Here is a 57671-nt window from a genome sequence, read left to right as displayed (position 1 = left end):
ACATTTAAACTTAACGTGTTATACACGTCCCGGAGATAAACCATGATGAACATGAACACTCAAAAACAACAAAAAGGTTTCACCTTAATCGAACTAATGATCGTTGTTGCAATTATCGGTATTCTTGCAGCAATTGCACTTCCGGCTTACCAGAACTACACAGAAAAGGCGAAGTTCACTGAAGTAACTAACGCAACTGCGGCAGCGAAAACAGCAGTTGAAATCTGCGCACAAACTGCTGGCGCGTTAACTAACTGTACTGGTGGTTCAAATGGTGTCCCTGCTGACGTATCTGCTTCAGGCAAGATTGTTGGTATTGCAACTTCTGGCGGTACTATCACTGCTACAGCATCTCCAGATTCAAACATCAAAGACAGCACAGGTAATGCAGCTACATTCAAGTTAACGCCTACCCTTACAGATGGTCGCATCACTTGGGAAGCTGACTGTACTCCTGATACACTTTGCTAAGCATAGCGTGTCACAAATGCCCAAGATGATGTCTTGGGCATTTTTTTTAGCCCTAGAAAAAGGTTAGAAAATGCCAAAAGCAGCTACTACATTTACTTGGCAAGGAAAGGATAAACACGGCCAATCTCGCAAAGGAGAAATTGCTGCCTCGTCTTTATATGAAGCAAAGAATTTACTACGTAGACAAGGTATTTCTGCCAACAAAGTAAGAAAGCTGTCTAAACCCCTACTAGGTGGTGCACAGAAAATAACACCGGCCGATATTTCGGTTACGTCCCGTCAAATAGCAACTATGCTTGCCGCTGGTGTTACATTGATACAATCCTTAGAAATGATTGCGCAAGGACATGCCAAATCAACTATGCGCAAACTGTTAGGGGAAATTACCGAAGAGGTAAAGGCCGGTAATCCGTTATCTTCAGCATTAAGAAAACACCCTCTTTATTTCGACGACCTCTATTGTGACTTGGTCTACACCGGTGAACAGTCAGGTGCGTTGGAAACCATCTACGATAGAATTGCAACCTATAAAGAAAAAGCCGAAGCTTTAAAATCAAAAATTAAGAAGGCTATGTTCTATCCAGTTGCAGTACTTGTCGTTGCGTTTATTGTTACTACTATTCTTTTAGTCTTCGTTGTTCCTCAATTTGAGGAAATCTTTAGCAGCTTTGGTGCAGAGCTTCCCGCATTCACTCAGTTCGTTTTGGCCATCTCACGGTTTGTTCAAGACTATGGAATTTTTATAGGCATCGGTATTGCGGCTGCAGGTTTTCTATTCATGCGTGCACACAAGAAAAGCCAAAAGCTACGCGACAAGGTCGATAGAAATATTTTAAAAATTCCAGTAATTGGCGAGATCCTCAAAAAGGCCAGTATTGCCCGATTTACTCGCACATTGGCAACGACCTTTGCCGCTGGGGTTCCGCTTATTGGCGCGTTAGAATCTGCTGCTGGTGCATCGGGTAATGCCGTATATCGCGACGCCATTTTGTACATGCGTAAAGAAGTGGCAGGGGGTATGCCGATGCACGTGGCTATGCGCGCTACACAAGTCTTCCCCGACATGGTTACACAGATGATAGCCATTGGTGAAGAGTCCGGCGCAGTGGATGAAATGTTAAGTAAAATAGCCACCATTTATGAAGCAGAAGTTGATGATATGGTTGACGGGTTAACCAGCTTACTAGAGCCCATGATTATGGCGGTACTAGGTGTCGTTATTGGTGGTCTTATTGTTGCTATGTACTTACCTATTTTCCAAATGGGTAACGTGGTATAACTACAACTCAGGTTCGGTTTCGAAATTAAAATGGTTCATTTAGAGCTAAATTCGTACACCAAAGGCTCATAGACTCTAGCAATTAAAAAGAACAAGCAATTCATGGAAATACCATCAACAGAGACTTTTGTTATTTTATTCGAGCTCTACCCAGCATTTTTCTACACATTAGTCTTTATCGTTAGTTTAATGGTTGGCAGTTTCTTGAATGTCGTAATCTATCGACTTCCCATCATGATGGAAAGAAGCTGGCAAGAAGAATATCAGCAGTACTTTAGCCAATCGCAAGAACAAATGGTTTCACCATCAAGTGATACGCAAACAACATTTAATTTAATGAAACCAAACAGTACTTGCCCTTCGTGTGGTCATAGAATACGCGCTTGGGAAAACATACCGATTCTGAGCTATCTATTTTTAAACGGCAAATGCGCAAAATGTAAAGTCGGGATATCAATACGTTATCCTCTTGTAGAGCTATTTACAGCATTAGCATGTACTTTTGCCGCCATTCATTTTGGCCCTACAGCCTCTGCACTGTGGGCAGTACTATTTACCTATATACTCATCGCGCTTTTGTTCATAGATTTAGATAAGATGCTATTGCCCGATCAATTGACACTTCCGTTATTATGGATTGGTCTACTCATCAGTACACAAGGTATTTTTGTAGATACCACTGACGCTATTATTGGGGCTACTGCAGGTTACTTAAGCTTATGGTCTGTTTATTGGCTATTTAAGCTAGCAACAGGTAAAGAAGGTATGGGCTATGGCGATTTTAAACTTTTGGCAGCACTTGGGGCATACACTGGTTGGCAAGGACTACCAGTGGTAATCTTATTGTCATCATTTGTTGGTGCGATCGCCGGAATATTAATCATGGTATTGCAAAATAAGGGGCGCTCTCTTGCCATTCCATTTGGTCCTTATCTTGCCGTAGCGGGTTGGTTTACCCTGCTTTACAAAACTGAAATCATAGATGCCTATTTAACATGGGCCTTATAAAGAATGAAATATTATGACGAGTAAATTTGTTGTTGGGTTAACTGGTGGAATTGGAAGTGGTAAATCTGCAGTTACAGCCCTATTTGAAAAGCATGATATTGATATTATTGATGCCGATGAAGTCGCTCGTGACGTCGTTGCCATTGGTTCTGAAGGTTTAGCGCAAATTAGTGCCTATTTCGGAAGCGACATTTTGCTTGAAAGTGGCGCCCTTGACCGCGCAGCGATGCGAGAGCGAGTATTCAATAATGAGAACGAGAAAGCTTGGTTAAACGAGCTTCTTCACCCTCTTATTCGCGCACGAATGCTTGATTTAATCAATGAGTCACTTAGCCCTTATTGTATTTTGTCAGTCCCTCTTCTCGTTGAGAATAAATTAACATCTATGTGTCAATGTGTGGTGGTAGTTGATTGCCCTGAGCAAATGCAGCTACAACGAGCTATACAGCGTGATGGCAACAACGAGCAAACCATTAAGAATATTATGGCTTCACAGGCAAATCGAGAAGAACGCCTCGCTGCCGCAGACTATGTATTAGACAACAGCACTACTATTGGCAGCCTCGCATCTCAGATAAATGCTCTACATGAAAAGTTGTTAGCTCAAGCTACTGCCTAATCTAATATGCCCACTTAGATAAAAAAGCCCTCACAATACATTGAAGTATTGTGATATATGAAACTTTTTTGATCAAATAGTACCAAATTAAGTGTTTCAAGTGAGAGTCTACTTGGCTTAAGCCTGATCATGCATTAGGCTTAAGTGCTAAGTACATGTCTTTTAAGGGTATCCATGAGTAGCGCTGTTTTCGAATTTCCACTAAAGGAAAAAGTACGTAACTATTTACGTGTAGAGCAGCTGCTGGGGCAACTTAAAATGACAGCAACTGCAGACCTCACCAGTTTACAGCTGATTTTCTTTGAACAATTGTTTGAACTTCTAGACCTTGTCGAACGTTTAGACCTTCGTTCTGATCTGACGAAAGACTTAGAAGCCCATGAAAAGAATCTCGTTTACTGGTCAAGTCATCCACAAATCGACAGCAGTGCATTGGAGCAAGCGCTAAAAACGGTATTAACGTTGAGAGAAAAACTCAAAGCTGACAGACGATTTGCCAGTGTACTCAAAGACGACAAGTTTCTAAGTTCAATTCGACAGCGTTTTGCTATCCCCGGAGGAACCTGTAGTTTTGATTTACCTAGCCTTCACTTTTGGTTACAACAACCTCTTGAACGGCGTAAGTACGAAATATCACAGTGGTTAGGAAGCCTAACGTTACTCGATGACGCCATAACCGTAAGCTTGTCTTTTATTCGAGAACGCAGTCAATTCTCAAATGTTGTTGCTGAAAATGGTTTTTATCAAGGTGTCGCCGAAGATTCAAAAGAACTAATTAGGGTTAAATGTCGCGTTGATGAAGGTTATTATCCAACCCTAAGTGGGAATAAGTACCGTTATGCCCTTCGTTTTATGCAATTTTCTGTTAAAGAGGGGCAAAATTCCGCTGTCGAAAATGATATTCAGTTTCACTTATCCGCCTGCTAAAATGCGCCTCATCGCTAGCTCATTCATAGGAGTAATATGATGGAAGTGAAATGTCCAATCTGTGCAAAGCAGGTTGTGTGGTCACCCCAAAGTGAATATCGCCCATTTTGCAGTAAGAAGTGCCAACTTATCGATTTAGGTGAATGGGCGGGTGAAGATCGAAAAATTGCGGGTAAACCAGCTGAAGAAGTAACCCCAAAACATATTGATATCGAAGAAATTGAAGCAATGCTCGCTCAGCAGCAAGATGATTTTTTCAAGCACTGAAGTACAGCGTGTTTACACACAGAAAGGACAACATTAAATGTTCAACTCAATCGCGCTAGTTGGCGGGACCCACGGCAATGAAACTAGTGGTATACAACTTATTAAAAATTGGCAAAAACACGGTATTCCTGAACAATTCCAAGCGTTAAATATTTCTCTTCATATAGCCAATCACGCTGCGCTTAATGCTAATGTTCGTTTTGTAGAAGAAGATCTCAACAGACAATTCACTCTAAACGGACTAGCATCTTCAAATTCGTCAAAAGAAGCTTTGCTTGCGAGAACTATCAATGCGCAGCTAGGACCCAAAGGCGCATCAAATACTGACTTTGTCATTGATATTCACAATACGACCAGCGAGATGGGCGCTACTCTTATTATTCTAGAAGCTGATGAATTCCATGTTCAGCTTGCCCGTTATGTTAAAAAGCACATGCCTGAAGCCAATATATTGGTTGAAGATGAGAAGCCATTTCTAGAACACGGTTATTTGTGTACCACCGGCAAACGCGGTGTAATGATTGAAGTAGGCGGACAACCTCAAGGTGTATTGCGCGAAGATGTTTATTTACTGACGCAGACAATGGCAGAGGTAATTTTAGCTTTCTGTTTGGCTTACAACCAAAATACTATTGAAGCGGATTCCCTTCCCCCATGTGAAGCATTTCGATTAGGCGAAAATATTAGCTTTCCCCTTGATGAAAATGGTCAGCGAACCGCAATGATCCACCACGCCTTACAAGACGCTGATTTTGAACCCCTCGTTCCAGGTATGCCAATGTTTAGAACGTTTGACGGTCGCGATATAACATGGCAAGGAGAACACGAAACTTACCCTCACTTTATAAATGAAGCGGCTTATTTCAAACTTGATGTAGCTTTTGCTACTGCAGAAAAGATTACTCTCTAACAAGATACGTTTTATACCAATCCATATAGGAGTCTGCCCTCTGTGAGTGAGTAAACTTCTATGCGGACTGGTATTATTCGGACAATGAGAGTAAGGATGGGACAATTAGAAATAAAAAGGTAAAATTATTATTGCTGCTTCAGTGCAGTGATTATCGGGACATTAGCCTCAGGAAAATCACTCGCATCTAATTGATGCACATTAATCCACTTGGACAATTGCCCTTCTTTTCCATGGGGCTCACCAGTGAACTCGCTCACGCTATGTACATCAAGCTTAACGATTTTATCTCCATAGTCGTGAGTAATGATTGTAATGGGCTGTGTGCTTATTACATCAATTCCCACTTCCTCTGCGAGCTCTCGCGATAATGCCTCTAGGAGGGTTTCACCTTCTTCAACTTTACCACCGGGAAATTCCCACTTGCCGCCCTGATGAACATTGTCAGGGCGCAAGGTTATAAAAATGTCAGTGCCGCGGGAAATAACTCCAACGGCAACATGAACGACTTTCATTACTTCAATTTACCGTGACATTGCTTGTATTTCTTACCAGAACCACAAGGACAAGGATCGTTGCGGCCTACTTTAGCACCGTCTCTTACTTGGGTACGAGGTTTGCCATCAGCAGTTTCTGGCGTCGCTGAGGCATCTTCGTGTTCAAAACTCTTAGGCACATCATCAGCTTGTTTTCGTTGTGCTTCCACTTTCTCAACGTCTTCTTGGGCTTGTACTTTCACGCGAGACAAAATGGTGATCACTTCTACTTTCAGTGCTTCAAGCATCTGAGAGAACAAATCGAACGACTCACGCTTATATTCTTGCTTAGGGTTCTTTTGTGCGTAGCCGCGTAAATGTATACCCTGGCGTAAATGGTCCATAGCCGCTAAGTGCTCTTTCCAATGACTATCTAGGTTTTGAAGCATTACCGCTTTTTCGAACTGACGAAGTACTTGCTCACCAACGACTGCCTCTTTCGCTTTGTATGCACTTACAACCTCATCAAGAATACGCTCACGTAACTTCTCTTCATAAAGTTTATCGTCATTTTCAAGCCATGTTTGCAGTGGCAAATCTACGGCGAAATCGGCTTTAAGACGCTCTTCAAGACCTTTAACATCCCACATCTCTTCAAGTGACTGTGGCGGAACATACTCGTCAACAACACTTGTGATGACATCTTCGCGAATGGCTGCGATGGTTTCGCTAATATCACCTTCATCAAGTAACTCGTTACGCTGTTCGTAAATGACTTTACGCTGATCGTTAGCAACATCATCGTATTCAAGAAGTTGCTTACGAATGTCGAAGTTACGTCCTTCTACTTTGCGTTGTGCATTTTCAATTGCACGTGTTACCCAAGGGTGTTCAATTGCTTCGCCGCGCTCCATACCTAAGCGCTTCATCATGTTGCCCATTTTCTCTGACGCAAAAATACGCATAAGTGCATCATCAAGAGACAAATAGAAACGACTAGAGCCAGGGTCACCCTGACGCCCAGAACGTCCACGTAACTGATTATCAATACGACGAGACTCGTGGCGCTCTGTACCAATAATATGAAGACCACCCGATGCTAATACCGCATCATGGCTTTCTTTCCAGGCTGCTTTAATTTTCTCTATTTGTGCTTCGGTTGGATTTTCAATTTTCTCAACTTCTGCATGCCAATTACCACCTAACACAATATCAGTACCACGACCGGCCATGTTAGTCGCAATGGTTACTGCGCCCGGCTTACCGGCCTGTGCAACAATGTCTGCCTCTTGTTCGTGGAATTTGGCATTAAGTACTTTGTGAGCAATTTTCTCTTTCTTAAGAATGCGAGAAATTAATTCAGAGTTTTCAATTGATACCGTACCCACCAATGTAGGTTGACCACGCTTAACACACGCTTTGATGTCTTCAACAATGGCTTCATATTTTTCTTCTGCAGTAAGATAAATAAGATCAGCCATGTCCTTGCGTTGCATCGGGCGGTTGGTAGGAACAACAACCGTCTCTAAACCATAGATATGATTAAATTCGAAGGCTTCTGTATCGGCAGTACCTGTCATACCGGCCAATTTGTTGTAAAGGCGGAAATAGTTCTGGAAAGTAATTGAAGCCAAAGTTTGGTTTTCGTTTTGAATACGTACACCTTCTTTTGCTTCTACCGCTTGGTGCAAACCTTCAGACCAACGGCGTCCTTCCATGGTGCGGCCAGTGTGTTCATCAACAATTACTATTTGGTCGTCTTTTACGATGTAATCTACATCTTTTGCAAACAGTTTGTGCGCGCGAAGTGCTGCATTAATGTGATGAAGTAAGGAGATATTACCCGCAGCAAACAATGATTCGCCCTCAGGTAACATACCTTCTTGTTGAAGTATTTCTTCAACGTGAATTTGCCCGCGTTCAGTTAAGTGAATCTGCTTCGCTTTAAGGTCAATGGTGTAATCGCCATCACCTTCTTGCCCTTCTTCATCTTCTTTTTCTTGCTGAACCAACTTAGGGATGATTGTGTTGATTCGACGATAAAGTTCAGAGCTGTCTTCTGCTTGACCGGAGATGATTAAAGGCGTTCTTGCCTCATCAATCAAGATTGAATCAACTTCGTCCACTACGGCAAAGTTTAAGGGGCGTTGCACACGGTCTTGAGGGCTAAACGCCATGTTATCGCGCAGGTAATCAAAACCAAATTCGTTGTTGGTACCATAGGTAACATCAGCTTGATAAGCGTCGCGCTTCTGTTCAGGAGACATACCGGGAACGTTACAGCCAACTCGCATTCCCAGGAAATTAAAGAGTTCGTTACTCCACTCAGCATCGCGACGAGCCAAGTAATCATTTACAGTAATTACGTGAACGCCTTTTCCTGACAATGCGTTTAAGTAAGTTGGAAGCGTAGCGGTAAGGGTTTTACCTTCACCAGTACGCATCTCAGAAATTTTACCTTGGTGAAGCACTTGGCCACCTAGCATCTGTACGTCAAAATGACGCATACCATAAACGCGCTTACTGGCTTCGCGCACAGTTGCAAACGCGTCGTTTAAAATGTCATCAAGGGTCTCCCCTTTTTCTAATCTCGCCTTAAACTCTTCCGTTTTTGCTTTTAGCGCCTCATCAGAAAGCTTCTCATACTCTGCTTCTAGAGCATTGATGGCATCTACGTTCTTAGTTAATTTTTTTAATAATCGGTCGTTTCTGCTACCGAATACTTTTCGAAGGATGCTTGAAAACATTAGCTTTAATATTCCACTACTTGTCGAGACGCCGCACATCGTGCACAGCTAAATTAAACGTATAAAATACAACGTGATAAACGTTGTATTGGCGATGTATTTGTTACTTGCATGAGCACAGTGCTAGCACTGTGTTAACTCACTTACCTGGCTGCTACCCTTCTGTCTACTGATAAACGTAAGGTAGAGGATCGACGTGTTTTCCGTTTCTTATTACTTCGTAGTGGACATGGACCCCTGTTGAGCGCCCTGTATTGCCCATTTTAGCGACAGGTTGCCCTTTAGTAACCACATCACCAATTGAAACACTGAGGCTGTCATTGTGCCCGTAACGGGTCACAAGTCCATCCCCGTGATCAATTTCTACTAGTTGGCCATAACCATAACGATCGCCCGCCCAGGTAACTATACCTGCCGCAGTAGCAACCACGTTATGCCCCGCTTTACCCGCAAAATCCAAACCTTTATGCATGGCTGGTTTACCGGTAAACGGATCAGCCCGCATACCATAATAAGAAGACAACCATCCCGACTCAATCGGACGACCAGATAATTGGCTCTGTTCGTGGATATGGTGACCCCTTACCAAACTTTCAAGCATAGATAACTGTTGAGACTTCAAATCAAGTGATTGCTCTAGTTTTGCTATTTCATAAAGGATGGGATCGTCATGGATGTTATCCGGTATCGATACCGGTACGAAAGCGTCCAGGTCAGCCGCTGACATACCTAATTCAGTTGCAATTTGCTTTCCTTTTTCATCGAGTAACGTCGCCTTCGCCGAAAGCGCGGCTACATGAGAAAGCAATGCTTGTAATTTGACTGTAGTTTGTGTTTTCAGTGCTTCTACATCTTTTTGTGATGTATTGACCTCTGTTTGGGCCAAGCGCACTCGAGCTACATCTTCAGAAACAGATTCCGTGGAGCGGCTCGACACTAACATAAAAATAGACGAAAGCACCGTCGCACTAACGAGAGTACGAACACTGATACTGTGCCTGTAGCGCTTATTTTTACCTGCTAGTGTAATTGTTAGTTTCATACCACGAAGAAAATGTATTGCTTCACGCCGAATTTGTTATTGTCACAGTTTTCGCTTCTGTGCGTTATTTTGTTATTTGGGTGAAACTTTTATAATTATTTGGCTACTGTATCATTTATTCCAGTAATTGCCATACGAAAAAAAGCCGCCTGTTAGGCGGCTTTTTACAAATTTTATGCAAGGGCGGGCTGAACATAACGAATTGGCGCTGTTTCTTGCGATTCGTATGTTACATATTCCCAACACTCTTTCTGAGCGAGTACAGCATTGAGTAGTTTATTGTTTAAGCCGTGTCCTGTTTTATAGGCGCGAAGCTCACCAATTAAGCTGTGACCACCAAGATAAAGATCGCCGATTGCATCCAGAATTTTATGCTTCAAAAACTCATCGTCATAACGCAACCCTTCTGGGTTAAGTACGCGAAATTCGTCTAACGCTACCGCATTTTCCATGCTGCCACCAAGTGCTAAGTTGTTGGCATTCATATATTCAAGGTCGCTCATGAAACCGAAAGTACGTGCCCTACTTACTTCGTTTACGTACGAACATGAGTCAAAATCCATTACCATGTGCTGACGAGTTTGGCTGATAACGGGATGCTCAAAATCAATTTGAAAATCGACGCGAAAGCCGTCATAGGGGACAAGCTCTGCCCATTTATCACCATCTTCAACACGAATAGGCTTTTTAATACGTATAAACTGCTTAGGCGCGTTTAGCTCTTCAATACCAGCAGACTGGAGTAAGAAAACAAACGGACTAGCACTACCATCCATGATAGGCAGTTCATTGCTGTCTACTTCAACAATAATATTGTCGATGCCCAACCCAGCAAGCGCAGATGCGAGGTGTTCTACCGTTTGGATAGTAACGCCATCTTCATTATTCAAACATGTACATAGCATGGTGTTTCCCACCGCGTCTGCGCGGGAAGGTATATCTACATAAGGTTCGAGATCAACACGCCTAAACACGATACCCGTGTTAGCCGGCGCAGGTCGGAGAGTCATTGTGACCTTTTCACCTTTATGAAGCCCAATGCCGGTTTCTTGAACCGGGTGCTTGATTGTACGTTGTCTAATCATCTACTTAAGCTTTCTACCTATTAAAAAATAGCGGTCGCGAATTATAGTGAGTTATTACTTACATGTCAAAGCCGCCCAATTTGAGTGTTATAAACATTCAAATTTAGGTGTCTTGTACTTATGCGCAATAATGTCACAATCTCGTTCTCGGCCATCAAAACCTCGATTTCAAGCGTATGACCACGCTATCGCGAAATAATTCACTTTTGTTACAGACAGACGTTAGTCTGCCTGTTTACGCAAAAACGCTGGAATATCAAGGTACTCTAAATCGTTGTCTGGCTGCGCACTCTCATCAGCTTTAAGCGCTTGGTTACCTTCTGTACCACCAACTGATGAACGCGGCTCACTGGAGTGTGTATTACCGTATTCCTTTGCTGTTTGCGTCAATCGAGAACCTTCAGAGCTCACCAATGAGATATCTGGCTTACGTTCAGCGCCGATGCCTGTCGCTACAACAGTTACACGTAACTCGTCTGTCATTTCCATATCAATAACAGTACCCACAACAACTGTGGCGTTCTCTGATGCAAATGCTTTAACAGCGTTACCTACTGTTTCAAATTCATCGATAGCAAAATCTGGACCTGCGGTAATGTTAACCAAAATACCACGGGCACCAGACAAATCTATGTCTTCTAACAGAGGGCTGGCAATGGCTGATTCAGCAGCTTCTTCCGCTCTATCAGGACCGACCGCAGCACCGCTACCCATCATGGCTTTACCCATTTCAGACATCACCGTACGTACGTCGGCGAAGTCAACATTGATAAGACCAGGACGGGTAATAAGCTCAGCAATACCTTGCACTGCACCACGTAAGACGTCGTTTGCTGCACTGAAAGCTTGAAGTAACGGTGTACCCGGCCCCATCACTTTAAGTAACTTCTCGTTAGGAATTGTAATTAACGAGTCAACGTTATTTGCTAATTCAACAATACCTTGTTCAGCAAATGAAGTACGTTTTTACCTTCGAATGGAAAAGGCTTGGTGACAACCGCAACCGTAAGAATACCCATCTCACGTGCAATTTTCGCCACTTCTGGCGCTGCACCTGTACCTGTGCCACCGCCCATACCGGCAGTGATGAAAACCATATCAGCACCATCAAGAGCTTGACGGATGGTTTCTCTGTCTTCTTGCGCTGCTTCACGCCCAATGTTCGGATCGGCACCAGCACCTAACCCTTTGGTTACACTTGAACCAATTTGAAGCGTGACGTCTGCACTTGAGCTGCGAAGCACCTGTGCATCAGTATTAACTGCAATAAATTCAACGCCTTCAATGCTTTGAGACACCATGTGCTCAACAGCATTACCACCGCCGCCACCGACGCCGATGACTTTAATTACGGCTTCTTCGCCGTGACTATCCATTAATTCGAACATACTTACTCTCCGGTTGTACGTCTTTTAAACACTACGCCAGGTCATTCCTTAAGACTCATTGCTTCCTGCAAGTCTTAGTGCCGTAGCTATAGCGCCCCCAAAATAAAATTAAAATTCGCCTTTAAACCAGCTTTGCACGCGATGAAAAAGACTTTCACCGGTCTTTTGCGTACTGGACTTCTTATTATCAGATTGTACTTTGCCGTACTGCAGCAGTCCTACAACTGTTGCAAATCCGGCATCATCAACGTATTCAGACAAGCCTTTTACGTTAATGGGTTTGCCCACGCGCACGGGCATTTGAAAAAGCTCCTCAGCAAACTCGACTGCACCTTCCATTTTTGCGGTTCCGCCAGTTAAGACAAGTCCCGCAGCAATCTGCTCTTCCAAACCACTGGCACGAATTTCATCGTGAACCAGTTCAAACAATTCTTGGTAGCGAGGCTCAATTACCTCGGCCAATGTATGTCGAGACATTACCCGTGCCGGACGTCCGCCTACACTAGGTACTTCGATGCTCTCTTCCATACTCACCATATCTTTCAATGCACAGGCGTAATTCACCTTAATTTCTTCTGCATTGCTAATAGGTGTTCTAAAAATCTTAGCGATGTCGCTGGTTATCTGATTTCCCGCCACGGGGATAACTGCTGTGTGACGAATAGCACCATCAGTGTAAATCACCATATCCATGGTGCCACCGCCAATATCAACAACACACACACCCAGTTCACGCTCATCATCTGTTAGCACAGCATAACTCGAAGCGAGTGCTGAGAAAATAAGCTGATCAGCATTTAATTCACATCTTTCGACACATTTGACCATATTCTTGGCCATATCATCGGCACAAGTAATGATATGGGCATCTGCTTCCATTCTTACTCCCGACATACCGATGGGGTTTTTAATCCCTTCTTGTACATCAATAGTAAACTCTTGAGGAAGCACATGAAGCAGACGTCGCTCAGCGGCAATGGGTACACTGCGCGCAGCGTGAATGACGTTATCGACATCTTCTTGTGTTACTTCCTGATTGTTTATCGGTACCATGCCATTTTCATTCTGACACTTAACATGACGGCCCGAGATGGACATAAATACTGAAGATACTCGGCAATCTGCCATTAGCTCCATCTCATTCACTGCACGTTGAACCGATTTAACTACTAGGTTCAAGTCGTTTACGCCGCCTTTGTCCATGCCTTTAGATGCGTGTGTACCTACACCAACAATACTGATTTGATCATCTTCTAGTAGCTCACCAACCACGGCTTTCACTTGGCTCGTGCCGATATCTAGTCCTACAATCAAATTGCGTTCAGCAGGTTTTGACATGGTTTTCCTAACTCTCTTCATCTGTGGTGCTACCGTCGTTCCAACCTACAGCAACACCCGTGTCATAGCGAAGGTCGACGTATTTCACCGCCTTCTCTTGTTGCATCAGAAGCGGATAAACATCGATAAAGCGTTGTAGCCTATCAATAAACTCCTGACGTCCTAAATTTAACTTGATACCGTTGTCTAACTGAACTTGCCATGCAAAACGTTCGCTTAGACTAAGTTCATCAATTGCCATCTCTGTTGTAGCAATTAATGCATGCATCGCATTGTAACCTTCTAGGGCAGTTTTTTCGCTGCCTCCAGGGCCATACAACCTTGGTAAATTCAATTCAACACCTTCATCATTGAATGTGTCACCGTATGGGTTTAACAACAAATCTTCGTTCCACTTGGCAACCGGTGTTTGCTCGACCAAATAAATCTTCAAAACATTGGGCCATTTTTTACGCACCGAAGCTCGATATATCCATGGCTGTGACTCTAAAAGCTCGAACACATCGTTGACATCAAGGGCAAAAAAACTGCCAGGCTGTGCTTGTCGAATCAGCCTTTCTAATTTAGCAATGTCCACATGTTGATAGCTGCCAGAAAAGTCGATAACTTGCACTGGCATTTGCTGCTCATCAAACAAATACTGATTTGCTTTGATTGCGCCAAATACTATCCCTGAAAGTACCAGAATTAAAAAAGCGACGCCGCCCCATATCGCGCTCTTACTCTTTGACGAAGATACGCTGGCCTGCTTTTTTTTATCTGCTATCAATTCTGCCATGACGAACTAAACGCCTTACCTCAATCCGTCACTACATCAGTATCAATACTGGTCGACAAAATACCTAATACCAATTCATCAAAACTCAGACCAGCTACTTTAGCTGCTTTAGGTACCAAGCTTTTTTCTGTCATGCCCGGTACTGTATTTGCTTCTAGCAAATAAAACTGGCGTTGGCTGTCTTGCATAACGTCAATTCTGCCCCACCCGCTTCCAGAAATAGCATCGAATGCGCGCGAGGCGAGCTTGGCTAACTGTGCTTCTTGTTCTTCAGACAAACCACTTGGACAAAAATACTCTGTCGTATTATCCTGATATTTCGCAGCATAATCGTAGAATGTATGGGGTGTCGACATACGGATTGATGGCAAAGCTTGGCCTTGTAACACAGAAACCGTGAATTCAGGTCCATCGATATATTGCTCTAACAGAACTTGATTATCGTATTTAAAAGCGTCCTGTATAGCCGTTTGAAGTTGCTCAGCGCTTGTTACTCTTGCCATGCCAATACTCGACCCTTCTCTGGCCGGTTTTACCATGACCTCATTCCCCAATTTATCCATTATAGCGCTGCACTTACCAGCTTCAAAGTGCCTTTTGTCTGCAATTTCATATTTTGCAGTGGGTAAACCTAAACTTTGCCACACTTGTTTGGTATGAATTTTATCCATGGCAAGTGCTGAGCCCAAAACACGACTGCCTGTATAAGGAATTTTCAACAATTGAAGGGCACCTTGCATAGAGCCATCTTCACCGCCTCTGCCGTGCAACATAATAAGTGCACGATCGACATTCAACTCAATTAAATCAGTCAAAGGGCGCTGTGCAGGGTCAAACGCAATGGCATCTACGCCTTGTCGCACAAGTGCATTTAAAACAGCATTTCCAGAATTTAGCGACACTTCGCGCTCCGCAGAGTCGCCACCAAACAACACGGCTACTTTGCCGTAAACTTCTGGTTTAAAAATATGTACTGAAGGCTTCAACATATTAATTCCCTTCCTTAGCTAAACATTGCGGTTCAAGTTCATGTTTAGCCAGTAATTTTGCAATCTGACCAATATTTCCAGCCCCTTGCGTCATAACTATATCGCCATTTTGCATGATGTTAGCCAGAATACTCGGAAGAGCGTCCTTATCGCCTACATAAATAGGCTCTATTTGTCCTCGCTGACGAATTGAACGACAAAGCGACTTACTATCCGCGCCTTCTATAGGCTGCTCACTTGCGGCATAGACATCGAGTAGAAGTAAGACGTCAACACTCGATAAAACTTCAACAAAATCTTCGTACAAATCACGGGTTCGCGTGAAGCGATGTGGCTGATAGACCATCACCAAACGATTATCTGGCCAATTAGCGCGTGCCGCAGCAATTGTTGCTTTCACTTCTGTAGGGTGATGTCCATAATCATCAACCAAACACACATCGCCCTTACTTGTTTTAAACGCACCTAGTAGTTCAAAACGCCGACCTATACCACCAAAACTCGCCAGCGCTCGAATGATTGCATCATCGTCAATACCTTCGTCGGTGGCTACTGCTATTGCAGCTAGTGCATTAAGTACATTGTGATTACCTGTGAGATTAAGCGTGATTTCCAGCGGGGCTTGCTGTGGACGAATTACCGTAAAATTCGCTTTACCAAAAGACAACTTTATATTTTCTGCACGGTAATCGTTATCAGTACCAAAACCATAAGTGAGAATACTTCTGCCGATACGCGGGCGAATTTCCTGAATATTTTCATCGTCCCCACACACAATCGCTTGACCATAAAACGGCAAGTTGGACAGGAAGTCTACAAAGGTATCCTTCACTTTAGAAAAGTCACCGCCATAGGTGTCCATGTGATCAGCTTCAATGTTTGTTACTACTGATACCATAGGTTGTAGGTGCAAAAACGAGGCATCACTTTCATCAGCTTCTGCGATTAAATAACGGCTTTTACCCAGACGCGCATTGGTGCCGGCGCTGTTTAACAAGCCACCAATAACGAATGTGGGGTCGTATTGCGCTTCTGCAAAAATGGTTGAGATAAGGCTCGTAGTTGTGGTTTTTCCATGTGTACCCGCAACCGCAATGCCATGTCGAAAGCGCATTAATTCGGCTAACATCTCTGCACGTCTAATAATGGGAATACGATTTTCTCGTGCCACAATAATTTCAGGGTTTTGCTCGTTGATGGCACTTGATACAACAACCACATCCATGCCTTCAACGTTTTCAGCGCGATGCCCTATTTTCACATCAACACCTAATTGGCTTAAACGTTGTGTCATAGGGCCTTCTTGAATATCAGACCCCGATATACGATAGCCTTCATTTAGTAGGACTTCAGCAATCCCCCCCATACCCGCACCACCGATGCCGATAAAGAAAATATTATTCACCCTACGCATTTGAGGGCTCTGAAATGGGGTTTTAAACACCATCAGTCATTCACTCCTACCACTTCTTTTACGTGGCTTACTACTTTTTCTGTGGCAAGCGGCGTGGCGCATTCTTTAGCAAGCCGTCCCATTTTGAAACAATCTTCGGGATGTTGAAGCCACTGGCGCACCGCTTGCCCTACATTTTCTTTAAATACGCGCTGCGCAATCATTACGGCTGCATCGCGTTTTACTAATGACTGTGCATTCTTGGTTTGATGATCATCAACCGCAAACGGAAGCGGCACAAAAATAGCGGCTCTTCCCGCTGCTGCGACTTCACTGACAGTCAGTGCACCGGCGCGACAAACAATGAAATCAGCCCAGGCATACGCATCTGCCATATCGTCGATAAAATCGCTTACTTCAATGTTTGACATATCGGCACCAGCGTTGCGATATGCCTCAAAAACACCACGGCTATTGCCTTTGCCACATTGATGCCTAATTGCCAGCCCACTTAAAACGCCACAAGTTTCAGGCACGGTTTCATTTAATATTTGCGCACCTAAACTTCCGCCAACAACCAGCATGTTAAGCGCTTTACCTTCTTGGAGCGCTTTTACCCCTAGCTCAGTACGACTCGCTATCTGCCAAATTTCGTCGCGAACAGGGTTACCCACAGTAACCACTTTATGATCACCACCTGAGAATTGGGTTTTCGCATCGTCAAAACCCAGCAAAACGCGACGTGCCACTTTACTTAATAGCCTATTTGTCATTCCCGCTGCGGCGTTTTGCTCATGTATTATCACAGGAATGCCTAGTGACTTGGCGGCGACACCACCGGGTCCACTGGCGTATCCGCCAAAACCAATAACGATGTCTGGTTTTATACGACCAATTATGCGCCTAGCACTGAATAAGCTCTTAACCAACGCCAATGCTCCGCTTAAACGGGCAGCAAGGCCTTTTCCCCTCAACCCTTTCACTGGTATAAAGTGTAGAGGAATTTTGTGTTTGGGTACCACGTCAGCTTCCATTCGCTCTGCCGTACCAAGCCAATGAATATCCCATCCTTCTTTTTGTAGTGCATGGGCTACCGCCAAGCCGGGGAATACGTGTCCACCAGTACCGCCAGCCATAATTAAGCAGCGCTTAGTCATTGTTAGCCTCCTGCGCAACTCGCGCCAGTATGGCCTTTATACCCGCCTTACCTTCTTCTTCAGCAGAATTCACAGAGGCACGCTCTTTAACATCTGATGATGCTGGCTTATCCTCGTCTTTCGGTTTTTCTGACTGCTGTGCTTTGATCGCGTCTGAATTACTGCGCTGTTCGACGCTATCATTGCTTAGCGCTTTACGCCCAGATTTACTCTCACCACGCCCAAGCGCTTGAACACCATCAACGCGCAACTCAAAATCAATTCGAAGTAAAATGGCGACGGCGACAGACATCACTATCAGTGAAGAGCCCCCATAACTCACTAAAGGCAGTGTTAATCCTTTCGTTGGTAGGATGCCGGCACTTGCGCCGATATTAACGGCGGTTTGAAAACTGAACCAAATGCCTATGCTGTAAGCAAGGAAGCCATCAAATGCGCGACTTTTCTCAAGCGCACGATTTCCAATACTTAACGCTCTTAATACCATCCACAAAATGAGGCCTAATACCGCGAGAACGCCCATAAAGCCCAATTCTTCAGCCAGAATAGCCATGACAAAATCTGTATGGGCTTCGGGCAAAAACTCGAGTTTTTGTAAGCTATTACCAAGACCTTGACCAAACCAATTACCACGCCCATATGCCATCAAAGATTGCGTTAGCTGATAGCCCGCACCGAACGGGTCAGCCCATGGGTCAAGGAAAGACGTTACCCGTTTAAGGCGATATTCCTCAAATACGATAAGCGCAACTACGGCCAACACACCCACGAAGACGAGCGCAAAGAATTGCCACAAGCGCGCACCTGCCAAAAACAAAAGGCCAATGGTAGTAGCAAACATAACCACCACAGTACCTAAGTCGGGTTGCAGCAGTAGCAACATAGCCAGCACAAAAAACTACCACCAGAGGTTTGATAAAACCTTTCAGGTTTTCTGTCACTTCCTCGTATCGACGCACAAGGTAGCCAGCGAGATAAGCAAAGAAAAACAGTTTCGCCGGCTCTGCTGCCTGAATGGTGATAGGGCCGATAGCCAGCCATCGCGTACTCCCGTTCACCGTGCGACCTATAAGTAAAACAGCGACTAATAAACCAATAGCGGCGAGCAATAAATACGGGTTAGACATACGCCAAAACTGCATGGGTAACTGCAGTACCACCATGGCAGCGACAATGGCACCCACGATGTAAATACCATGACGAATAGCGAAGTAAAAAGGGTTATCGTGAAGCCTGTCAGCCACTGGCATGGAGGCTGAGGTAACAATAATAATACCAATACTCATCAATGCGAGCGCTATCAAAATTAACGTCACATCATAAGGATGAGATACTTGTGCTTTTGCATCGTGTCTTGCGGCAAAAAGTTCACTCAATTTAGGTGCTGCCGACATCATGATGTCACCTCATCGACAAATAGAGCATCAACAGCTTGCTTGAACACTTCACCTCGGTGCATGTAGTTATTAAACATATCAATACTGGCGCAGGCAGGTGAAAGTAAAACCACATCACCATTACCATTACCAGCGAATGACGATGCACCTTTAACCGCTTCAGCCATAGAAGTCACTAATGTGGTATTAGGGAAACACGCTTTAAATAATGACGCGTCTTTTCCTATTGCAAATACACAGGCAACGTGCTGACTGAGATAAGGAGCAAGGCTATTCATATCAGCTCCTTTTGCATCGCCGCCTGCAATCAAAATAAGTTTGCCTTTAGTATGTGGCGCTAGGCCTTCTAACGCTGCTATTGTTGCACCAATATTTGTAGCTTTAGAGTCATCAATAAACCGCACACCGCCGTAATTGGCAATTTCTACACAGCGGTGGGGAGCACTTTTGAATGTGGCAAGATGTGAAATTGCATCAGTAGGCTTTACACCCACTTGCATACATATGCCCAATGCAGCCATTACATTCAGTACATTATGGGTTCCTGCCAAAGGAATATCGTTCACTTTTATCAAAAGCGTATTGTTAAACGCGACCCAATCGCTACCTTGTGCATTTTGAACTGAAAAGCCTTGTTGAGATTGGCCTAACCCATACTCAACAGTATTCGCGCGTGCACTTTCGTGCTCTACACTAGGCGTTACATATTCTCCATCTCTCCAAACAATAGCAGATTCTGCGTGTTTGAAAATGCGATGTTTAGCATCGATATAATGATGAAGCGTACCGTGGCGATCTAAGTGATCATCAGAAATATTCAGTACAGTTGCCGCTTCAAGTAAAAGTGAACTCGTCGTTTCTAGCTGGAAGCTCGACAACTCCATGACCACAACATCTGCATCGCTATCGATAGCTTCTAGCACGGGGCGGCCAACATTTCCCGCCTCAATCGCTTTAACACCACAGGCGTTAAGCAAGTGTGTCACCAGCAAGGTCACTGTTGTCTTTCCATTCGAGCCTGTTATACCAACTGCCTTCTTGGCTTGCTCTGGCGGCAACGCGCCATTTATACGGGCAAACAACTCAACATCTCCAATAACCTCAACACCACACTGTTTAGCAAGCTGCACTTGCTCGATATCAAGAGACAGCCCAGGACTTAACACTAGGGTGTCAACACCATCAAAATAGTCGGGCGTCAGAGGTGCAGAAGTAAAACTGTTGCCCATGGCGCTGGAAAGATCACTGGGTAAAGCAAATGTCGAGCGAGTATCAAAGGCTTTTACGAGAGCTTGATGACGTAACAAATAACGCACGCAGGCCTGACCGGTAACCCCGAGGCCACCGACGACATAACTGTGTTCGCGTACGTTATAATTCATTGTAACTTATCTCAGTTTAAGGGTTGCAAGGCCAACTAAGACCAAAATGATGGAAATTATCCAAAAACGTACTATAACGCGAGGCTCGGGCCAGCCTTTTAGTTCGTAGTGATGGTGAATCGGGGCCATGCGGAAAATGCGCTGTCCACGTAACTTAAATGAACCAACCTGTAGAATGACTGAGAGTGTCTCAATTACAAAAACACCGCCCATAATGATAAGCACCAATTCCTGGCGTACTAACACAGCAAGCACCCCCAATGTACCTCCAAGTGCTAAAGAGCCTACATCACCCATAAAAACCTGTGCTGGATAGGTGTTAAACCAGAGAAAACCAAGCCCTGCGCCGACCATAGCCGTACACACGATCACAAGTTCACTGGTTAACGGGATATGAGGAATATTGAGATAGGCAGCAAAGTTAGCATTTCCGGTTACATACGCAAAAATAGCAAATGCTCCAGCCACTAGAATAGTAGGTACAATGGCTAGGCCGTCTAAGCCATCGGTTAAGTTTACTGCGTTACTCGTACCCACAATGGCAAAATAGGTAACAACAATAAAGAATGCACCCAGTTGTGGGAACACTTCTTTAAAGAAGGGTACAAGCAAGGATGTTTCTGCGCTTAGCGTGGCTGAGCTATACAAGAAGAAAGCTACACCTAGTGCAACAACCGACTGCCAAAAATACTTCCAACGGGCAATAAGGCCCTTCGAGTCTTTGCGAATCACTTTTCTGTAATCATCGACAAAACCAATCGCACCATAAGCGACTACTACAAACAGAGTAACCAACACGTAGCGATTTGTTAAATCGGCCCATAACAACCCGCTTACAACAATAGCCGCGAGTATCAGTAATCCACCCATGGTGGGCGTGCCCGATTTAGATAAATGACTCTGCGGGCCATCGTCACGAACCGTTTGACCAATTTGCATGGTTTGCAAATAACGGATCATCTTGGGGCCAATCAGTATGGCAATCAATAACGCCGTCAGCGTGCTCAAAATTGCCCGCAGCGTTAGGTAGGAAAAGACATTAAACCCTGTATCAAATTGTGTTAGCCAGTCGGCTAGCCAAATTAGCATGCTATTCGCTCCCGACGGCTATCAAGCTTTCCCAGCGCAGAGGCCTCGATTGCCTCTACCACACGCTCCATTTTGGAGCTACGTGAACCTTTCACCAAAATTGATATATCGCGCTGCTGCATCAACAAATCGTTGTGCATCGCCTCCATTAAACTTTCAACATCGCTAAAATGGCCACTATTCTCGGCAAATACATCACTTGCTGACTGGCTTAACACCCCCATTGTGTAGAGGTAATCAATGCCCTTTTCTTTGGCGTACTCGCCAACTTGCTCATGATAAAAACGCGCCTTTTCGCCGAGTTCTTTCATATCACCAAGTACAAGTACTGAAATACCTGCAAAGCTGCTTAATGTGTCTATTGCCGCATTAACCGAGGCCACATTGGCGTTGTAAGTATCATCAAGCAAACGAACCTGCTCAGTGAGTTGTTTGACATTAAGTCGGCCACTCACTTGTTTCATGGCCAATAAGCCATCGCGTACATTTTCAAGAGTAGCGCCAACTTGCAAAGTTAATGCTGCTGCGAGCAATGCATTACCCACGTTGTGAAGGCCCGGAATAGTGAGCTGAATTGCAATGTCCCCTTTGGGGCATACCAAATGGAATGCAGCGCAACCGTCTAAACCAAGTGAAATATCCTGAGCGCGAAAATCAGCGTGGTTCTTTTGATCAGGTGAAAAGGTAAGTGTTTGTGTATGTTTAAGCTTACCAAGCCAAAAATCAGCAAACTGACTATCGACGTTAACGACAGCAACGCCTTCATCACCTAGCCCTTTAAAAATTTCACTCTTAGCACGAGCGACACCAAGCAAGCTTCCAAAACCTTCTAAGTGAGAAGCTGCGGCATTAACGATAGTGGCCACATCAGGCTTAACTAAATTAGTAGTGTAAGCAATTTCACCAAGGTGATTCGCTCCCAACTCCATAACCGCAAACTCATGATGTGGCTCTAGGCGTAGCAGCGTTAACGGCACACCGATATCGTTATTAAAATTCCCCTTTGTGGCCAGCACACTTCCTCGGCGTGATAACACAGAAGCACACATTTCTTTCACCGTGGTTTTACCACTACTTCCTGTGATGGCAATTGTCTTAGGTGCAACTTCAGCCTTAACTGCAGCACCTAACATGCCTAAAGCATCTTTTGTATCTTCGACCATAATTACGGGAAGTGACGTTGTGACAGGCTCACTAGCAATAACCGCAATGGCTCCGGCTTTTTGTGCATGAGAGACAAAATCATGGCCATTAAAATTGGGCCCTTTCAGCGCAAGATAAACTGCACCTTCTTCGATAGTACGGGTGTCTGTACTAATTGCGGTTACTTCAATATCTGCTTTTCCTTGCAGTTTTCCGTTAACTTTTTCGGCTATCCATAACAGCGTTGTTCTTATCATTTGCTGTACTCCTGTTGCAGTCGCGCCACAACTGCACGTTCGTTATAGTTAGTTTTTTTATCACCAATGATTTGATAGTCTTCGTGTCCCTTTCCGGCCACGACAATAATGTCTTTTTCAGTAGCAAGCGAAAGGCAATGGCGGATGGCAGCTTCGCGATCAGCGATACACACAGCACACTCAGCATTCTTAAGTCCAGCAATAATGTCACTTGCAATTGCCTCTGGCGCTTCACTACGGCTGTTGTCTGTGGTGATCACAATCACATCTGCACCCACTTCGGCAGCTTGGCCCATTAGTGGGCGCTTGCCTTTATCTCTATCACCACCGCAACCAAACACACACCACACTTGACCTGAGGTATGAAATTTTGCACTCAGTAGTACCTTTTCAAGCGCGTCGGGGGTATGTGCATAATCCACAACAATATTGGCCGCGCCATTTACTGGAAACACTTCCATTCTGCCCGGTACTGGTGTTATCGCATTAACTGCGTTTACCACCTCGTCAAAGCGCTCACCTTCTGCAAGCAATGTACCTATTGCACTAAGTACGTTACTCACGTTGAACTCACCAAACAGCGGCAAAGAAATAAATGCGTTGCCCCAAGACGTGTTCAATTCGAACTGACATCCCGACGAATGATAAGTTGGCTTTGTGGCGAAACAATGGCGATATTGGGGTTGTTTGTAGGCATTCATTGCGCTGCCAGACTCGCCAACCTCAATACCTGTCCACACTCTCAATATTGATGAGGCTGCTTCCTTGTCCCATTTTTCACTTTCACTATCATTGGCATTTAATACTGCTGCTTTCAAGCCCGGTTGCGCTAATAACAAGCGCTTAGCACTACCATACTCTTCCATTGTTCCATGGTAATCGAGGTGGTCACGGGTTAGGTTGGTAAACACAGCGATGTCGGTTTTCACCGTACTAAGGCGCCCTTGTACTAACGCATGTGAACTGGCTTCAAAAGCAGTATGACGCACTTCGCTTTGCACAAACTCTGCCAACAAGTACTGCATACGTATGGCATCGGGTGTAGTGTTGGCCGCAGGCGTGTTTTTCCATTGTGTATTACTGCCTTCAAATACACTACTGCCCAACGTACCTATGCTGGCACTACGTGTACCCAACGCATCTTTTAACTGCGTAAGCAGTTGAACTGTAGAGGTTTTCCCGTTAGTTCCGGTAACAGCAACTGTTGCCATCTTTTGCGCAGGATAATCGTAAAACGCCGCAGCCAATGCAGAGAGCATTTGTGGCAGCCCGTGCAAGTAGATAATGACACTGTGGTCGCGCATTTCCATGTTTCCATGGTTATCACTGTCGTCAGTTTGCGCCAATATTACACGGGCCCCTAAACTTATTGCCTGCGGGATAAAATCTCGACCATCTCGCTCGTGCCCTTTTATGGCAATAAACGCCAAGCGTGTATTCACTTCGCGGCTATCTAACGTCAACCCTTCAATACGGATATCTGGTGCGTCAATACCAAACTTTGCCATGAGCGCGCGAGTGCTCTGAATAAAGGCCTTAACTACCACTTTGGCCTCCTTTTAATAACCGACTAGAAGTAACCTGTTTGTCATCAGGCGCAATATTTAGCATGTGCAAGGCGCCACCCATGATGGCTGAAAATACTGGCGCCGCCGTGTCGCCAGCGTGATATAAATCACCACCTGGCTCATTAATAAGCACAACAGTAACTAAACGTGGGTCGGATACCGGCGCCACACCAGCAAAGATATTGACATACTCTTCACCGTAACCACCTGCTACCGCTTTACGACTTGTACCAGTTTTACCCGCTACGCGATAGCCGGGAATTGCCGCTTTAGTTGCGGTACCACCGCGCTGAGTTACGCTTTCCATCATTTGAATAATGGCATTGGCATTTTCTTCGCTTATCACGCGCTCTGCTTGTGCTTGCCAAGTAGGTTCCTTTGGCGACTTGATAATATTAAGCGGGGTTTTAATGCCCCCATTGGCTAAGGTCGCATATAAACGGCCTAGCTGAGCGGTGGTCACCGAAATACCGTAACCAAACGATAAGGTAGCCAGTTCGAATTCAGACCAACGGCTGCGCTCATGGAAAATACCACTGCTTTCGCCTGCCATATTCAAACCGGTATCACTCATTAGCCCCATGTTGTAATAGGTATCTAACAGGAATTGCTTAGGTACAGATAACGCGAGCTTTGACGTTCCCATGTTAGATGAGTGCTGTATGATTTCTTCAAGAGTAAGCTCACCATAATTGCGCGTATCTTTAACCAAGCTTCCACCTAAGCGCATCCAACCTGGATAGGTATCAACAGTATCCTCGGGTTCAACGTCGCCAAATTCCAATGCGGTCAGCACGGCAAGTGGCTTTAGCGATGAGCCAGGCTCAAAAGCATCCGTAATTACGCGGTTACGCATTCTGTGTGGTGAAATATCACTTCTGTCATTGGGGTTAAATGAAGGCGCATTAACCATAGCAAGTACGTCGCCAGTTTTGACGTCAATAACAATGGCTGAGGCCGAGCTCGACTGGTAATACAGCATAGCTTCTTTAATTTCTTTGTACGCTAGGGCCTGAATGCGTTGGTCAATAGATAACTGCAAATCACCAGCTTTCTCGCCAGATGTGGTTTCCAGTATTTCAACTTGACGGCCCTTTGCGTCACGACGAATCTTCCGAGACCCAGGCGTGCCTGTTAACCAATCGTCATACATGCGTTCTAAGCCTTCGACACCTGCGTCATCTACATCGGTGACACCAATTAGCTGGGCTGATACCTCACCAGTTGGGTAATAGCGTCGACTTTCTCGGCGTAGATAAATACCCGGGATATCCAGCTTATCAACATACTCAGCCATTGCCGGTGAAACCTGGCGCTGAAGATAGACAAAACGGCGTTTGGGGTTTGCGACTTTATCTTTGAGTTCGTTGACGTCTTGACGCAATACATCGGCTAGCGCTTCCCAACGTCGAGCTTCATCAAAGCCATTATTTTCATGAATTACTTTAGGGTCAGCATAGATGGCGCGCACCGGCACACTGACGGCTAATTCAACCCCATTTCTATCAGTAATAAGACCGCGATAGGTTGGCATATTGCGAGTACGTAAAGTACGACTGTCACCTTGCTGAATAAGCTCGTCCGGCTCTATCACCTGAATGTATGCTGCCCGAGCAGCTAACACTGCAAATACCGCCATAATGACAACTAGCACAACCACAAAACGCCAGTGCACCAAGCTTGGCGTGACGTTTTGTTTAGCGCCTGATTTAGTTCCTGGCTTGGCTCCTAGTTTACCGCCACGACTGTTCTTACGCGGTTGTTGTCGCGCAGATTGGATACTTTGTGAGGAATTCGCTAGGCTCATTTTAGCCTCACTACAACTTCATCGTCTGCGGTTGGTCGATACATATCCAACTGCTTCTCGACAAGGGTTTCAATACGGTTGTGTTCAGTAAGCGCACGTTGCTCGAGTACTAAATTACGCCATTCCACATCAAGCTCATCTTTTTCCTGCATAAGGTCTTCAAGGGCGATAACTTGTTGCCTATTGTGATGGCTACTTAAAATGACAGCCATCGCGCTTGCAATAACCATTAAATACAACAAAACCCGCAACTTGTTGCGGGTCAAATCTGAAACAATTATCAACAGTAAACTGAAATTAGTCCCTGCCTTGCCTGGCGTACTCTTGGTCATAATTTCTCAGCCACCCGCAGTACCGAACTGCGAGAGCGAACATTGTTCGCGATCTCCTGTTCTGAAGGTTTAATGGCTTTGCCCAAGGCTTTTAATACTTTATCTGCATCAATTTCTGCTTGGGTGATGGGTAAATTATGTGGAACAACCTTTCCTTTACTTTGTTCCTTAATAAAGCGTTTAACTAACCTGTCTTCCAACGAGTGAAATGAAATCACCGCCAGTCGCCCTTCTTTGGCAAGTACCTGTGTGGCAGCTTTTAGACCCACACGCAGTTGTTCTAATTCGGCGTTAATGTAAATGCGTATTCCTTGGAACGCGCGTGTAGCAGGGTGTTTGAACTTGTCTTTAACCGGAACCGCTTCATCAATGATTTGAGCAAGTTGTGCTGTACGAGTAATTGGCGTGTGCTTACGTGTATTTACAATGGCATGGGCAATGCGCTTACCGAATTTCTCTTCACCGAATTCTTTGATAACCTGCGTGATGTCTTGCTCTTCTGCATTGGCTAGCCACTGGGCAGCACTTTGCCCACGCGAAGTATCCATACGCATATCTAAAGGACCATCACGCAAAAAACTAAAACCGCGCTCAGCGTCATCTAGCTGTGGAGACGACACCCCTAAATCCATCAATACGCCGTCAATTTTTCCAGTTAGTCCAAGTGCCTCAATTTCTTCAGCCATGTCACCAAAAGGCGAATGAATAATGCGAAAGCGCTTATCGTCAGCAAACCGCTCTGCCGCTTTAATTGCTTGAGGATCTCTATCGAAGGCGATTAACTGCCCCTCATCACCAAGTGATGCCAGAATATGCGCAGAATGACCGCCACGACCGAAGGTTGCATCGACGTAAATTCCGTTGGGCTTAATCGCCAGCGCTTCAATACATTCGTCAAGTAGCACAGAAATGTGCTTAAATTCGCTTTGGCTCATAGAGAGAAGTCCTGTAATCGTTCGGTAAGTTCAAATTCGCCTTTGCGTTCGGTGTCTATATCAGCATCAACTTGTTGTGCCCAAATATCGGCATCCCAAATTTCGAATTTGTTTAACTGACCAACTAACATGACTTCTTTTGAGAGTTTTGCGAATGTTCGCAATGGAGTAGGAATAAGAATACGTCCGCTTTTATCCATCTCGCCTTCTGAAGCATACCCAAGTAATAATCGCTGTAAGCGACGCTCAGCGGGGATCATGCTTGAAAGCTTAGAGAGTTTTAGCTCAATCTCTTCCCATTCGGGAAGTGGGTAAAGTAGCAAACAACTTTGTTGTGTATCGACTGTGCAGACGAGTTGTCCCTGACAATCATCCAGCAGCGACTGACGATACTTCGTAGGTATAGCCAGTCTGCCTTTTGTATCCAGATTGATTGCGTTAGCGCCGCGGAACATTCCCCTAGCCTTTTATTATTTGCTCTTGGTTTTCTTATTATTTGAGTACTAATCTGCAAAGTGATGATTTGATCCACAATTCGCCACATTTACCCACTGAGGTACAGTTTAGGTATCAATGATCCCCACTGTCAAGTAGAAAAGTGCCGTGGAAGCCGCGTGTTTATTGGGTTCAAACTGTTTATATATACAGTAGATTTTGGAAGTATATGATTAGGCATGTAAAAAAGAAGCAGTATTCTTTGAAGAGAGTATTAATAAAGGCTAATTAATCGACGAACTGCGGTAAAAGAGAAAATAAGTAGCATTATACGTTCTTATCACAAGCGACGAGGTAAACGTCGCTTGTATATAATTGTTGAAAGGTAGGTATGAGTTCAAATACGCTTTTACTTAAAATCGATACGATGCACTTAAGGTTGCTACATCATCGTCAGCGTCACTATCGGTATTTTTCTCATAACCCGCTGTAACTGAGAACTGTTCGTTAAACCAGTAATCCACTTCGATACCTGCTCGTTTGTCATCGTCAAACCCTGAAGGTGAATTTACATACTCAAACGTACCGGCGACACTTAAAGCTGGGCTAAAGAAATAACGCGCACTCCCTGTGTAGGTGTCCGCATCATCTTCGACAAATTCAAACATTAAGTCCCAACCCGTACCTGTTTTGCCAACCGTGGTGTAACGAGTAAAAGCAACCGGAGACGTGTTACTGAACTCTTCATCAAATACATTTCCATCGAAATTAAGGTCGTAATCGAAACTAATATATTGTAAACCGGCTCCAATCTGCCATTCGGGTGACAAATTGTAGCCGACACTGGCCTTTACAAATTTACTCTCTTGGTCACCGTAGTTATTGTCTAATTCGCTATATGAACCTTCAGCCGTAATTGACCATTGCTCATTAAAATAGAAAGTACCTCCCAAAATGAGAGCGTCTCTATCTCCGCCTCGAGCATAACCACCAAAAAGACTAGATACTCTTTGTAAGTAAGGGTTTATCAAGTAAGCGCCAGAATCACTTTTTACAGAGTCTAAATAACGAACATAACTAGCAGTATAAAAGTTGTCGTTAAACCCTTCGATATCTTGTACCGTTGCGCTAACTTCATTTTGCGTGTTGGCGGTTGCCGTTGTTGCACTAAGCAGTGAAGCCAGCATCAGCGCAAGTCCAGTCATTGACGTTTTTGTGAATGTGTTTTTTAAGTCCATGTTTTATAACCTTTAGAAAAGTGTGTGAAGAAAACAGGAACAAATATAAGAGGCGAAAACTTAACGTATTCTGAACGAATACTAACAGGTTCTGAATGTGGACGAATGGTATAAAAAAACCCGCTTTTAAGCGGGTTTTCAATAAATTAAGAGGCCACCAAGTTATTATGCACTAGGCGCTTCTTCGTTAGCAGGTTGAGCTTGCACACCAACTGCTGACAAATGCATATTGCGAATTGGATTTTCAGTGTCGTTAGACAGTTCAACCAAACGGTTTAGTTGACCAATAGACATCATCACTGCGTAAATTGCACCTAAGAAACCAGCTTTGTGCAATTCAACAATTTTATCTTCAGGAAGCTCAAGAAGTTTCTTCTCGTTGATGCTCATCATGCCAGTTACATTACGCTGTGTACCGTCTTGATAAGTAAGGCGAATTTGAATTGGATCAAGAAGGTCCAGTTCAACAACCTTAGCAATGAAGCGCTGGGTAATCATTTCGCTGTTAGCCAAATCGCTTAGGAATTTTTGACGATTGTTCAAGAACTCAGATGCTTCACCATTTTCAGTGAATAATGCTTGGCCTTCATCAGAAATTAGGTCTGAGTTTTCATCAATGAAAACACCTAACTTGTCGCCATCAGGACGTACATCAAACGGATAGCGAAGGATGTTCATTGGTACGTGAGGACCTTTCCAGCTGTCACCTGTTAGGAATAGGTTTTGACCTTGTTCCATACCTAACATAGTCACAACGTGATGACGCTTTGCTTCTGCGTCTTCAATGAATACCAAAGGCATGGTTGCCGCAAGCTGTGCAAACTCACGGATAGATGCTGAAGCTAAATGCGTTTTTTTCGCATAGCTGAAAGTCGTGCTTACCGCAAGCTTTAGGTCTTTATGTTTTTCTTTGTCTAGCGGTACAAAATTAATAGCCATATTTATTTCTCATACTTGTTTACTGTGGTCTCGGCTAAAAAATTGAGAAGAGCGAGTACCACTTTAAATTACGTTAGCCCTACAGATAATGTCTGTCATCGATCATTTACTCCATCGATAGTAGGCAGAGCGCTCAGGAGTATTACGCATTAGCGCAATGAAGTCACGCGATCTTCACAATAACAAGTTTTAAATTTTTATTTCAATGTAAAATTTAGGTGAACGGGCACAAGCGCTCTAATTTTAACCAAAATAGGGCTCAAATTGAGTTTTTGGTTTATTTACCCGCCTACACCGACTGTACTTCTCACATTGCTTCCGAGGGACTAATGAGCGTTGACATACGAAATTCAGCCTAAATAGAAGTCACTGATTCAAGAGATTCGTAAGAAGGACCGACAATGAGTAACAAACCTTCATCACACTACAATTGCGAAGGGCACCTAATATGTTTTACTCTCGTGTCTTGCATCAAATCTATTTAAAGCAAAACAATATTTGATTATACGATGCAATTTATATTGTCAGACCGTTATTGAACGTTGACTAGAGTAATTACACACAAGGAATTATACGTATGACCAGGCGCTTCCCTCTTTCATCATGTGCATTAGTTGTTGCTGCATTGCTAAGTGCACCTGCATTTGCCACAGAGCAAAAAAATTATTCCGCGTCTGAGCAAGCCATAGCCATTGCAAAAGAAACGATTATTGTAGATGGCCATATCGATGTCCCCTATCGCGTTAAAGAGAAATGGGTAGATGTAACTAAAGCTACTGAAGGCGGAGATTTTGATTATCCGCGCGCAGTGAAAGGTGGGCTAAATGCCCCATTTATGAGTATTTATGTGCCCGCTAGTTTAGACAATTCACCTGAATCAACACAGTTAGCACATGAGTTAATCGACTCTGTTGAAGCAATAGTTGCTCGAGCACCAGATAAATTTGCTATAGCTAAAAGTCCATCAGAAGTGAAAGCGCAGTTTGAGAAAGGATTAATCTCGCTTCCTATGGGTATGGAAAACGGTTCTCCACTTCAAGGCGATTTAGCTAATTTAGAAGCGTTTTACGAGCGAGGTATTCGTTACATTACGCTAGCACACAGTCAAGCGAATCACATTTCCGACTCTTCCTATGATCTTCGTAGAAAATGGAAGGGATTGAGTCCATTTGGTAAAACACTCGTTACTGAGATGAACAATATTGGCATTATGTTAGATATTTCTCACGTATCTGACGACGCCTTTTATCAAGTTATTGAACTAACAAAGGTTCCTGTGATTGCCTCACACTCATCGCTTCGACGCTTTACCCCAGGGTTTGAGCGAAACATGAACGACGAAATGATCAAAAAGCTTGGTGAAAATGGTGGTGTAGTCATGATTAACTTCGGCTCTAGTTTTGTTTCAAAACAAGCAGGTCAGTGGAGAACAGGGCTAACTAACGCCAAAAAGGCATTAATAGAGAAAGAAGGTGAAGATAGCCCTAAACTGGCAAACTTTGAAGAAGAGTACAGAAAAACGGTTCCTTACCCTTACTCAACACTCGATGAAGTGCTTGATCACATCGATCATGTGGTCGAACTTGTGGGTATTGAGCATGTAGGTATTGGTTCAGACTATGATGGCGTGGGCGATTCATTACCCATTGGTCTTAAAGACGTGGCGAGTTTTCCTAACCTAGTTCAAGGCTTACTTGATAGAGATTACACTAGAGCAGATATCGAGAAAATTCTAAGCGGCAATGTGCTTCGCGTCTGGCAGCAAGTAGAGACATACGCTGCTTCGCATTAAGCAACTACATAGTTTCCTGTTTGAGAAGTTCGCAACAATGTAAACAGCTACGATGTAAACAGACCAAATGCGTAGCAGCAATTGCGCGACAATAACACAAAACGAGAGTTCGCCATGCGTGCTCTCGTTTTGTTTTTATACTCTCGCGAAGAAATGGCTACTGGCTACCTTTGCTTTTACCTCCTAGGCTAAGATAAAACGCGGTAGGCAACACAATGAGTGTCAACACCAACGCACTTAACATGCCCCCCACCATAGGCGCCGCGATTCTCTGCATTACTTCACTGCCCGTTCCGGTGGCATAAAGCACAGGTAGAAGGCCAATAATAATAGAAAATGACGTCATTAATACCGGTCTTAAACGCATGGTTGCACCGTGAATGATTGCTTTTTTAACGTCCTTATCTCCAATCGCTGAAGGCCCTATTGTGCTTGATATTGTGTTGCCTGTTCTATCAGCACTCATTGCCAAATCAGACACCTGCTGATTGAGATAAACCAACATTATTACTCCAATTTCTACCGCCACACCAGCTAGCGCAATAAACCCGACACCAACCGCCACAGACATATTGAAGTTAAGGCCGTATAACAGCCAAATACTACCCACTAGGGCAAGCGGCAGTGTAGCCAAAATAAGTGCCACGTCTTTCAGTCTGTTAAACGCCAAATAAAGCAGTAAACAAATAATGGCAAGCGTAACGGGAATAACAACTGACAGTTTCGCTTTTGCTCGTTCGAGATAAGCGAATTGCCCCGCCCACGACAGTGAATACCCAGCCGGCAGTGCTAAATTCTCATCAAGGTAGGTTTTAGCTTTGTCTACGTAACCGCCGAGGTCACTGTCATCAATATCAATAAAGACCCAGCCATTTAACCGTGCATTTTCACTTTTAATGCCTGCGGGACCTTGCGCAATGCGCACGTTGGCTACTTCACCGAGTGTGATATGAACGCCACTTGGCGTTACCAGTGGTATGAGAGACAGTGCTTCGGGGGTATCTCGATAATGTTGAGGAAAACGCAAACTTACCGGATAGCGCTCGCGCCCTTCTACTGATTGCGTAATTGTACGCCCTCCAATAGCGGTGCCAACAAGGGCATGCACATCGTCAATATTAAGACCATAACGTGCAGAAGACGTGCGATCGATATCAAGATACACATAGCGCCCACCAACCACGCGTTCAGCATACACTGACGTAGTATGAGGTACATTAGGTAAAAGCTGCTCTATCTGCTTTCCTATTTCTTCTATGCCGTCAAGTTCAGGCCCAGCTATTTTAATGCCTACTGGGGTCTTAATACCGGTAGCTAACATATCAATGCGCGTTTTTATGGGCATGACCCACGCATTGGTTACCCCCGGAAAATCGACTAACTGATTAAACGTCTGTTTAAGTTTTTCAGTCGTCATGCCTTCTCGCCATTGTGATTTTGGTTTTAATTGAATAAAGGTTTCAATCATGGTTAATGGCGCAGGGTCCGTTGCTGTATCTGCGCGCCCCACTTTGCCAAAAACACTTTCAACCTCAGGCACAGTTTTAATAAGCTTGTCGGTTTGTTGTAAAAGCTCTCGTGCCTTGCCAATGGATATGCTCGGATAAGTGGTGGGCATGTACATCAAGTCACCCTCGTCGAGTTCTGGCATAAATTCACTGCCTAACTGGCTCAGTGGCCAGTATGCTGAGAGTAATATGAGCGTAGCGGCAGTTAACGTTACTTTGGGAAATTGCAGTGCCTTCACCAAAATAGGTTTGTACATGCTTACTAGTAGCTTGGTGATGGGGGTTTTCATCTTCAGATTTAATCTTCCCTCGTACAAAATAGCCTGACAGTACAGGAACTAACGTAATAGCCAATGCGGCTGCAGCGGCCATTGCATAGGTTTTTGTATACGCCAGAGGAGAAAATAGCCGTCCTTCTTGAGCTTCTAGTGCGAACACAGGTACAAAAGACACGGTTATGATCAACAAGGAGAAAAACAATGCAGGCCCTACTTCTACGGTTGATTTTACTACCAGGTTCCAGCGCGTTTTGGCATCAAGTACTTGAGTATTGTTAGTGTCATACGCCTGTTTTAGATGCTTATGTAAGTTTTCGACCACAACAATAGCACCGTCAACCATGGCGCCAATAGCAATGGCGATTCCCCCCAATGACATAATATTTGCATTTAGCCCTTGGAGTTTCATTACGATAAATGCGCAAAGAATACCTATGGGTAAGCTTATAATGGCTACCAGTGACGAGCGTATATGAAACAAGAAGACCAAACACACCAACCCAACTACAACTAACTCTTCGACAAGCTTGTCAGACAGCGTATTTACGGCGTTATCAATAAGTGTTGAGCGGTCGTACACAGGCACTATCTTTACGCCTTCTGGCAGACTTACACGCAAACTATCAAGTTTATCTTTAACGGCATCAATAGTCGCTTTGGCGTTTTCGCCATAACGCATAACAATGATACCGCCCACGGTTTCGCCTTTACCGTTAAGTTCAGCAATACCTCTTCGCATTAGCGGAGACTCAACAACACGTGCCACATCACCTATGGTTATGCTCACACCATCTTGTAATACGCCAGTTGGTATTGCTTCAATGTCGCTCACTTGCTGGATATAATTCTCTGCCGATACCATATATTCAGCCTCGGCCATCTCAATAACGGAGGCTCCTGTGGCTCTGTTTCCTCGTTTAAGCGCTACTTCAATAACAGAAGGCATAAGGTTATAAGCCCTCAGTTTTTCAGGGTCTACCACCACCTGGTACTGCTTCACCATACCGCCCACAGACGCCACTTCAGAAACGCCTTCAACAGACTGTAGTTCGAACTTCAAAAACCAGTCCTGAAGCGATCGCAGCTCGCCTAAGTCCAATGCATTTCTCTTGTCACCACCATTTTCAAGAGCATAGATATACACCCAACCAACACCGGTAGCATCAGGGCCCAATTGTGGCGTAACGCCCTCTGGTAACTGTGGTGCAGCTTGACTTAGATATTCTAAAACGCGACTGCGCGCCCAATACATGTCGGTGTCATCATCGAATATCACATACACATAAGCATCACCGAAAAACGAGTAACCTCGCACGGTTTGCGCGCCAGGTACTGACATTAAAGCGGTGGTTAACGGAAAAGTGACTTGATCTTCCACTACCTGTGGGGATTGCCCTGGATAATTCACTTTTACAATGACTTGTACATCAGATAAATCGGGAATGGCGTCAATCGGTGTTTGCTTTACTGCCCATACACCGGCAATGCTTAGCATCACAGCACACAGCAACACCATTATGCGATTTTGCACTGACCATCGAATTACAGATTCAATCATGGTGCACATCCATCTTGTGATCTTGACTCATATTGTGATCGGTAACACCCTTAGACATTGCGCTGTCGTTAGCGCCGTGCTTCATCGCCACAATGACAAACTCATCGCCTGTTACAAACGTAAAGGTAATGCGGTCACCAACGTCAAATAAGGCACTATCAATATGCTCAGAAAGGGCAAAAGACATAGTAGCTGGACCACGCCCCCACTTTTCAATAGGCCCCCGTGAAATAGTCATTCTTGCTACGCTATCTTCGCTTTCATTCGATGCGGTTATCTGCTCAATTACGCCCCACGTTGTCGCTTGATGATCGGGTTCAGCCATGCGTTCAAAGTCACTATTTTTAGACGATTCAGAGTCAATCAAAAATTGCGCTGAAACCACCACTTCATCCCCAGGTAATAAGCCTTCTGATACCGCAAAAAACCTCGTGTCTTGCTGGCCAAGTTTTACGTTAACCGACTTAAAGTGACCCTGTCCGTCGCTAAGCACAACACGAGGCCCTCCGGCGGTTCGAATAACAGCGCTTTTGGGCACAAGTAGTGCAGTTTCTTGTTTAGATGAGGATAAGGTTACATTGGCAAACATATTTGGCTTAAGGGCACCATCGCGATTAGACAATGGAATTCGAACCTTCAAGGTACGCGTTGTCTCAGACAACGACGGGTAAATATAGTCAATCTGACCTTGCCATTGCGCATTAGGCAAATAGTCCATTTCAACATCGGCTGTATCACCTAGCTGAATGCTGCCCACATATTTTTCAGGGACATCTGCAATTATCCACACATGCTCTAATTTCGCGATACTCATGATTGTCGTACCGGGTTGAACAAAGAACCCTTCGCGAATTGTCATTGCCTCTACAACACCACCTTGAGGCGCACTGAATGTCACCGTTTGTGAAACTTGCTTTGATGTCTGTAACTGCGTAAGAAACGCATCGGGTAGCGCCAGTGACTTTAACCGTTGCAAAGCGCCTTCTATCAGCCTTTTATCACTGCGTTTTAGCGCGAGTAAATATTCTTCTTGGGCGTTAACAAGTTCCGGAGAATACAATGTGTAAAGCGGTTGACCTGCTTCTACCTCTTCCCCTTGAGACTTTATATGTAGCGTCTCAATCCACCCTTCAACGCGCGGATGAATATGGACTATTTTATCCTCGTCAAAACTTACCACACCAACTGTTGTAACAGTTTGATTAAGTTTACCGACGTGCACAGGTGCAGTTTTCACCCCGATATTCTGCTGAATAGTTGCGCTAATCATTACGGTCCCAGGAGAGCGACTGCCCGAAATGCTTAGCGAACTTTCCTCATACACGGGCACTAAGTCCATTCCCATAGGTGATTTTCCCGGCTCGTTTCGTCGATAGCTATCGTCCATGGGAGCAACCCAGTAAAGCGGTTGTTTTTCTTGAGAATCAGTACTTTCGTTATCGCCAGTAGATGCTGAAACACTATTGTTAGAAACAATGAGCCAAGCCACGAAAGCGCTGATTAGTGCTCCCGTACTTGCTCCAACTAACAGCCATAGCCACACTTTTGATGCGCGCGCACCTTTATTCGAACTTGTGAATGACATAAAGAAATTCCCTCTATTGGTGCGACGTTGAAGTTAAAGCGGGTAAATACAAGTATGCGAGAGATGCGAGGGTCCTCGCTTCATCGACTTGCATGCGCAGCAGTTCGTCTTGAACTTGAATCTGACGTATATTCGCATTAACGACGTCACTGAAATTGGCCGTGTCAGCGGTATAGGATGTCAACAGTGTTTGCGCTAACTGCGCAACTTCACTGACCAAGCCATGCTCATACAGTGCTTTGCGCTCGTTGAGAAAAAATAGACGTTCAGTGAGTATTTCAGCTTGAGCGGCTAACTCATTTACCTTTAAACGAAAATCTGTTTTTGAGGCATTCACTTTAGCGGCAGCCGCTGAAATAGAAGCAGTTTGCTTTCCACGAGTAAAAAAGGGCAAGTCCACCTGCACTCCCACTGAAACAAAATCAGCTCTGCTCATTCCATTTTGCGCGTCTTGGCGATAGCCATAACTTGCTTCAACGCTCCACTGTGATTTGGTTTGCTCGCGAGCAATATCCAGTTGTTTGGTTTCAGCTTGTGTTTGCAATTGTAACCCTTCTGCCAGCGGATGATTCTGTAAGGCGTCAAAGGGGTCGAGCTTGTCTATCTGTGCAATAAACCCATGAGCATCAATGTGATAACTTGTAAAAATCATATCCGCATTAAATGATGATGGCGTTGCTGTGTCGTCAAGTGGAGCGCCATACCATTTTGATAGCGCTGCTTTGGCTTCGAGCTCTTTTTGCAACGCCTGTGTGTATTTATCTTGCAGTGTCATTAAGGCCAGACGCACTTGTAAAATATCGTCTTGTTGAGCACTTCCAACCACGCTGCTATAGCGCGACTCAGTAACATCAAGAAGTTGTGTAAGTAGTGACTTCTCTTTGCTCAATAGCGCAATTCGCTGACTGGCTAGGTACCAATCTAACCAAGCAAATGCCACATCGCGATTTAACAGCGCTTTGCGCGCATCACTTTCCGTCTTAAGTTTACGCGCCATAAAAGCGGTTTTCTGCTGGCTTAGGGTATTAACATTCCCTCTTGGTAACTGTTGCTTTATACCCACTTTCACTTGCGTCATGGGCTCTTGATTTAGTGAGAAGCCATCCGTTGGTAGGTTTTGTATTGTCGAAGAAAGCTGTGGGTTAGCCCAATAAGCCGCGGCTTTTTCCTCATTCGACAATGCCTCTTCTCGAAAACTATTTCCCTTTAGAAAAGGATCTTGTGAGATAGCGAATTGTTGCGCTTGATATAGCGAAATCTCATTTGCATAAAGAGGAGAGTGAAAAACACATACCATAAGAAGTGTAACAACACGCTTCTGCGACTTACGAAAACACAATAACGCTCTGTAATGAATAGTATTAATTGCCATTTCAAATTTACTTTGTATTTGGTTTTCTATAACGAATTGACCGCTACTGAAACAAAATTAGAAACGTTGATAAGTAAGGCTAGGCAGTTGGTTCACCGGACAATAACTGTATTGTGAACAGAAACAGATGACTTAGTTAAGGCACTGCTTTGCCGATACTCCATCAACAAATGTTAGATAGATCTAGGCTGTGAAAAGCGCTTTCGGTGGACGAAATTGGCCTGAGAGAGGATGTGAGAGTTCGCCATAACGTTGACCCACTGCCATAGTGCGAGCAATGACAACAGTTGACGTTATTGCGGGCTGGATAAGTGCCAACCCAGTGGAATTAAAGCAATGTTCAAAAGTACATTGGCATTCGCCTTCACAGCAGTCCATTTGGCATGCTAGCTGGCTGTTCTCCTGATTGCTTGCCTGATGACTTTTGTGATTAACAGCCTGGCTGCTTAATTCCTGATGAATTCCTTCGTGTTCAGACATCGACGCATTACCTTCTGACTCATTGCCGACATAACTATTGTGTTGGCAATGTGCAGATTGTGCGCCTTGCACAGCATGTTGCATTGTAGAATGATCTGCGAGATCCGCTGTGCTGGTCATATCAGGTTTAACGTCAGAATCAACTGAGTTTGCATGCATTAGTGATACATCGTTTTGCATGCCATGAGCGTGAACAAGTGACATCACATTACCCTGCGACACGCCCTGAACTAAGGTTGCAAAAAATAAACAAGAAATAACAAGAAACGCTAACGCAGTAAACCCTCGGGAGGGTTTACCTTGATATTGAGCGAACTTCGCTGTATTTACGTGCGTGCTACCTTTATTCATGGTTGTAGCATAGCGTTATGTCAGCAATGAGTAAATACACAGCACATCACAAGTATGTTATCGGCGACGAATAACTTATTAGCGCTAGAACTGCTTGGCGTATTCGCGAAGCATGAAGTCCATGGTCGAGAAAAGCGGATTGGCTTTAGGCACTGCACACATTTCTTGTTGATTTACCATAGATGCATTGAACTGCATCGCCTGTAGCAACTGTGGGCTCACGACCAGGTCGGCGTGACATAAGGCGTAAGATTCATCAATTACAAAAAACGTATTAGGGCCCTTACTGCTCTGTATTAAGCGCTCCACACCGTGAATAGGCGTAGTCGCATCAGCCTGAGAGTGAGCAACGAATAGTGGAACATCAATTTGCGCGCCTTCCTCTAGCTTGTCGCGAATAGTATTGATGAGATCCATTAATTCCAAACCGGCAAAACCGGCAACATTGGGGTACTTATAAGGATTAGGCCCATGGGTTTCATATGTGCCATCAATAATCTGGGCTAACAGCTTTATCCCCCAAATTCTCGACATACCTTCAGCATTGTCAGAAAGCGCTAAAGCACCTGAAAAAAGCATCAGGCCATCAATATTTTCGTCCCCACCAAGGTAATGTTCAACCGCCAGCGCTCCACCTGTTGAAAACCCACCCACAATCAATGTGTCGCCCATTTCATCAGCTAGCGCTAACACATCATCAACATGAGACTGCCAACGTTCAGCGATGTCCCAATCAGACATATCATCGTCGGCCTCGCGTTTGCCGTGCCCAGGAAGCAAAGGCACAATCACGGAATAACCTTCTTCAAATAAGGTGTTCGCTATTTCCCTCATAAAAAAAGGCGAATCGCTTAACCCGTGGATCAATACCGCCACTTTGGTGCTTGAGGGATGATGCAGAATAAATGGCGCATTCCCTTCATTGCGCAATGCATTACTACATACACTTACTTTGTTTAGTGCCGTTTCGCGGCAAGGTTGAGTTGAGCCCCACTGTGCGTGGTAAAGCGCTTTAAATGTTACATCAGCTTCTTTCGACGATGTCGTATTTGCAGCGGAATATTGAGGCAAGAAAGCAAAACTAAGCAGAAGAAGCCAACTAAAAACAACGTTAGACGACACTATGATTCTCCGATAAAAGAATGGGCACAAAAAAGCGGAAGCATAATAACATGCTCCCGCTAAATACCATAAAATAGAGCATGTTGGCCTTTGCTGCAAAAACGTACCGCAAAGGTCAACACGCTCTAGAGGCAGTTTTTCTATTTGAATAGAACTTACTTTTTACTCGCCAAAATATGCCGCTAAGTCATCAGACCCACCAATATGTTTACCCCCGATAAACACTTGAGGAACCGTTTCGCGCCCGCTAATTGCCGTTAAACTTGTGAGTGATGCGTCTTTGCCAAGTACAATTTCTTCATATTCAAAGCCTTTGTCTTCAAGCAAAGCCTTTGCTTTTGAACAATATGGACACCCTGGTTTAGTGATAATGGCTACTGGGGCATTAGGCTCTTCTTCCGGCGCAATGTAGGCAAGCATGGTATCGGCATCAGAGACTTCAAATGGGTCTCCAGGTACATCTGGTTCAATGAACATTTTGTCTACGACACCGTCTTTCACCAACATTGAGTAACGCCAGCTGCGCTTGCCAAAACCTAAATCAGCTTTATCTACTAGCATTCCCATTCCGTCAGTAAAGTCACCGTTTCCGTCGGGAATAAGGGTAATATTGCTGGCTTCTTGATCCGCAGCCCAAGCATTCATCACAAAGGTATCGTTCACCGAGATACACACGATTTCATCAATTCCATGCTTGGCAAATTTCTTCGCCAACGCATTGTAACGAGGTAAATGCGTTGAAGAGCATGTTGGCGTGAACGCACCTGGTAGTGAAAATACAACAACATTTCTACCAGAGAAAATTTCGTCACTGGTTTTGGTAACCCATGCTTCGCCATCTCGACAAGGAAACGACACACTTGGGACTTTTTGACCTTCTTTAGATGTAAAGCGACTTTCAGACATAGCAAATTCTTCCTCGGTTATTTGTTAACGTCGTTAATGACCACATGATAACTTTACTTGTTGTTTTGCAAATCGATAAGCAAAAAATAGGTGAAAAGCTCAGTACATGAACTACTGCTGATTACGAGCCTAATTTGTGTCTCTTAACAAATCAATAGGTATTATATGACATTCGTTAATATTGATTTTGATGCTGAATGTTTCAACAGCTCTACCTATCATTTTTGCAATAGGCAAATGCTGTATTGTGTGAAGATATACATCAGTAGGTCAAAATTGAAAAGTAACGCTTGAGGGTTTACGCCATGATTATTCTGGTTGGTGGTGAAAAAGGTGGCAGCGGTAAAAGCTGTCTGGCACAGAACATAGCCGTTTATCTACGCACAGAAAAAGGAGCTAACGTCCTGATGGTTGACTGTGATCCTCAACGAACGACTTCTGACTGGATCCAAGAACGCAAGGCAGACCCTCGACTCGCTGAAATCAACTGTGTACAGTTATATGGAAAGATACGCAATGAACTTCTCAATTTGCGTCAATACTACGATTATGTGGTGATTGACTGTGGTGGTCAGGATAACTTAGCACTGCGCTCATCAATGGCTGTTGCTGATCATATTCTTATTCCTTTGCGTCCGAAGCGCCGCGATTTGAAGACGGTCCCGCACATGGAAGATATCTTGTCCACATGTAAGATGGTTAATCCCAAGATGAATGCGGCATTTGTCATTACCCAATGCCCCTCTCTACCTAGTCTGGCAAGCAGGATATTAGAAGCTAAAGAGGTTTGTCGTTCATTTGGTATTCCAGTCCTCAACTCGGTCACGTTCAGTCGCAACATGTATGACGATTCCGAAGAATGCGGAAAATCAGTTATTGAAAGCGAACCCGAAGGTAAAGCAGCTATTGAAATAAGAAGCTTGTTTGAAGAGCTCTTGGCTGCCAAAGAGGAGGATGCTCATGAGTTTACTCAGCCTCAGAAAATCGCAGCCGTTAACTAAGCCCACACTGCGCTCGGTCGATGACTTTATTGAAGATGCACTGCATTATGCACAAGGCATAGACACTAAACCGGTAAGGGGTAGCCACAAAGATACCTCGAGTAAAAGCAGTGACAATAGGGTTGTTCGCTTGCATAAAGTGCAAAAAGGTAGCGCTATGCGCCATGCAACCTTCACGCTCACCCCAGAGTGTATTTTGAAGCTTACGCAGCTTTCAAAACAACAAGGTAAAGCGAAGTCTGCATTAATTCGCGAGTGGATCCAGCAAAACACCCAGTAATGCTTGCTCATATGGCGTGTCTAGTGCCTGTTTATCTAGTATACACGCCATATCTATACTTTAGTCTAATCCCGTATACCCTTCTTCATCGTATTCCTCTTAACAAGCCCATAGTGCGAGCGATAAGATGCATCAGCAGCGCACAGGTGTGAACGTTAGTAGTGATGAACATGACAGCGTGGAGGAAACAGGCATTGATGGGCCACAAAGGAAGAAGAGCAACGTTTGCGCTTATTAGTTTCCTATTTTGCTTCTTAAGCTTGATGTCGACTTGGGCCTATGCTCAGCGCGTTGTGGATGATGACATTGCGTCCATCAAATCACTACTGTCTAGCCGACAATTTGAACGCGCCGAAAAAAGCGCCATGTTACTTCTTGAACGCGCGCTCCAACAACAAAACTACCCTGCTGATGAATTGCTTGGTTTAGGCAAAACACTTAAAAAAGCATCCCGCTTTACCGTCGCAAAATCAATGCTTGCGGCAACACTAGAGCAATACACAGCGCACGCAAATCTTGAAAAAATGTCGCTAACTCTGCTAAGTCTAGCCAGTGTTGAGCGTCATCTTGCAAACTACACTGCGGCCATGGCGTATGCACAACGGGCAATGTCACTAGCGCATTTAGAGCGCAATGAGGAATTAAAGGCCAAGCTGAATCTAGAAATTGGGATTATCCACCATATGCAAGGCGATGTGGAAAGTGCACTTACGCCTTTTAAAGATGCATTAGGTTTTTTCAGGGTAACTCGAGACACACAACAAACGAGTGAAACGTTAGTTCATATCGCTGACACTTACCACTTACTTAATGAAACGGCTTTGTCGCGAACTTACTATGAAGACGCGTTAACACTACTAAGTACAGAAGACAGTAATAGTATCTTAATAGGTACTATAAAAATCCGTATTGGCAATGCCCAAAAGGAAGAAGGGTTCTTTGATAATGCCGTTGCGACTATCAGCGAAGGTTTAAACTTGCTCCTTGCTGCTGACAACAAAAAGGGCGTGGCTGAAGCACAAATTGCGCTTGGTGAAACCTTTATTGCAATGGGCAATTCTTCAAAAGGGTTTGCATTAATTCAAGAAGCCATGGCCTTTGCACAGTCGTCCGCACATGCTGTTTTAATCAAACAGGCTCGCTTGGCACTAGCACAAGCACTATTAAACGAGAATAATTTTGAGCAAGCGCTGGTTTACGCCCGCGAGGGGACTGCCGATGCGAGAAAGGACAAAGATATTAGGTCACAGCTTACTTTTCTCTCATTGCAATTTAGCGCCTATGTTTCACTTAACGAGTTCAAAAAAGCACTAGATATTCAAGCTGTAATACAACAACTTCGAGCGTTACTGCTCAACTCTCACAACATGTCGGCTATTGAAGGCCTACAAGCTGAAATTGAGCTTGTACGTCAATCCACTGCATTTGAACAATTAAAAGAGTCCAAGCAACTTGCTTTAGCACAAGCTGAACGTGAAAACTTAAGTACTACCTTGTTTTGGAGCCTAACCTTAGCGGGTATTCTTTCACTGTTTTTAATTTGGAGTCGATACCGACAACGGCAGCAAACGGTTTTACTCGCACGAGAAGTCAAACAGCAAACCCTGGCCCTACAACAAAAAAATGATGAACTTAAGCAGGCTTATAGTGTACTTGAAGAAGTTAGCTTACGGGACCGTCTTACTGGGCTTTATAATCGACATTATTTAGAGTCGCACCTACCTGGCGAATTGAGACGTAGTCAGTTTGCGGCTAAGCAAGATTGCAACGACAAAAAAAGCAACTCTGATCTCCTTTGCTTGCTTATCGACATTGATTTTTTCAAACGCATCAATGACGATTATGGTCACATTGCAGGAGATGAAGTGCTTTCTGGCTTCGCAAAAGTATTAAAAGATGCCTTTAGACAAACCGACCTGATTATCCGATGGGGCGGTGAAGAGTTTCTTGTGGTATGTCGACAGTCAAACCGAGAAGATTTACCCAAACTCGCTGAACGCTGCCGAGAAATGGTTGCCAGTACGCCATTTGATATAGGTCTTACTTCACCTATTTATATCACATGTAGCATTGGTTTTTCATTGTTGCCCCCAAACCACATGGAAGATTTCGAAGTGCTTTGGGAACAAACATTTGAAGTCATCGACTATGCGCTTTATGCCACTAAGCTGTCAGGAAGAAATGGCTGGGTGGGCGTGATAGAAATTCATGACGAAATCAGCGTTCATCAAACACCACTTGATGCAAAGTTCAAATTTCCTGGGTCTAGAATTGCAACGTCGTTTAATAACGTTGCATCTATTAAATGGCCCGAAATTCATGAGGAGTAGCAGTATGTACAAAGGTCATTGTCATTGCCAAGCCATTCAGTTTGAAATTGATCACATTGATGAATTAGACGCAGATAATGAGCGTATAGCCAATAGCGATAATCAATCACTTAGACTGGAAGTCAATAAAGAGGTGTTGGTAATCGATTGCGCCCCCTCAGCACTTGCAAAGTTGCATGTACCGAATGGCGAGACCCATCATATGTGCAATATATGCGGGCATTTGATGTTTGTTGAAACCTCCGCAAAGAAGGTTATTGTCGATGTATTTTTTAACGGTCACGACGCACTTTCAGAGCCGCATTGCCAATTTGTAGTGTAAAGAGACAATACGGCACTAGAACGAGTACTAATCGCTACTTTTAATATCTTCCATATGATATTTGTCAATGAGCGAATACAGTGTTGGACGAGTAACACCAAGCATTTCTGCCGTTCTCGACATATTCTTTTCAGCTTTTTGGTAAGCGCGACGAATTGCACGGCTTTCCGCAATTTCTCTGACTTCACGTAAATTCAACGTTTCGGGTTCATCTTCCGAACTCACTGGCATTAGCCCTAAATCATCGGGTTGAATAACCGTACCTTCGGCCATGATCACTGCTGATTTGAGCTTATTTTGCATCTCTCGAATATTTCCAGGCCATTTATGCGCCAACATGGCATTAACCGCTGACTCAGAAAAACTCTTTGCTTTGGCTTTGAATTCTTCACGATAAATATTAAGAAACGTACGTGCGAGCAAAATAATGTCTTGGTCCCGATCTCTAAGTGGTGGGATCATAATTGGCATTTCACCCACGCGATAATACAAATCTTCGCGAAATGTTTCTTGCGCAACCATTCCCTGTAAGTCACGGTGGGTTGCACAAATGACGCGAATGTCTACTGGAATTTCTGCTCGTCCGCCCACTCGCTCAATCACCCGCTCTTGCAAGAAACGCAACATTTTAGCTTGAAGGCCAATAGGCATATCACCAATTTCATCTAGAAATAATGTGCCACCTTGTGCCGTTTCAATTTTGCCCAGTGTGGTTTTGTTTGCTCCAGTGAACGCCCCTTTTTCATAGCCAAAAAGCTCACTTTCTAACAAATTTTCAGGAATGGATGCGCAGTTAATAGCAACAAACGGTTTGTCTTTGCGCGGGCTGTGTTCATGAATACTTCGGGCAAAGACTTCTTTTCCCGTGCCACTTTCACCTAATAAAAGCGTACTGATATCAGTACTGGCAATTTTCTCTGCCTTGCGCACCACTTTTTGAATTGCTTCACTATTGCCCACGATCCTAGTCATGCCAGAGCGCGTGCGTGCTAAGATACTGTTTTCGTGCTCAAGTTTGGCAAGGTTTAGTGCGCGGTTTACCAATAGCTTTATGGTATCTGAATCAATTGGCTTTTGATAAAAATCATAAGCACCGAACTCAATGGCCTTAAGGGCGTTTTGCTTATCGTTATTTCCAGTTACAACGATAACCTTAGTCCGCGGAGCTAAAGAGATAATATCGTGCAGAATGCGAAGCCCCTCGGATGCATTAGCAGGATCAGGAGGCAGCCCTAAATCCAGTGTTACCACTTTTGGTTCAAATCGACGTAATTGTGCAATAGCAGACGTATGATCATCAGCAAAAACAACGTTGAAGTCTGTTAGGCTCCATTTCAATTGCTTTTGAATACCTAAATCATCATCAACTACCAAAATCGTATCTGTCATTTTGTCGTCCTAATTTCAAACTTCATCCGTACCCAGCATCGTATTATCAAACTATTGGAAAAAACAGCGTAAAACAACTACCACGGCCTGGTTCACTGTGCACTGTCAACTTGCCGCCTATCGATTCAATGTAGGTTTTAGCATCGTAAGCACCAATCCCCATGCCCGCATTCCCTTTGGTCGTATCAAAAGGTTTAAATAAGCGTTGTTCGATAAAAGTGCGGTCCATGCCAGTTCCTGTATCTTCGATAATTATCAATTGATTGTGCGACTCTGCATCTAAAGACAAGGTTATATCAACATTTCCATCATCGTCAGTAGCTTGCTGTGCATTACTGATAAGATGATAAAACACATTAACCACTTTTTCTTTATCAACCACGACAGATTGCTCACTCACTAAATGGACTTGAGGCGTGGGACGAAGCCCTGAGCACAATTTTGTGACAACGTAGTCAGCTATTTCAGATAACAACAATTCGGCATTGACGCCATCATCCACACTTTTCTTTTCTGTTAATTGCTTGAGCATCTTTTCCATTCTGGCCTTAGTATGCTCTAAAGTTTCAAATGTGTCCTCGATAAACTCAGGGTTGTGTTTATGTTGCTGAGCATTCGCAAGAATAAGATTAACTTGGGCTAATACGTTCTTTAAATCGTGTAATACAAAAGCAGACATTCGGCTAAACGCCGCAAATTGAGCATTCTCAGCAACAACTTGCGCAGCTTCATGATGCTGCATATAGGTACCAACTTGCTCAGAGACTGCCATGAGATAGTCTTTAACTTCCCAATTTAGGCTTAGCTTCTCTTTGTCACCTGCGGCAAGCAGTGCAAATCCCCAACATTCACCATCTTTAATAAGTGGTACAAACAATTGATATCCCCAGGATTTCAGCACATTTCTGTCTAGTTTAAGGCCATCGTAATCAAACGGTTTGACAAGATATGCATCGGTGTCAATTATCCAGCCATTTTCACCACTATAGTGTATCAATGCTTTTAAAGTATCTTGATAGTCACCAATCTCTAATGACTTTAATGGTGATGCTTTTGCAATACATTCAATGTCATCGTTGTTTATCTTAAACAACAATCCTGATTCATATTGAATGGCATTGAGCAAACCGGTTAAGCCTGTTTGATAGACCTCAGAAGCGCTATCTCCCGCTCGGGTAAGCCACTTGGTTAGCTTGACCCACTCTTCGCGATAATCAAATTGATTAGCAAAGAAGTGCTTCGTTATAAACACTTTAATTCGAGTGCGAAACCCGTTTGAAAGAAATAATGTGGCCAACAATGCAAACGACATGACCACAAGAATTATTTGTACCGTCGCGCCCCAATTACCACCGAGATAGTTAATTGCATAGCCTACAAGCGCCATTAAAAATAAGTAACCACCAGCTACCAGCAACAAAGAACTGTGTAGCACCACATCACGAGAAATAAATATGTCGATTCCCCAATGGTGAATACGACGTATGGAGATCACCAGCAATGGCATCAGTAGGAAGTAGATGTAGCCTCTAGCGGCGATGTAACCAATTTCAACTTGACTAACCATAGTCGCGTTAGCATAGGTAACAAAATCAAATAAATTCGTTGCACCAAGATAAATAATTAAAGGCTTAAACGCCCACTGCTCTCGTCCAGCTTGCCGATAAACCACCTCAAGTAATACCAACACCTCCAAAGACAAAACAATAAGCGCTAGAAAGCTCCATGCAGGGTTTATGGGAAGTAAGAGTGGCGCGACCAATGAAATTATCGCCGGTGAAATAATAAATAACGTGGCGGGTCGCTTAATAACGTCGGTGAAATTTTTAAAATCAGTCTGAATACAACCTGCGAGGAACAGTAACCACGCAAGTTGTTTAAAGATATCGCTGCTGATCAAGCTGCTTAGGGATATGGGCCCAAAGAGAGATGAGATTAAACTTGTGGCCCAAACAACGGTTGCTGCGGTAGCAAGTACCAGCAGATGCTTAGCAACACCGGGTTTTCTTACCGTAAACAATAATAGCAATAACGCTAAATGCGCAAGACTCGTGAGAAAATAACCCACATCTGAAATCATGCTTTTACTTCACCCTTTTTATCATTATTGTCAGGGGCGCATTTAGCGCTACGAACCACCTAGCGCTTTTTAATCACCAAGGAACCAATGGAGTAACCTGCACCAAAGGAGCAAAGTACGCCCACGTCACCTGAGACTAAGTCTTTGTGATTTAATCCAAAAGCAATCACAGAACCAGCAGAAGCGGTATTGGCATATTCATCAAGTACAATTGGCGCTTCTTCTTGAGACGCTTCACGCCCCAACAAGCGCTTACAAATTAATGTATTCATGTTGATATTGGCTTGATGAAGCCACCAGCGCCTAACACCTTCTGGTGCAATATCGTGACTCGCTAGATGCGTCTCTATATGTTCTGCTGCAAGCGGGCACACTTCTTTAAATACTTTGCGTCCTGCTTGATGAAATAGCTTATCTGGACCGTAAGGGTCAACATCTTCAGCGCGAGTCATATAACCGAAATTAGAACGGATATTACTTGAGAACTTGGTCAAGGCTTTGGTGCTTAACACGTCATAAACGTGTTCACCTTTGGCCGTATCCGCCAATTCTAATACTGTAGCAGTGGCCACATCACCAAAGATAAAATGGCTGTCTCTGTCTGTGTAGTTAATTTGTGGGGAAACCAATTCAGGGTTGATCACTAACACCCGCTTAGCATTGCCTGCACATAACATCTCATAGGCACGGTGCATGCCAAAAGTCGCAGCGGAGCACGCCACCAACATATCAAAACCAAAACCTTCAATACCCAATGCTTCTTGAACTTCAATTGCAATAGCGGGATAAGCACGCTGCGTGTAAGCACATGACACGATAACGGCATCGACGTCTTGTGCAGATACATTGGCAGCGTCCAATGCCAATTTAGCTGCTTCAACCGCTATTTCAGCCTGATGTGATAATTCCTCATCAGCACGAGGCGCAATTTTAGGCTTCATTCGGTTGATGTCTAACGCACCATCCTTTTGATAAATATAGCGGCGTTTAATACCCGATGCTTTTTCAATAAATTCTGCACTTGAATACGGCATAGCGGTGACATCGCCCGCGGCAATCTCATCTGCATGCTTGTGATTAAACGCATCTACGTAAGCATTGTAGCTTTCCACCAACTCTTCATTGGTAATGCTTTCTTTTGGATGCCAAACACCCACACCGCTAATTACAACTTGTTGAGACATATGCATTCTCTTATATAAATTTGGTAAAACCACTGGCAACCTGCACTTTTCATTAAGGTAAAACGTTATAACGCGCACGGGTACCAACGCTGAGTTGGCGCTTTTCAACCAACTTATCTGTTTATGCATCATAGCTTACCTCAATCGCTTCAATCTGTAACTATTGAGGTTTACTTTGCTTATTGACCTTTCCCCCAAAAAAAACCCGCGACAAGCGCGGGTTTAATCAACAACAAAAGAACATTGTCTACATAGTTTTACAACTGGTTAATTTGCCAAACAGTCACCGTGCCACTTACTTCACTTCCAACAAGAAGTAATGGAACATCGCTTGGGCTATCTTCAGCACTTACAAAAACCAAACTCTCTGGCGCTAGGTCACCAATAATATCGGTTGCACCAAGCCCTTCAGTTAAGTTCCGGTTGATAACATATTCGACAAACTTTGCATCATATGGGTTGGTTACATCGTAAACAAAGATACCCCCCATTCGCTCGGTACCAATAAACGCATAAGTACGATCGCCCACTTGTCCAACCGTTAGCGCTTCTGGCTCTGGACCTTTATTTTCAGAGCGTGAATCACCTTCGTTTTCATCATCACCATTGTTAAATTGCGCACCGTGAATAGACGCTGTAATGCGCTCAAAATCATCACCTGAGTCGAAAACGACTAATCCGTTTTGATCCCAAATAGTGAATGAACGCGCACCGTAGGTATATGCTGCTTCATACTCACCGTCACCATCTGCATCACCCATCGCAGTGGTTACACGTAAATCATCTGCTTCGCCATTGGCTTGTAACATAGCCAATTCAGAGTTTGCTGCAGCAGTTAGGTTCTTAAGTTTAACTTCGTCGGTGTAGGCTAAGCATCCATCATCTTCATCATAGTCTACGCCGCCTGCGTCAGTACAAGCTGCTTCATCTGCAACATCGAAGAAGTACTCACGAGCATCACCTTCGTTCGCCGTTACAATGAAGGTTGCGCCTTTCCAAGAGAAATTAGCAATGGTGTCAGGCTGATATACGCCATATAGCCCTGTATATTGACCAAAACTCACCGCGCCATCTTCTTGAACATCGATGTTAAGACCAGCCCATGATTTTGTACCTAGGCCCACTACATCAACGGTTAAATCTTCCAAATTAACAATGGCTAAACCATTATTTTCCTGCAAACTCACATAAGCAAGTTCATTGGTTGCAGTGATATATTCTGGCTCTAAGTCCTGCGCTACTGTGGTGGCTATTTCTACACCATTGATTGTACGACCAGATGGATTAGGAAACATCATCCCCTGAGCAACCAGTGCTGCCTGCTGATCATTAAATCCAGTGAAGCCCACCGTAGTGCCTGTTTCTTCTGGTTCACCATTGGCAAGAATGTTAATTACCGATACCGAACCAACAGGGTCAACCGTGTAGTCGCTTGATGGTTCACCTTCATTTGCCACTAAGACTTTACCGCCGTCAGGGGTGAAAGTAACCATATCAGGAAGTGCACCTACTTCTACAGAATCGAGGAATGCTGGCGCTGAGCTGTTTAACCCGTTGTAAAAAAGTATGTAGCCGTTGTCCGTTTTCACGTCAGCAGGTACCGCAACGGCCATAAGGTCACCACGTACTGCAATACTGGTTAAACTACCCAGTGTTACACCATTGATGTCAGCAGGTAAGTTGACAAAAGTAGGTGTTAACGTTGTGGTATTGATTGGGTCGGTCATTACCGTCGTAGAAACGCTTTGCGCAGGGATAACAGCGATAGAGTTGGTTTCGCCATTGGTTGCGTAAATAGTACTTGTTTCAGCGTGATACTGCACAATTTCAGCTGCTGTAAGATTACCTAAGAACGCGCGGCCCACCACGTCCATGGCAATACCAATAGAGGCGTCATTACCATTAGACCCGTCTTCTCCGTCTGTTCCATCAGAGCCTGGCTCTCCTTGCTCTCCCTGTGGGCCTTGAGCACCCGTTTCACCTTGTGCACCGTCGTCACCATCGAGACCACAACCAGTTAATGATGCTGAAACGAGAAACGCGAGTAACGCTACCTTGAATTTATTACGCACTGCCATGATGGGCTTTCCTTTTGTTTTATACCGTACATCTCGCTGAATGTTTTCGACGCAAACGTTCTCTCCTGCTCAAAAGAGTAAGAGCACAAACAATTACAAGCGTGACAAATTACAACGAGGATAACTGAAAATGTTAACTTCTCTGTCTATGTTAGAGTCAGTTTATGACACAAATATTAAGAAGGCAAAGCGTAAAAACTGAGTGAAAACAGTATACTGCTCAGTTGAGATTTAACGAGCCTACTTATTTCGGTTCATATGGTACAAATCATACAGCCTTGTTCACAAAGCTCGATTCATGTGTATTGCTTTCGTTCCTTCGCGATGAACTACAAGTTAGTAATCGCTTTCGCAATAATCAACAGGCACCGATGTTAAGTGCACATTTTCAGTTACGCGAACGTAGACGCAGTCACCAACAACTATGTCATCGTTTTCGGTAGTGACAATAACGTAATCGCCGTCCACAGCTTGAAGCCCCACTTCTAAACCATTTAGGTCTCCTTCTATTAATGACACAGCCATTCCACTGAACACTGCGCCAAATAGCGCTGACATGAACATGTCGTCGTCTCCGAAATTGTACAATGCCCCTTCAACTGCCCCCATGGCCGCAGCTTCTTGTGCATGTGAAGCAAACTTTATCGGTGTAACATCTTCAACGGTGGCATAGAAAGTGGTTACAAATTGATTTCGTTCGTTGTCAGCCCGTTCTCCCATTGAGGTACAACCGGCTGTACCAAACAAGATGACACATAGAGTGAAAAGGTTTACAGATTTAGTTAAGTGGCGGTGAAGGTGCATAAAGTTAATTCCAGAGGCAAATTGACCCTGACACAATACGCAATCAAAAATGAACCCTACCTTAACGCTATATCGTTTGAGCTACATTTAGGTGTACTATTATGCGTGAATGTTTGTTGGTACCCATTAATGTAACTTGGATTGCAAAATAAGGATTAAAAATGAAAATGAAGTTCACTGCCTCTGCAGTTGCTGCATCAATACTCGTGCTTACCGCCTGCGCAACATCACCTACGGGGCGCAACCAAGTATTACTGTATTCTGAGAGCCAACTTGCTCAAATGGGCGACCAAGCGTTTACAGGCATGAAAGAAGAACTGAAAATATCCAACAAGCCCGTTCAAAATTCCTATGTAGAATGTGTAGCCAACGCAATTACCGCAAATGTACCGGTATCTGTTTTTGACGGTCAATGGGAAGTTGTCGTTTTTGACGATGAACAAGTTAACGCGTTTGCACTTCCCGGTGGTAAAATTGGCGTTTATACGGGGCTGTTAAATGTTGCTGAAAATCAACATCAGCTAGCTGCCGTAATCGGTCACGAGGTAGGGCATGTTATTGCTGAGCACGGTAATGAGCGTATGTCACAATCAACCTTGATCAACGTGGGCACGCAGGCAGTGGGTCAGATATTATCTGCAAACGAAGTACCACAATCAGGCCCAATTATGGCTGCGATTGGATTAGGTGTACAAGTAGGTGTTCAATTACCTTTTAGCCGAACACACGAATCAGAAGCCGATGTTATTGGCCTGCAACTCATGGCAAAGTCAGGGTTTGATCCAAGGCAGTCGGTTAATCTTTGGCAAAATATGGAAGCGGCAAGCGGAGGGGATAGACCCATGGAGTTGCTGTCTACTCACCCTGCACCACAAACGCGTATAGACAACTTACAAGCGAATATGCAAAGTGCGTTAGCAGATTATCAACTCACAGCCCATCGCCCCAAATGCCAAGACTAAACGAAGTGCCAACAGTAATAAGCGTAAGAGACGCCTAATCCAAAAGGAATGTACACAAAAAACGCCGCAATGCGGCGTTTTTTTGTGTGATGGAAAAGCAAAAGCTGGCTATTCGCCTTCCACTTTGTGCAAATGAACATCCATTTGAGGAAATGGAATAGAAATGCCTTCTTCGTCGAAACGCAGCTTCACTTTCTCAGTAAAATCAAACTTAACACCCCAGAAATCTGCAGAATTTACCCAAGGTCGAACAATAAAGTTAACACTGCTATCAGCTAACTCTGAAACCGCAATTTTCGGAGCGGGATCAGGAAGAATACGCTCATCTTCAGCCACTAACTCTTGAAGAATACGTTTTGCTTTTAGCAAATCAGCATCGTAACCAATACCGACAACCATATCTACGCGACGCGTATCTCGTGCCGAGTAATTTGTGATGTTGTCGCTATAAATTTTACCGTTAGGTACTATGATTTCCTTGTTATCAGGCGTATTCATAGTTGTTGTAAAAATGCCAATCTTGCCGATTGAACCCGCAGTACCTGCCGCTTCAACAAAATCGCCCGCTTTAAACGGTTTGAAGACTAGAAGCATAACGCCCGCAGCGAAATTTTTAAGCGAGTCTTGTAATGACAAGCCAATAGCCAAACCTGCTGCACCTAAAATAGCGACAAGGGATGTAGTGTCAACGCCAAGCTGATCTAGTGACGCCACAATAACAAACAACATTAAAATAGCGCTTAGGATAGACTCTAGGAAGTCAACCAGCATATTGTCGTATTTAGACTTGGCCATAATCTTTCTAAATACGGAAAGCAAACCGCCTACAATTAGACGACCAATGACATAAATAGCAATAGCCATTGCAATGTTAATTGCCCATGGGATTGCATAGTCATTAATATACCTTTCAATGTCGCTTGCAGAAAAAAGCGAAAGTGTCTCTTCCATACTGTATTCCTTGTTGATGATGGTGTTATGAGTCTGCGAGGTACTCCTCATTAGATACGTTATCAGCAAATCGGGCAGAGACCAATAATTTAGCACGCAATATTTGCAACTCTTCTCCACAGACAAGTATCATAGAACTCAACATGACGAAACGTGAAGCAAGATGCGCATACCTAGAATTTATTACCCCAACCCTATTCCACTTGAAGAAGAATTCACCCTTACTGATGAGGCTGGTCACCACATCGCCACGGTTCTGCGCTTAAAGCCCAATCACCCAATAGTACTATTTAATGGCGATGGGAATGAGTACAGCGCACAAATAATCAGTGTTCAACGTAAAAAAGTAATCGTAGAAGCGGATGCTTGTTTATCCATTGCCAAAGAATCGCCATTACACTTGCATTTGGGCCAAGGTGTTTCCAAAGGTGATCGGATGGACATCGTTTTACAGAAAAGTGTGGAACTCGGTGTCAGTGAAATAACACCTGTTATTACCGAGCGCTGTGCAGTGAAGCTTGATGAATCGCGCTGGGAGAAGAAATTAAGTCAGTGGCAGAAAATTGTCATTGGTGCTTGCGAACAAAGCGGCCGCAATACCTTACCCGTGCTAAACACGCCGGTTTCATTAAACCAATGGTTGTCTAGTTCAACAGTGAGCTCGCGTTTAGTACTAGCTCCGGGTGCTGAGCAGAGTTTGGTTAGACAACCCTACAATACCCATGGATACAGATTACTCATTGGCCCAGAAGGTGGTTTGTCTGAAGCAGAGATACACCTAGCAAACGAAAACGGTTATCAGTCGGTAAGCCTTGGCCCACGAATTCTCAGAACCGAAACGGCGGCGTTGAGTAGTTTGAGTATCCTGCAAGCCCAGCATGGTGATTTCTAACAAAAGTATAAATTGGTTAAGCGCTAACTTGAAGAAAAGGTACTTGCCCCAACATATTTAGAAGTGTTGATAGCATCGACTCAGCTTTGCAGAAAGCTACGTGAAATGCTCATCTAATATTGGAAATAAATTGATACTGTGCTTGTCGGCACAGTGTCATTCAACTGTCGAAAGAGAGAAATATATGCAATATACCGTTGGCGTAGTAATGGACCCCATTGCGAACATTAAACCGCATAAAGATACGAGTTTCGCAATGATGCTTGAAGCCCAGCGCCGCGGTGCAAAAGTCGTGTATTTTGAGCTTAAAGATTTGTATCTCGACAATGGAAAACCAATGGGGTTAGCTAAAACCGTTTCAGTACGCGACCAAGCAACTGACTTTTATACCTTGGAAGAGGAATCCGTGGTGCACTTAGGCGACATTGACGTATTGCTTATGCGCAAAGACCCACCTTTTGACAGCGAATTTCTGTATGCAACACAAGTTCTTTCTTTGGCACAAGATGCGGGAGCACTTGTAGTCAACAATCCTCAAGCCCTCCGTGACTATAACGAAAAGCTCTTTACGTCTTATTTTCCTGAGCATATTCCCGACACCTTAGTATCTAACAATCAAGCGATCATTCGCGCGTTTCACGCCAAACACCAAGATATTATCTGTAAGCCGCTAGACGGTATGGGCGGCGCATCTATTTTCCGCGTAAAGCCCGACGGCAATAACTTAGGCGTCATTATTGAGACATTAACCCAATTAGGCACGCGTTATATGATGGTTCAAGAATACTTGCCTGAAATTAAAGACGGTGACAAACGCGTGCTTATCGTTGACGGTGAAGTCATGCCTTATTGTCTTGCACGACTGCCAACGAAAGGGGAAACCAGAGGTAATCTAGCAGCAGGTGGTACAGGTCGCCCTCAACCTATATCCGAGTCTGATAGAGCATTAGCAGAAGCCATTGCACCTACGTTAAAAGAAAACAACATCCTGTTCGTAGGGCTCGATGTTATTGGCAGTAAAATAACTGAAATTAATATTACTAGCCCAACATGTGTAAGAGAAATAGAGGCGGCATATGATATTAGTATTATGGGTGCGCTGTTTGACGCCATCGAAAAGCGTCTTACAAAATAACGTTTGAATTACGTTTTGCATAAACGAGTATCAATTGCTACTAGCGAGCTAAAGCGACTCTCAACACGCATAGCTCGCTACTTTACACATATGAAATTTGATTTCTTCCCTTTGATTTAGCGTCATATAAGGCTAAGTCTACTTCTTTTAATGTATCGGATAACACATCGTCCACAGCAAGCCTTTTAAAGCCACCACTAAACGTTAGGTGAATTGGCTTTTCATCATAACAAAAATTCAAATTCTGCACTTTGCTACGAAGTGTTTCAGCCTGCGTTTTAGCCTCTCTAGCATCCCCATCTAATATAAGTAAGAACTCCTCACCACCTATACGAAACACTTGCTTCTCACTCAGCGCTTCAACAAATAATGTAGACAGAGCTTTCAATACCTTATCTCCTGCCTCATGACCATATAAATCATTGACTCTTTTGAAATAGTCAATATCAATCAAAAGTAGTGAAGTATTTTGATGTGCTGTTTTCAAAGTGGAATAAATAGATTTCAGTGCCAATCGGTTATAGCAACCAGTTAAGGGGTCAGTAAGGGCATATTCACTTAATTCCCATTCGTTTTGTATTCGCACTTTTTCATACACGTTGGCCATTGCTATTATTACAACATAGGGAAATATATGATTGATTAAAGTACTGTTCCACGCTTTACCTGCTTCATAAAGGTTGTAATCAATTCGCATGCAAATAATTATTGTGAGCACCAATGTAGAAACGAAAAAGCCGTGAAAACGGGACAAGATAAAATAGCTGACTACCGGCACAGAATATAGCCACATGACTACACTTTTATCTATACCAAAAGTACATACCGCGAACAAAATAAGGCCGATGTAGGTGTAAACAATGGCCCAGTTGAACCAAGATTTTTTCTTGCCTCGAAACAAACTAACACTGGTAT

At 44.0% G+C, this 57671-nt stretch carries 46 protein-coding genes and 3 pseudogenes (1 of these 49 cut by a window edge); 15 read left to right on the top strand and 34 right to left on the bottom strand.

The window, feature by feature from the left end; all coding sequences use genetic code 11:
• Positions 1 to 42 precede the first annotated feature (42 nt).
• The 7 genes from EYR97_RS00990 to EYR97_RS00960 all read left to right on the top strand — a co-directional run bounded on the left by EYR97_RS00990 (position 43) and on the right by EYR97_RS00960 (position 5481).
• Entirely contained in the window at positions 43 to 471 is a 429-nt protein-coding gene (locus EYR97_RS00990) for a prepilin-type N-terminal cleavage/methylation domain-containing protein (protein ID WP_131091981.1), read from the top strand.
• A 70-nt stretch (positions 472 to 541) separates the two neighbouring features.
• A complete protein-coding gene (locus EYR97_RS00985; RefSeq protein WP_131091980.1) occupies positions 542 to 1750 on the top strand; it encodes a type II secretion system F family protein in 1209 nt (402 codons plus the stop codon).
• Positions 1751 to 1852: 102 nt separating this feature from the next.
• On the top strand, positions 1853 to 2758 hold the full coding sequence (locus EYR97_RS00980; RefSeq protein ID WP_131091979.1) for an A24 family peptidase: 906 nt from the start codon (positions 1853 to 1855) through the stop codon (positions 2756 to 2758).
• Between the two features lie 13 nt (positions 2759 to 2771).
• Positions 2772 to 3377, top strand: a complete 606-nt coding sequence (gene coaE, locus EYR97_RS00975; RefSeq protein WP_131091978.1) for a dephospho-CoA kinase — start codon at positions 2772 to 2774, stop codon at positions 3375 to 3377.
• A gap of 174 nt (positions 3378 to 3551) precedes the next feature.
• Complete coding sequence (gene zapD, locus EYR97_RS00970; protein WP_131091977.1) at positions 3552 to 4304, top strand: cell division protein ZapD; 753 nt, start codon at positions 3552 to 3554, stop codon at positions 4302 to 4304.
• A 39-nt stretch (positions 4305 to 4343) separates the two neighbouring features.
• Positions 4344 to 4571 (top strand): DNA gyrase inhibitor YacG, encoded by a 228-nt coding sequence (gene yacG / locus EYR97_RS00965; RefSeq protein WP_131092322.1) that lies wholly within the window; start codon positions 4344 to 4346, stop codon positions 4569 to 4571.
• A 37-nt stretch (positions 4572 to 4608) separates the two neighbouring features.
• Entirely contained in the window at positions 4609 to 5481 is an 873-nt protein-coding gene (locus tag EYR97_RS00960; RefSeq protein ID WP_131091976.1) for an aspartoacylase, read from the top strand.
• Positions 5482 to 5609: 128 nt separating this feature from the next.
• Here the strand turns inward: EYR97_RS00960 and mutT are convergent, their stop codons facing one another.
• The 21 genes and pseudogenes from mutT to EYR97_RS00855 form a co-directional block, all read right to left on the bottom strand.
• Positions 5610 to 5996, bottom strand: a complete 387-nt coding sequence (gene mutT, locus EYR97_RS00955; RefSeq protein WP_131091975.1) for an 8-oxo-dGTP diphosphatase MutT — start codon at positions 5994 to 5996, stop codon at positions 5610 to 5612.
• A complete protein-coding gene (gene secA, locus EYR97_RS00950) occupies positions 5996 to 8704 on the bottom strand; it encodes a preprotein translocase subunit SecA (RefSeq protein WP_131091974.1) in 2709 nt (902 codons plus the stop codon). Before secA ends, mutT begins: the two co-directional genes overlap by 1 nt.
• A 166-nt stretch (positions 8705 to 8870) precedes the next feature.
• Positions 8871 to 9746: a M23 family metallopeptidase gene (locus tag EYR97_RS00945; RefSeq protein ID WP_131091973.1), complete on the bottom strand. Its 876-nt coding sequence runs from the start codon at positions 9744 to 9746 to the stop codon at positions 8871 to 8873.
• A 173-nt stretch (positions 9747 to 9919) separates the two neighbouring features.
• A complete protein-coding gene (gene lpxC / locus EYR97_RS00940) occupies positions 9920 to 10831 on the bottom strand; it encodes a UDP-3-O-acyl-N-acetylglucosamine deacetylase (RefSeq protein WP_131091972.1) in 912 nt (303 codons plus the stop codon).
• Between the two features lie 222 nt (positions 10832 to 11053).
• Positions 11054 to 12219 (bottom strand): annotated as a pseudogene (gene ftsZ, locus EYR97_RS00935) (cell division protein FtsZ).
• A 108-nt stretch (positions 12220 to 12327) separates the two neighbouring features.
• Positions 12328 to 13557: a cell division protein FtsA gene (gene ftsA / locus EYR97_RS00930; protein ID WP_131091971.1), complete on the bottom strand. Its 1230-nt coding sequence runs from the start codon at positions 13555 to 13557 to the stop codon at positions 12328 to 12330.
• A gap of 7 nt (positions 13558 to 13564) precedes the next feature.
• On the bottom strand, positions 13565 to 14335 hold the full coding sequence (locus EYR97_RS00925; RefSeq protein WP_131091970.1) for a cell division protein FtsQ/DivIB: 771 nt from the start codon (positions 14333 to 14335) through the stop codon (positions 13565 to 13567).
• A gap of 20 nt (positions 14336 to 14355) precedes the next feature.
• Entirely contained in the window at positions 14356 to 15324 is a 969-nt protein-coding gene (locus EYR97_RS00920) for a D-alanine--D-alanine ligase (RefSeq protein ID WP_131091969.1), read from the bottom strand.
• Position 15325: 1 nt separating this feature from the next.
• A complete protein-coding gene (gene murC, locus EYR97_RS00915; RefSeq protein ID WP_131091968.1) occupies positions 15326 to 16771 on the bottom strand; it encodes a UDP-N-acetylmuramate--L-alanine ligase in 1446 nt (481 codons plus the stop codon).
• Positions 16771 to 17874 carry an undecaprenyldiphospho-muramoylpentapeptide beta-N-acetylglucosaminyltransferase gene (gene murG / locus EYR97_RS00910; protein ID WP_131091967.1) on the bottom strand — a complete coding sequence of 368 codons (1104 nt, stop codon included), beginning with the start codon at positions 17872 to 17874 and terminating at the stop codon, positions 16771 to 16773. Before murG ends, murC begins: the two co-directional genes overlap by 1 nt.
• Positions 17867 to 19271: pseudogene (gene ftsW, locus EYR97_RS00905) on the bottom strand (cell division protein FtsW). The gene murG and the pseudogene ftsW overlap by 8 nt, the downstream one beginning before the upstream one ends.
• Positions 19268 to 20653 carry a UDP-N-acetylmuramoyl-L-alanine--D-glutamate ligase gene (murD, locus tag EYR97_RS00900; RefSeq protein WP_131091966.1) on the bottom strand — a complete coding sequence of 462 codons (1386 nt, stop codon included), beginning with the start codon at positions 20651 to 20653 and terminating at the stop codon, positions 19268 to 19270. The pseudogene ftsW and the gene murD overlap by 4 nt, the downstream one beginning before the upstream one ends.
• A gap of 6 nt (positions 20654 to 20659) precedes the next feature.
• Complete coding sequence (mraY, locus tag EYR97_RS00895) at positions 20660 to 21742, bottom strand: phospho-N-acetylmuramoyl-pentapeptide-transferase (protein ID WP_131091965.1); 1083 nt, start codon at positions 21740 to 21742, stop codon at positions 20660 to 20662.
• A complete protein-coding gene (gene murF / locus EYR97_RS00890) occupies positions 21736 to 23142 on the bottom strand; it encodes a UDP-N-acetylmuramoyl-tripeptide--D-alanyl-D-alanine ligase (RefSeq protein WP_131091964.1) in 1407 nt (468 codons plus the stop codon). Before murF ends, mraY begins: the two co-directional genes overlap by 7 nt.
• Entirely contained in the window at positions 23139 to 24689 is a 1551-nt protein-coding gene (locus EYR97_RS00885; RefSeq protein ID WP_131091963.1) for a UDP-N-acetylmuramoyl-L-alanyl-D-glutamate--2,6-diaminopimelate ligase, read from the bottom strand. The genes murF and EYR97_RS00885 overlap by 4 nt, the downstream gene beginning before the upstream one ends.
• Entirely contained in the window at positions 24679 to 26517 is a 1839-nt protein-coding gene (locus EYR97_RS00880) for a penicillin-binding transpeptidase domain-containing protein (protein WP_242634829.1), read from the bottom strand. Before EYR97_RS00880 ends, EYR97_RS00885 begins: the two co-directional genes overlap by 11 nt.
• Positions 26514 to 26849, bottom strand: coding sequence for a cell division protein FtsL (gene ftsL, locus EYR97_RS00875; protein ID WP_131091962.1), 336 nt, complete (start codon positions 26847 to 26849; stop codon positions 26514 to 26516). The genes EYR97_RS00880 and ftsL overlap by 4 nt, the downstream gene beginning before the upstream one ends.
• Positions 26846 to 27784, bottom strand: coding sequence for a 16S rRNA (cytosine(1402)-N(4))-methyltransferase RsmH (rsmH, locus tag EYR97_RS00870; protein WP_131091961.1), 939 nt, complete (start codon positions 27782 to 27784; stop codon positions 26846 to 26848). Before rsmH ends, ftsL begins: the two co-directional genes overlap by 4 nt.
• Positions 27781 to 28239 carry a division/cell wall cluster transcriptional repressor MraZ gene (gene mraZ, locus EYR97_RS00865; protein ID WP_131091960.1) on the bottom strand — a complete coding sequence of 153 codons (459 nt, stop codon included), beginning with the start codon at positions 28237 to 28239 and terminating at the stop codon, positions 27781 to 27783. The genes rsmH and mraZ overlap by 4 nt, the downstream gene beginning before the upstream one ends.
• Before the next feature lie 393 nt (positions 28240 to 28632).
• Positions 28633 to 29457, bottom strand: coding sequence for a putative porin (locus EYR97_RS00860; RefSeq protein ID WP_131091959.1), 825 nt, complete (start codon positions 29455 to 29457; stop codon positions 28633 to 28635).
• A gap of 165 nt (positions 29458 to 29622) precedes the next feature.
• Positions 29623 to 30396: a SapC family protein gene (locus EYR97_RS00855; RefSeq protein ID WP_131091958.1), complete on the bottom strand. Its 774-nt coding sequence runs from the start codon at positions 30394 to 30396 to the stop codon at positions 29623 to 29625.
• A 577-nt stretch (positions 30397 to 30973) separates the two neighbouring features.
• Here EYR97_RS00855 and EYR97_RS00850 point away from each other — a divergent pair.
• The gene (locus tag EYR97_RS00850) at positions 30974 to 32188 is read left to right on the top strand and encodes a dipeptidase (protein WP_131091957.1); all 1215 of its coding nucleotides are present in this window, start codon (positions 30974 to 30976) and stop codon (positions 32186 to 32188) included.
• A gap of 157 nt (positions 32189 to 32345) precedes the next feature.
• Here the strand turns inward: EYR97_RS00850 and EYR97_RS00845 are convergent.
• The 6 genes and pseudogenes from EYR97_RS00845 to EYR97_RS00820 all read right to left on the bottom strand — a co-directional run bounded on the left by EYR97_RS00845 (position 32346) and on the right by EYR97_RS00820 (position 41348).
• Positions 32346 to 35532, bottom strand: a pseudogene (locus EYR97_RS00845) (efflux RND transporter permease subunit).
• Positions 35525 to 37117, bottom strand: coding sequence for an efflux RND transporter periplasmic adaptor subunit (locus EYR97_RS00840; RefSeq protein WP_131091956.1), 1593 nt, complete (start codon positions 37115 to 37117; stop codon positions 35525 to 35527). The pseudogene EYR97_RS00845 and the gene EYR97_RS00840 overlap by 8 nt, the downstream one beginning before the upstream one ends.
• A 13-nt stretch (positions 37118 to 37130) precedes the next feature.
• Positions 37131 to 38489: a TolC family protein gene (locus EYR97_RS00835; protein WP_131091955.1), complete on the bottom strand. Its 1359-nt coding sequence runs from the start codon at positions 38487 to 38489 to the stop codon at positions 37131 to 37133.
• Between the two features lie 183 nt (positions 38490 to 38672).
• The gene (locus tag EYR97_RS00830; protein ID WP_131091954.1) at positions 38673 to 39320 is read right to left on the bottom strand and encodes a hypothetical protein; all 648 of its coding nucleotides are present in this window, start codon (positions 39318 to 39320) and stop codon (positions 38673 to 38675) included.
• A gap of 84 nt (positions 39321 to 39404) precedes the next feature.
• Positions 39405 to 40391: a carboxylesterase gene (locus EYR97_RS00825; protein WP_242634859.1), complete on the bottom strand. Its 987-nt coding sequence runs from the start codon at positions 40389 to 40391 to the stop codon at positions 39405 to 39407.
• 213 nt (positions 40392 to 40604) lie between these two features.
• Positions 40605 to 41348 (bottom strand): glutathione peroxidase, encoded by a 744-nt coding sequence (locus tag EYR97_RS00820; protein WP_131091953.1) that lies wholly within the window; start codon positions 41346 to 41348, stop codon positions 40605 to 40607.
• Positions 41349 to 41653: 305 nt separating this feature from the next.
• Between EYR97_RS00820 and EYR97_RS00815 the strand changes: the two genes are divergently transcribed.
• From EYR97_RS00815 to EYR97_RS00800, 4 genes are all read left to right on the top strand, one after another.
• A complete protein-coding gene (locus EYR97_RS00815) occupies positions 41654 to 42349 on the top strand; it encodes an AAA family ATPase (protein ID WP_131091952.1) in 696 nt (231 codons plus the stop codon).
• Complete coding sequence (locus tag EYR97_RS00810; protein WP_131091951.1) at positions 42309 to 42629, top strand: replication protein RepA; 321 nt, start codon at positions 42309 to 42311, stop codon at positions 42627 to 42629. The genes EYR97_RS00815 and EYR97_RS00810 overlap by 41 nt, the downstream gene beginning before the upstream one ends.
• Before the next feature lie 170 nt (positions 42630 to 42799).
• Positions 42800 to 44959 carry a diguanylate cyclase gene (locus EYR97_RS00805; protein WP_242634828.1) on the top strand — a complete coding sequence of 720 codons (2160 nt, stop codon included), beginning with the start codon at positions 42800 to 42802 and terminating at the stop codon, positions 44957 to 44959.
• Between the two features lie 4 nt (positions 44960 to 44963).
• Positions 44964 to 45281, top strand: coding sequence for an ADP-ribosylglycohydrolase (locus tag EYR97_RS00800; protein ID WP_131091950.1), 318 nt, complete (start codon positions 44964 to 44966; stop codon positions 45279 to 45281).
• Positions 45282 to 45308: 27 nt separating this feature from the next.
• On the opposite strand, the gene prsR is transcribed toward EYR97_RS00800, so the two are convergent.
• The 5 genes from prsR to EYR97_RS00775 form a co-directional block, all read right to left on the bottom strand.
• The gene (gene prsR, locus EYR97_RS00795; RefSeq protein WP_131091949.1) at positions 45309 to 46670 is read right to left on the bottom strand and encodes a PEP-CTERM-box response regulator transcription factor; all 1362 of its coding nucleotides are present in this window, start codon (positions 46668 to 46670) and stop codon (positions 45309 to 45311) included.
• Between the two features lie 46 nt (positions 46671 to 46716).
• Positions 46717 to 48750, bottom strand: a complete 2034-nt coding sequence (prsK, locus tag EYR97_RS00790) for an XrtA/PEP-CTERM system histidine kinase PrsK (RefSeq protein ID WP_131091948.1) — start codon at positions 48748 to 48750, stop codon at positions 46717 to 46719.
• 59 nt (positions 48751 to 48809) lie between these two features.
• Entirely contained in the window at positions 48810 to 49934 is a 1125-nt protein-coding gene (locus tag EYR97_RS00785; protein WP_131091947.1) for a beta-ketoacyl-ACP synthase III, read from the bottom strand.
• Positions 49935 to 50191: 257 nt separating this feature from the next.
• The gene (locus EYR97_RS00780; RefSeq protein WP_131091946.1) at positions 50192 to 52012 is read right to left on the bottom strand and encodes a choice-of-anchor I family protein; all 1821 of its coding nucleotides are present in this window, start codon (positions 52010 to 52012) and stop codon (positions 50192 to 50194) included.
• Positions 52013 to 52348: 336 nt separating this feature from the next.
• Positions 52349 to 52816 (bottom strand): hypothetical protein, encoded by a 468-nt coding sequence (locus tag EYR97_RS00775; RefSeq protein ID WP_131091945.1) that lies wholly within the window; start codon positions 52814 to 52816, stop codon positions 52349 to 52351.
• A 161-nt stretch (positions 52817 to 52977) separates the two neighbouring features.
• On the opposite strand from EYR97_RS00775, the gene EYR97_RS00770 reads away from it, so the two are divergent.
• The gene (locus EYR97_RS00770) at positions 52978 to 53778 is read left to right on the top strand and encodes a M48 family metallopeptidase (protein WP_131091944.1); all 801 of its coding nucleotides are present in this window, start codon (positions 52978 to 52980) and stop codon (positions 53776 to 53778) included.
• A 108-nt stretch (positions 53779 to 53886) separates the two neighbouring features.
• Here EYR97_RS00770 and EYR97_RS00765 read toward each other — a convergent pair whose 3' ends face one another.
• Positions 53887 to 54729, bottom strand: a complete 843-nt coding sequence (locus EYR97_RS00765; RefSeq protein ID WP_131091943.1) for a mechanosensitive ion channel family protein — start codon at positions 54727 to 54729, stop codon at positions 53887 to 53889.
• A gap of 163 nt (positions 54730 to 54892) precedes the next feature.
• On the opposite strand from EYR97_RS00765, the gene EYR97_RS00760 reads away from it, so the two are divergent.
• Positions 54893 to 55621 carry a 16S rRNA (uracil(1498)-N(3))-methyltransferase gene (locus tag EYR97_RS00760; protein ID WP_131091942.1) on the top strand — a complete coding sequence of 243 codons (729 nt, stop codon included), beginning with the start codon at positions 54893 to 54895 and terminating at the stop codon, positions 55619 to 55621.
• A gap of 184 nt (positions 55622 to 55805) precedes the next feature.
• Positions 55806 to 56756, top strand: coding sequence for a glutathione synthase (gene gshB, locus EYR97_RS00755; protein ID WP_131091941.1), 951 nt, complete (start codon positions 55806 to 55808; stop codon positions 56754 to 56756).
• Positions 56757 to 56838: 82 nt separating this feature from the next.
• Here gshB and EYR97_RS00750 read toward each other — a convergent pair whose 3' ends face one another.
• Positions 56839 to 57671 carry the 3' portion of a GGDEF domain-containing protein gene (locus tag EYR97_RS00750; RefSeq protein ID WP_131091940.1) on the bottom strand. 184 nt of this gene lie beyond the right edge of the window, so only the last 833 of its 1017 coding nucleotides appear in the window; its start codon lies beyond the right edge, outside the window; it ends in the stop codon at positions 56839 to 56841.

It is taken from the genome of Alteromonas sp. KUL42, assembly GCF_006538325.1.
GTDB lineage: Bacteria > Pseudomonadota > Gammaproteobacteria > Enterobacterales > Alteromonadaceae > Alteromonas.
This window is presented reverse-complemented; position numbering and strand designations above follow the sequence as displayed.

Excerpts from the sequence above, each read along its gene's own strand:
- EYR97_RS00990 (WP_131091981.1), top strand. The coding sequence starts at position 43 with ATGATGAACATGAACACTCAAAAACAACAAAAAGGTTTCACCTTAATC.
- EYR97_RS00985 (WP_131091980.1), top strand. The coding sequence starts at position 542 with ATGCCAAAAGCAGCTACTACATTTACTTGGCAAGGAAAGGATAAACAC.
- EYR97_RS00980 (WP_131091979.1), top strand. The coding sequence starts at position 1,853 with ATGGAAATACCATCAACAGAGACTTTTGTTATTTTATTCGAGCTCTAC.
- coaE (WP_131091978.1), top strand. The coding sequence starts at position 2,772 with ATGACGAGTAAATTTGTTGTTGGGTTAACTGGTGGAATTGGAAGTGGT.
- zapD (WP_131091977.1), top strand. The coding sequence starts at position 3,552 with ATGAGTAGCGCTGTTTTCGAATTTCCACTAAAGGAAAAAGTACGTAAC.
- yacG (WP_131092322.1), top strand. The coding sequence starts at position 4,344 with ATGGAAGTGAAATGTCCAATCTGTGCAAAGCAGGTTGTGTGGTCACCC.
- EYR97_RS00960 (WP_131091976.1), top strand. The coding sequence starts at position 4,609 with ATGTTCAACTCAATCGCGCTAGTTGGCGGGACCCACGGCAATGAAACT.
- mutT (WP_131091975.1), bottom strand. The coding sequence starts at position 5,996 with ATGAAAGTCGTTCATGTTGCCGTTGGAGTTATTTCCCGCGGCACTGAC.
- secA (WP_131091974.1), bottom strand. The coding sequence starts at position 8,704 with ATGTTTTCAAGCATCCTTCGAAAAGTATTCGGTAGCAGAAACGACCGA.
- EYR97_RS00945 (WP_131091973.1), bottom strand. The coding sequence starts at position 9,746 with ATGAAACTAACAATTACACTAGCAGGTAAAAATAAGCGCTACAGGCAC.
- lpxC (WP_131091972.1), bottom strand. The coding sequence starts at position 10,831 with ATGATTAGACAACGTACAATCAAGCACCCGGTTCAAGAAACCGGCATT.
- ftsA (WP_131091971.1), bottom strand. The coding sequence starts at position 13,557 with ATGTCAAAACCTGCTGAACGCAATTTGATTGTAGGACTAGATATCGGC.
- EYR97_RS00925 (WP_131091970.1), bottom strand. The coding sequence starts at position 14,335 with ATGGCAGAATTGATAGCAGATAAAAAAAAGCAGGCCAGCGTATCTTCG.
- EYR97_RS00920 (WP_131091969.1), bottom strand. The coding sequence starts at position 15,324 with ATGTTGAAGCCTTCAGTACATATTTTTAAACCAGAAGTTTACGGCAAA.
- murC (WP_131091968.1), bottom strand. The coding sequence starts at position 16,771 with ATGGTGTTTAAAACCCCATTTCAGAGCCCTCAAATGCGTAGGGTGAAT.
- murG (WP_131091967.1), bottom strand. The coding sequence starts at position 17,874 with ATGACTAAGCGCTGCTTAATTATGGCTGGCGGTACTGGTGGACACGTA.
- murD (WP_131091966.1), bottom strand. The coding sequence starts at position 20,653 with ATGAATTATAACGTACGCGAACACAGTTATGTCGTCGGTGGCCTCGGG.
- mraY (WP_131091965.1), bottom strand. The coding sequence starts at position 21,742 with ATGCTAATTTGGCTAGCCGACTGGCTAACACAATTTGATACAGGGTTT.
- murF (WP_131091964.1), bottom strand. The coding sequence starts at position 23,142 with ATGATAAGAACAACGCTGTTATGGATAGCCGAAAAAGTTAACGGAAAA.
- EYR97_RS00880 (WP_242634829.1), bottom strand. The coding sequence starts at position 26,517 with ATGAGCCTAGCGAATTCCTCACAAAGTATCCAATCTGCGCGACAACAA.
- ftsL (WP_131091962.1), bottom strand. The coding sequence starts at position 26,849 with ATGACCAAGAGTACGCCAGGCAAGGCAGGGACTAATTTCAGTTTACTG.
- rsmH (WP_131091961.1), bottom strand. The coding sequence starts at position 27,784 with ATGAGCCAAAGCGAATTTAAGCACATTTCTGTGCTACTTGACGAATGT.
- mraZ (WP_131091960.1), bottom strand. The coding sequence starts at position 28,239 with ATGTTCCGCGGCGCTAACGCAATCAATCTGGATACAAAAGGCAGACTG.
- EYR97_RS00860 (WP_131091959.1), bottom strand. The coding sequence starts at position 29,457 with ATGGACTTAAAAAACACATTCACAAAAACGTCAATGACTGGACTTGCG.
- EYR97_RS00855 (WP_131091958.1), bottom strand. The coding sequence starts at position 30,396 with ATGGCTATTAATTTTGTACCGCTAGACAAAGAAAAACATAAAGACCTA.
- EYR97_RS00850 (WP_131091957.1), top strand. The coding sequence starts at position 30,974 with ATGACCAGGCGCTTCCCTCTTTCATCATGTGCATTAGTTGTTGCTGCA.
- EYR97_RS00840 (WP_131091956.1), bottom strand. The coding sequence starts at position 37,117 with ATGTCATTCACAAGTTCGAATAAAGGTGCGCGCGCATCAAAAGTGTGG.
- EYR97_RS00835 (WP_131091955.1), bottom strand. The coding sequence starts at position 38,489 with ATGGCAATTAATACTATTCATTACAGAGCGTTATTGTGTTTTCGTAAG.
- EYR97_RS00830 (WP_131091954.1), bottom strand. The coding sequence starts at position 39,320 with ATGAATAAAGGTAGCACGCACGTAAATACAGCGAAGTTCGCTCAATAT.
- EYR97_RS00820 (WP_131091953.1), bottom strand. The coding sequence starts at position 41,348 with ATGTCTGAAAGTCGCTTTACATCTAAAGAAGGTCAAAAAGTCCCAAGT.
- EYR97_RS00815 (WP_131091952.1), top strand. The coding sequence starts at position 41,654 with ATGATTATTCTGGTTGGTGGTGAAAAAGGTGGCAGCGGTAAAAGCTGT.
- EYR97_RS00810 (WP_131091951.1), top strand. The coding sequence starts at position 42,309 with ATGAGTTTACTCAGCCTCAGAAAATCGCAGCCGTTAACTAAGCCCACA.
- EYR97_RS00805 (WP_242634828.1), top strand. The coding sequence starts at position 42,800 with ATGACAGCGTGGAGGAAACAGGCATTGATGGGCCACAAAGGAAGAAGA.
- EYR97_RS00800 (WP_131091950.1), top strand. The coding sequence starts at position 44,964 with ATGTACAAAGGTCATTGTCATTGCCAAGCCATTCAGTTTGAAATTGAT.
- prsR (WP_131091949.1), bottom strand. The coding sequence starts at position 46,670 with ATGACAGATACGATTTTGGTAGTTGATGATGATTTAGGTATTCAAAAG.
- prsK (WP_131091948.1), bottom strand. The coding sequence starts at position 48,750 with ATGATTTCAGATGTGGGTTATTTTCTCACGAGTCTTGCGCATTTAGCG.
- EYR97_RS00785 (WP_131091947.1), bottom strand. The coding sequence starts at position 49,934 with ATGTCTCAACAAGTTGTAATTAGCGGTGTGGGTGTTTGGCATCCAAAA.
- EYR97_RS00780 (WP_131091946.1), bottom strand. The coding sequence starts at position 52,012 with ATGGCAGTGCGTAATAAATTCAAGGTAGCGTTACTCGCGTTTCTCGTT.
- EYR97_RS00775 (WP_131091945.1), bottom strand. The coding sequence starts at position 52,816 with ATGCACCTTCACCGCCACTTAACTAAATCTGTAAACCTTTTCACTCTA.
- EYR97_RS00770 (WP_131091944.1), top strand. The coding sequence starts at position 52,978 with ATGAAAATGAAGTTCACTGCCTCTGCAGTTGCTGCATCAATACTCGTG.
- EYR97_RS00765 (WP_131091943.1), bottom strand. The coding sequence starts at position 54,729 with ATGGAAGAGACACTTTCGCTTTTTTCTGCAAGCGACATTGAAAGGTAT.
- EYR97_RS00760 (WP_131091942.1), top strand. The coding sequence starts at position 54,893 with ATGCGCATACCTAGAATTTATTACCCCAACCCTATTCCACTTGAAGAA.
- gshB (WP_131091941.1), top strand. The coding sequence starts at position 55,806 with ATGCAATATACCGTTGGCGTAGTAATGGACCCCATTGCGAACATTAAA.